The 56,580-nt window shown below is 60.5% G+C and carries 55 protein-coding genes and 1 other annotated feature (1 of these 56 only partly in view); of the genes, 27 read left to right on the plus strand and 28 right to left on the minus strand.

What is annotated here, in order from left to right:
- Positions 1-261: 261 nt before the first annotated feature.
- The 7 genes from ENGE1_RS28575 to xthA form a co-directional block, all read right to left on the minus strand.
- A complete protein-coding gene (locus ENGE1_RS28575) occupies positions 262-468 on the minus strand; it encodes a hypothetical protein (RefSeq protein ID WP_127626272.1) in 207 nt (68 codons plus the stop codon).
- Positions 469-700: 232 nt separating this feature from the next.
- The gene (locus ENGE1_RS19675; protein WP_048252520.1) at positions 701-2,008 is read right to left on the minus strand and encodes a rhodanese-like domain-containing protein; all 1,308 of its coding nucleotides are present in this window, start codon (positions 2,006-2,008) and stop codon (positions 701-703) included.
- 75 nt (positions 2,009-2,083) lie between these two features.
- Positions 2,084-2,716, minus strand: coding sequence for an ATP-binding cassette domain-containing protein (locus tag ENGE1_RS19680; protein ID WP_048252521.1), 633 nt, complete (start codon positions 2,714-2,716; stop codon positions 2,084-2,086).
- 1 nt (position 2,717) lies between these two features.
- Positions 2,718-4,250: an ABC transporter permease subunit gene (locus tag ENGE1_RS19685; protein ID WP_048252522.1), complete on the minus strand. Its 1,533-nt coding sequence runs from the start codon at positions 4,248-4,250 to the stop codon at positions 2,718-2,720.
- On the minus strand, positions 4,223-5,401 hold the full coding sequence (locus ENGE1_RS19690; RefSeq protein WP_048252523.1) for an ABC transporter substrate-binding protein: 1,179 nt from the start codon (positions 5,399-5,401) through the stop codon (positions 4,223-4,225). Before ENGE1_RS19690 ends, ENGE1_RS19685 begins: the two co-directional genes overlap by 28 nt.
- Before the next feature lie 10 nt (positions 5,402-5,411).
- Positions 5,412-6,086, minus strand: coding sequence for a TVP38/TMEM64 family protein (locus ENGE1_RS19695; RefSeq protein ID WP_048252524.1), 675 nt, complete (start codon positions 6,084-6,086; stop codon positions 5,412-5,414).
- Positions 6,087-6,095: 9 nt separating this feature from the next.
- The gene (gene xthA / locus ENGE1_RS19700) at positions 6,096-6,902 is read right to left on the minus strand and encodes an exodeoxyribonuclease III (protein ID WP_043084398.1); all 807 of its coding nucleotides are present in this window, start codon (positions 6,900-6,902) and stop codon (positions 6,096-6,098) included.
- Positions 6,903-7,293: 391 nt separating this feature from the next.
- Between xthA and astC the strand changes: the two genes are divergently transcribed.
- From astC to spy, 6 genes are all read left to right on the plus strand, one after another.
- Positions 7,294-8,514, plus strand: a complete 1,221-nt coding sequence (gene astC, locus ENGE1_RS19705; protein ID WP_048252525.1) for a succinylornithine/acetylornithine transaminase — start codon at positions 7,294-7,296, stop codon at positions 8,512-8,514.
- The gene (astA, locus tag ENGE1_RS19710; protein ID WP_043084397.1) at positions 8,511-9,545 is read left to right on the plus strand and encodes an arginine N-succinyltransferase; all 1,035 of its coding nucleotides are present in this window, start codon (positions 8,511-8,513) and stop codon (positions 9,543-9,545) included. Before astC ends, astA begins: the two co-directional genes overlap by 4 nt.
- A complete protein-coding gene (gene astD / locus ENGE1_RS19715) occupies positions 9,542-11,020 on the plus strand; it encodes a succinylglutamate-semialdehyde dehydrogenase (protein WP_048252526.1) in 1,479 nt (492 codons plus the stop codon). Before astA ends, astD begins: the two co-directional genes overlap by 4 nt.
- Positions 11,017-12,342, plus strand: coding sequence for an N-succinylarginine dihydrolase (gene astB / locus ENGE1_RS19720; protein WP_048252527.1), 1,326 nt, complete (start codon positions 11,017-11,019; stop codon positions 12,340-12,342). Before astD ends, astB begins: the two co-directional genes overlap by 4 nt.
- A 10-nt stretch (positions 12,343-12,352) precedes the next feature.
- Positions 12,353-13,312, plus strand: coding sequence for a succinylglutamate desuccinylase (gene astE / locus ENGE1_RS19725; RefSeq protein WP_048252529.1), 960 nt, complete (start codon positions 12,353-12,355; stop codon positions 13,310-13,312).
- 326 nt (positions 13,313-13,638) lie between these two features.
- Entirely contained in the window at positions 13,639-14,124 is a 486-nt protein-coding gene (spy, locus tag ENGE1_RS19730; RefSeq protein WP_162268899.1) for an ATP-independent periplasmic protein-refolding chaperone Spy, read from the plus strand.
- Between the two features lie 73 nt (positions 14,125-14,197).
- Here spy and cho read toward each other — a convergent pair whose 3' ends face one another.
- Complete coding sequence (cho, locus tag ENGE1_RS19735) at positions 14,198-15,064, minus strand: excinuclease Cho (RefSeq protein ID WP_048252533.1); 867 nt, start codon at positions 15,062-15,064, stop codon at positions 14,198-14,200.
- Positions 15,065-15,412: 348 nt separating this feature from the next.
- Positions 15,413-16,240, minus strand: a complete 828-nt coding sequence (gene nadE, locus ENGE1_RS19740; RefSeq protein WP_048252534.1) for an ammonia-dependent NAD(+) synthetase — start codon at positions 16,238-16,240, stop codon at positions 15,413-15,415.
- A 219-nt stretch (positions 16,241-16,459) separates the two neighbouring features.
- On the opposite strand from nadE, the gene osmE reads away from it, so the two are divergent.
- The 7 genes from osmE (at position 16,460) to chbG (ending at position 22,339) form a co-directional block, all read left to right on the plus strand.
- On the plus strand, positions 16,460-16,828 hold the full coding sequence (gene osmE / locus ENGE1_RS19745; protein ID WP_043084385.1) for an osmotically-inducible lipoprotein OsmE: 369 nt from the start codon (positions 16,460-16,462) through the stop codon (positions 16,826-16,828).
- A gap of 251 nt (positions 16,829-17,079) precedes the next feature.
- Positions 17,080-17,415, plus strand: a complete 336-nt coding sequence (gene chbB / locus ENGE1_RS19750) for a PTS N,N'-diacetylchitobiose transporter subunit IIB (RefSeq protein WP_225823563.1) — start codon at positions 17,080-17,082, stop codon at positions 17,413-17,415.
- Between the two features lie 90 nt (positions 17,416-17,505).
- Positions 17,506-18,864: a PTS N,N'-diacetylchitobiose transporter subunit IIC gene (chbC, locus tag ENGE1_RS19755; protein WP_043084383.1), complete on the plus strand. Its 1,359-nt coding sequence runs from the start codon at positions 17,506-17,508 to the stop codon at positions 18,862-18,864.
- Positions 18,865-18,915: 51 nt separating this feature from the next.
- Positions 18,916-19,263, plus strand: coding sequence for a PTS N,N'-diacetylchitobiose transporter subunit IIA (gene chbA, locus ENGE1_RS19760; RefSeq protein WP_043084382.1), 348 nt, complete (start codon positions 18,916-18,918; stop codon positions 19,261-19,263).
- Between the two features lie 15 nt (positions 19,264-19,278).
- Positions 19,279-20,121: a transcriptional regulator ChbR gene (gene chbR, locus ENGE1_RS19765; RefSeq protein WP_043084381.1), complete on the plus strand. Its 843-nt coding sequence runs from the start codon at positions 19,279-19,281 to the stop codon at positions 20,119-20,121.
- A gap of 100 nt (positions 20,122-20,221) precedes the next feature.
- Positions 20,222-21,568 (plus strand): 6-phospho-beta-glucosidase, encoded by a 1,347-nt coding sequence (locus ENGE1_RS19770; RefSeq protein WP_043084380.1) that lies wholly within the window; start codon positions 20,222-20,224, stop codon positions 21,566-21,568.
- Positions 21,569-21,580: 12 nt separating this feature from the next.
- Complete coding sequence (chbG, locus tag ENGE1_RS19775; protein ID WP_043084379.1) at positions 21,581-22,339, plus strand: chitin disaccharide deacetylase; 759 nt, start codon at positions 21,581-21,583, stop codon at positions 22,337-22,339.
- Between the two features lie 66 nt (positions 22,340-22,405).
- On the opposite strand, the gene katE is transcribed toward chbG, so the two are convergent.
- Positions 22,406-24,658 carry a catalase HPII gene (katE, locus tag ENGE1_RS19780; protein ID WP_048252535.1) on the minus strand — a complete coding sequence of 751 codons (2,253 nt, stop codon included), beginning with the start codon at positions 24,656-24,658 and terminating at the stop codon, positions 22,406-22,408.
- Between the two features lie 187 nt (positions 24,659-24,845).
- On the opposite strand from katE, the gene cedA reads away from it, so the two are divergent.
- Positions 24,846-25,091: a cell division activator CedA gene (gene cedA / locus ENGE1_RS19785; protein WP_048252536.1), complete on the plus strand. Its 246-nt coding sequence runs from the start codon at positions 24,846-24,848 to the stop codon at positions 25,089-25,091.
- A 64-nt stretch (positions 25,092-25,155) separates the two neighbouring features.
- On the opposite strand, the gene ENGE1_RS19790 is transcribed toward cedA, so the two are convergent.
- From ENGE1_RS19790 to hxpB, 3 genes are all read right to left on the minus strand, one after another.
- Complete coding sequence (locus ENGE1_RS19790; RefSeq protein WP_045288989.1) at positions 25,156-26,547, minus strand: L-cystine transporter; 1,392 nt, start codon at positions 26,545-26,547, stop codon at positions 25,156-25,158.
- A gap of 132 nt (positions 26,548-26,679) precedes the next feature.
- Entirely contained in the window at positions 26,680-27,267 is a 588-nt protein-coding gene (locus tag ENGE1_RS19795) for a metal-dependent hydrolase (protein ID WP_045288988.1), read from the minus strand.
- A gap of 127 nt (positions 27,268-27,394) precedes the next feature.
- Positions 27,395-28,063, minus strand: a complete 669-nt coding sequence (hxpB, locus tag ENGE1_RS19800; RefSeq protein WP_043084372.1) for a hexitol phosphatase HxpB — start codon at positions 28,061-28,063, stop codon at positions 27,395-27,397.
- Positions 28,064-28,199: 136 nt separating this feature from the next.
- Between hxpB and ENGE1_RS19805 the strand changes: the two genes are divergently transcribed.
- Positions 28,200-28,736 (plus strand): YniB family protein, encoded by a 537-nt coding sequence (locus tag ENGE1_RS19805; protein ID WP_043084371.1) that lies wholly within the window; start codon positions 28,200-28,202, stop codon positions 28,734-28,736.
- A 35-nt stretch (positions 28,737-28,771) separates the two neighbouring features.
- Here ENGE1_RS19805 and yciA read toward each other — a convergent pair whose 3' ends face one another.
- Genes yciA through ENGE1_RS19825 form a run of 4 tightly spaced genes read right to left on the minus strand, consistent with a single transcriptional unit; the run spans position 28,772 to position 30,929 of the window.
- Positions 28,772-29,170 carry an acyl-CoA thioester hydrolase YciA gene (yciA, locus tag ENGE1_RS19810; RefSeq protein WP_043084370.1) on the minus strand — a complete coding sequence of 133 codons (399 nt, stop codon included), beginning with the start codon at positions 29,168-29,170 and terminating at the stop codon, positions 28,772-28,774.
- The gene (locus ENGE1_RS19815) at positions 29,167-29,706 is read right to left on the minus strand and encodes a septation protein A (protein ID WP_043084368.1); all 540 of its coding nucleotides are present in this window, start codon (positions 29,704-29,706) and stop codon (positions 29,167-29,169) included. The genes yciA and ENGE1_RS19815 overlap by 4 nt, the downstream gene beginning before the upstream one ends.
- Before the next feature lie 49 nt (positions 29,707-29,755).
- Positions 29,756-30,499 (minus strand): YciC family protein, encoded by a 744-nt coding sequence (locus tag ENGE1_RS19820; RefSeq protein ID WP_043084366.1) that lies wholly within the window; start codon positions 30,497-30,499, stop codon positions 29,756-29,758.
- A 25-nt stretch (positions 30,500-30,524) separates the two neighbouring features.
- Positions 30,525-30,929, minus strand: a complete 405-nt coding sequence (locus tag ENGE1_RS19825) for a YkgJ family cysteine cluster protein (RefSeq protein ID WP_043084365.1) — start codon at positions 30,927-30,929, stop codon at positions 30,525-30,527.
- Between the two features lie 274 nt (positions 30,930-31,203).
- On the opposite strand from ENGE1_RS19825, the gene ompW reads away from it, so the two are divergent.
- On the plus strand, positions 31,204-31,854 hold the full coding sequence (gene ompW, locus ENGE1_RS19830; RefSeq protein ID WP_043084364.1) for an outer membrane protein OmpW: 651 nt from the start codon (positions 31,204-31,206) through the stop codon (positions 31,852-31,854).
- Between the two features lie 166 nt (positions 31,855-32,020).
- The gene (locus tag ENGE1_RS19835; protein WP_048252537.1) at positions 32,021-32,971 is read left to right on the plus strand and encodes a diguanylate cyclase; all 951 of its coding nucleotides are present in this window, start codon (positions 32,021-32,023) and stop codon (positions 32,969-32,971) included.
- A 167-nt stretch (positions 32,972-33,138) separates the two neighbouring features.
- Here the strand turns inward: ENGE1_RS19835 and trpA are convergent, their stop codons facing one another.
- From trpA to ENGE1_RS19860, 5 genes are read right to left on the minus strand one after another with little or no spacing between them, the layout of a single operon-like run.
- Complete coding sequence (gene trpA / locus ENGE1_RS19840) at positions 33,139-33,948, minus strand: tryptophan synthase subunit alpha (protein ID WP_043084361.1); 810 nt, start codon at positions 33,946-33,948, stop codon at positions 33,139-33,141.
- Positions 33,948-35,141: a tryptophan synthase subunit beta gene (gene trpB, locus ENGE1_RS19845; RefSeq protein WP_048252539.1), complete on the minus strand. Its 1,194-nt coding sequence runs from the start codon at positions 35,139-35,141 to the stop codon at positions 33,948-33,950. Before trpB ends, trpA begins: the two co-directional genes overlap by 1 nt.
- 9 nt (positions 35,142-35,150) lie before the next feature.
- Positions 35,151-36,509: a bifunctional indole-3-glycerol-phosphate synthase TrpC/phosphoribosylanthranilate isomerase TrpF gene (gene trpCF / locus ENGE1_RS19850; RefSeq protein ID WP_048252540.1), complete on the minus strand. Its 1,359-nt coding sequence runs from the start codon at positions 36,507-36,509 to the stop codon at positions 35,151-35,153.
- A gap of 3 nt (positions 36,510-36,512) precedes the next feature.
- Complete coding sequence (gene trpD, locus ENGE1_RS19855; protein ID WP_045288979.1) at positions 36,513-38,108, minus strand: bifunctional anthranilate synthase glutamate amidotransferase component TrpG/anthranilate phosphoribosyltransferase TrpD; 1,596 nt, start codon at positions 38,106-38,108, stop codon at positions 36,513-36,515.
- Positions 38,108-39,670, minus strand: coding sequence for an anthranilate synthase component 1 (locus ENGE1_RS19860; protein WP_045288978.1), 1,563 nt, complete (start codon positions 39,668-39,670; stop codon positions 38,108-38,110). Before ENGE1_RS19860 ends, trpD begins: the two co-directional genes overlap by 1 nt.
- Before the next feature lie 32 nt (positions 39,671-39,702).
- Positions 39,703-39,797, minus strand: a sequence feature (Trp leader region).
- A 161-nt stretch (positions 39,798-39,958) separates the two neighbouring features.
- On the opposite strand from ENGE1_RS19860, the gene rnm reads away from it, so the two are divergent.
- The 3 genes from rnm to rluB all read left to right on the plus strand — a co-directional run bounded on the left by rnm (position 39,959) and on the right by rluB (position 42,652).
- Positions 39,959-40,843, plus strand: coding sequence for an RNase RNM (rnm, locus tag ENGE1_RS19865; RefSeq protein ID WP_048252542.1), 885 nt, complete (start codon positions 39,959-39,961; stop codon positions 40,841-40,843).
- A complete protein-coding gene (locus ENGE1_RS19870; protein ID WP_043084351.1) occupies positions 40,840-41,460 on the plus strand; it encodes an L-threonylcarbamoyladenylate synthase in 621 nt (206 codons plus the stop codon). Before rnm ends, ENGE1_RS19870 begins: the two co-directional genes overlap by 4 nt.
- Positions 41,461-41,752: 292 nt before the next feature.
- Positions 41,753-42,652: a 23S rRNA pseudouridine(2605) synthase RluB gene (gene rluB, locus ENGE1_RS19875; RefSeq protein ID WP_043084348.1), complete on the plus strand. Its 900-nt coding sequence runs from the start codon at positions 41,753-41,755 to the stop codon at positions 42,650-42,652.
- A 157-nt stretch (positions 42,653-42,809) separates the two neighbouring features.
- Here rluB and cobO read toward each other — a convergent pair whose 3' ends face one another.
- The gene (gene cobO / locus ENGE1_RS19880; protein WP_043084347.1) at positions 42,810-43,400 is read right to left on the minus strand and encodes a cob(I)yrinic acid a,c-diamide adenosyltransferase; all 591 of its coding nucleotides are present in this window, start codon (positions 43,398-43,400) and stop codon (positions 42,810-42,812) included.
- Entirely contained in the window at positions 43,397-44,155 is a 759-nt protein-coding gene (locus ENGE1_RS19885) for a YciK family oxidoreductase (protein ID WP_048252544.1), read from the minus strand. Before ENGE1_RS19885 ends, cobO begins: the two co-directional genes overlap by 4 nt.
- Before the next feature lie 246 nt (positions 44,156-44,401).
- On the opposite strand from ENGE1_RS19885, the gene sohB reads away from it, so the two are divergent.
- Complete coding sequence (gene sohB / locus ENGE1_RS19890) at positions 44,402-45,451, plus strand: protease SohB (protein WP_043084344.1); 1,050 nt, start codon at positions 44,402-44,404, stop codon at positions 45,449-45,451.
- Between the two features lie 54 nt (positions 45,452-45,505).
- Here the strand turns inward: sohB and ENGE1_RS19895 are convergent, their stop codons facing one another.
- A complete protein-coding gene (locus tag ENGE1_RS19895; RefSeq protein ID WP_043084343.1) occupies positions 45,506-45,757 on the minus strand; it encodes a YciN family protein in 252 nt (83 codons plus the stop codon).
- Positions 45,758-46,180: 423 nt separating this feature from the next.
- On the opposite strand from ENGE1_RS19895, the gene topA reads away from it, so the two are divergent.
- Together topA and cysB are read left to right on the plus strand one after the other, a co-directional pair.
- Positions 46,181-48,778: a type I DNA topoisomerase gene (topA, locus tag ENGE1_RS19900; RefSeq protein WP_043084341.1), complete on the plus strand. Its 2,598-nt coding sequence runs from the start codon at positions 46,181-46,183 to the stop codon at positions 48,776-48,778.
- Between the two features lie 166 nt (positions 48,779-48,944).
- The gene (gene cysB / locus ENGE1_RS19905; RefSeq protein WP_043084338.1) at positions 48,945-49,919 is read left to right on the plus strand and encodes an HTH-type transcriptional regulator CysB; all 975 of its coding nucleotides are present in this window, start codon (positions 48,945-48,947) and stop codon (positions 49,917-49,919) included.
- Between the two features lie 6 nt (positions 49,920-49,925).
- Here cysB and ENGE1_RS19910 read toward each other — a convergent pair whose 3' ends face one another.
- Both ENGE1_RS19910 and ENGE1_RS28580 read right to left on the minus strand, forming a co-directional pair.
- Positions 49,926-51,002, minus strand: coding sequence for a glycosyltransferase family 8 protein (locus ENGE1_RS19910; protein ID WP_053075544.1), 1,077 nt, complete (start codon positions 51,000-51,002; stop codon positions 49,926-49,928).
- Between the two features lie 31 nt (positions 51,003-51,033).
- A complete protein-coding gene (locus tag ENGE1_RS28580) occupies positions 51,034-51,195 on the minus strand; it encodes a hypothetical protein (protein ID WP_155407595.1) in 162 nt (53 codons plus the stop codon).
- A gap of 174 nt (positions 51,196-51,369) precedes the next feature.
- Between ENGE1_RS28580 and acnA the strand changes: the two genes are divergently transcribed.
- Positions 51,370-54,045, plus strand: coding sequence for an aconitate hydratase AcnA (gene acnA, locus ENGE1_RS19915; protein WP_064360675.1), 2,676 nt, complete (start codon positions 51,370-51,372; stop codon positions 54,043-54,045).
- 38 nt (positions 54,046-54,083) lie between these two features.
- On the opposite strand, the gene ribA is transcribed toward acnA, so the two are convergent.
- Complete coding sequence (gene ribA, locus ENGE1_RS19920; protein WP_043084334.1) at positions 54,084-54,674, minus strand: GTP cyclohydrolase II; 591 nt, start codon at positions 54,672-54,674, stop codon at positions 54,084-54,086.
- A gap of 177 nt (positions 54,675-54,851) precedes the next feature.
- Between ribA and pgpB the strand changes: the two genes are divergently transcribed.
- The 3 genes from pgpB to lapB form a co-directional block, all read left to right on the plus strand.
- The gene (gene pgpB, locus ENGE1_RS19925) at positions 54,852-55,610 is read left to right on the plus strand and encodes a phosphatidylglycerophosphatase B (protein WP_043084332.1); all 759 of its coding nucleotides are present in this window, start codon (positions 54,852-54,854) and stop codon (positions 55,608-55,610) included.
- Positions 55,611-55,767: 157 nt separating this feature from the next.
- Entirely contained in the window at positions 55,768-56,076 is a 309-nt protein-coding gene (locus ENGE1_RS19930; protein ID WP_045288967.1) for a LapA family protein, read from the plus strand.
- 6 nt (positions 56,077-56,082) lie between these two features.
- Positions 56,083-56,580, plus strand: partial view of a lipopolysaccharide assembly protein LapB gene (gene lapB / locus ENGE1_RS19935; protein WP_043084327.1) — the 5' end (the start) only. Its footprint extends 672 nt past the window's final position; 498 of the gene's 1,170 nt are visible here — the first part of the coding sequence; it begins with the start codon at positions 56,083-56,085; its stop codon lies off the right edge, out of view.

Below are 56,580 nucleotides of genomic sequence, written 5' to 3' on the forward strand. Positions count from 1 at the left end.
GTGTCTATGTTCATGGATTACCCCCGTTTGTTGCCTGTTTAACATCGCAACGTGCGGGGGTTTTCTCTTTCTGACGCAAGGAGCCGCGAGAGAAGAGATCCCCCGCGTCGCTGCACCTACTGGTTATAAAACCAGCGCGGTTATCATGCGAGGGATACTGAGCCTCAGTCAACCGGTAAACTCTTTGTCCCCAGTTCGGATCCGGACTAAAAAAGAAAGCCCCGCCGGAGCGGGGCTAATCTAAGGTACACCTAAGCCTCGTCAGCGGCGGCCGTAGCCATTTTCCTCCCTGTCGCCGCGCGTTTCGTAAACGCACTGTTGCGGAAAGTTCGTCTCGATATAGCGCACCGCGAGCGGGGCGACAATATGAGTCAGAACCACGAGCACAACGGCTTTCAGAAAGTCCATGTCTAAAGCCCACTTGATTTGGCTAACGCTGGCGGCTATCCTTGAAGTGCTGAAGTTCAAGTGAACACCCCCGTTTGTTGCCTGTTTAACATCGCAACGTGCGGGGGTTTTCTCTTTCTGACGCAAGGAGCCGCGAGAGAAGAGATCCCCCGCGTCGCTGCACCTGCTGGTTATAAAACCAGCGCGGTTATCATGCGGGGGAGAGTGACGGCAGTCAATTGCTTAACCTGCCGCCTGAGGTTCGGATCCGGATCCATCACCGCCAGCGCCTGTGAGGAGCCCGACATAATGGTTAAAGGGATGATGCCGGGCCGCGTTCGCCGCGGCTGACCGGATTTTTCGCGTCCTGACTCCACTCATACCAGCCTCCGTCATAGACAGAGATATGCTGCCAGCCCATTGCCCGGGCGTACATGAAAGTCTCCGCCGCCCGCCAGCCGGTACCGCAGTAGAAAGAGACCTGCTGATCTGAAGTAATATTCCACGCTTTCCACATCGCGGTGATATCGTCTGCGCTGCGCATCGTCCCGTCGGGGTTATGGAAATCCTCCATGTGCGTCGAGTCGCTGCCCGCGTGGCCCCAGCGGGCGCCGGCAATATCGCCCTTCGGCTTGATATAGCTGTAGCCGCTGGTGGTGCCGATAAACTCCGGCCAGGAGCGAACGCTGACCAGCGAGGCGTCGCGGCGGTGCAGCAGGGCGCGGGCCTGTTCGAGGCCGAGCATCAGCTGCGGCTGACCGGGGATCGGCGCGCCGAAGTCAGGCGCCGGCGTCATTTTTTCCGGCATCCCGCGCCCGACCGGCAGATCGGCAGCGGACCAGGTTTTCCAGCCGCCGTCCAGCAGGCGCACGTCTTTTACTCCGGCGTAGAGCAGGATCTGCGCGACGCGGGCGGCAGCGTATACGTCGCGGCCATAGAGGATCACCGTCGTGTCGTGGCGAATGCCGCTTTTGGCCAGCAGGGCTTTCAGCCTATCGTCCGGGACCTTGTTCCACAGCGGCTCGCTTTCGACATCGTTAGTGTCGATATAGCCCGCGCCGGGGATGTGGCTCAGCAGGTAGTATTTCGGCGCGCCCCAGCCGGCTTCGAAGACTTTCCATTCGCCTGCAGGGGCCGCCGCCACCTTTTTCCCCTGCTGCAGGTCGCGCAGCCACTGCGGATAAACCAGCTGTTCGAAGTGGGGCAGCTTCTGCAGGCGCTGCGGCTCGGCGAGCGCATCGGCAAGGGCGCTGATGTGCTTCAGACCCGCTTTTTGCAGGCGTGCGCTGACGGCGCGGGTTTCCCTATCAGCGCCGTACAGCGCCACTGGCGTATCGGCCGCCAGATTATGCAGCTTCAGCCACTCGGCGAGCTGTTCGTCGCTCATGGCCGATAGCCAGCCGGCGGAGAGATTGAGCGCCGCAGGTTCGTGACCCTGTGGGCCGTTAAGCGCCTGCGGCCAGCCGTTGTAGAAAGCGCTCTGGCGGGTATCAATGGCGATACCGCTGCGCTGCTGCAGTTGCTGTAGCGTCACGGAGGCGGCCATATCAGCGGCCCCGGCGCAGGAGGAGGCCAGCCCGACAAGCAGGGCCAGCGCGGTCAGGTGAGAAACACGTTTCATCGAAATGCCGGACAGTAGTGAAAAGAGGCAACATTCTGACCCTCCGGAAGCGACAAATCCATGCGCTGGCGCAGCTTAGCCCCAGCTTTCAAGCGGCAGGCAGCGGCCGCCGGGCGGCACGTCCGCCGGATCGTGGGTGACCAGCAGCACCGGGAGCGCCTGCTGGCCGGCGGCGGCGAAAACGTCCCGCCGAAAGCGCGCCCGCAGATCGGCATCGAGGCGGCTGAACGGTTCATCGAGCAGCAGCGCCTGAGGCTGCGCCAGCAGGGCGCGCAGCAGTGCAACCCGCGCCCGCTGGCCGCCTGAGAGCGTTGCCGGATCGCGGTGAAAGAACCCGGCCAGCCCGGCGTTCTCCAGCGCCTCCTCCGCCCGCGCCCGCCGTTCGCCGCGCGTACCGCCGGCGGGCAGGGCAACCAGCAGGTTCTGCCCGACGCTGAAGTGGTCGAACAGCAGCGCGTCCTGAAACAAAATGCCTATCCGCCGCGCTTCCACCGGCAGCGTATCGCAGCGCCGCCCGTCCAGCCACAGCCTGCCCTCGGCGCGAAAGGCGGGCGGCAGGGCGCCCACGATCCACGAAAACAGCGTCGATTTACCGCTGCCGGAGGCGCCGGTGAGGGTGACGATTTCGCCCGGCGCGACGCTGAGGCTGAGGTTGCTCACCAGCGGCGCACCCTTCAGGCTGAGGGTTAAATTTTCAATCTGCAGCATATTAGCGGAGTCCTTGTCGGTAGCGGCCAATCAGGCGCATCAGCAGCGCGGCCAGCGCGAAGACGGCCAGCGGCAGCAGCGACTGCCACAGGGCCTGGGCGGCCAGCAGCGGCGCGCTGCCTCCGCTGCTGAGGGCTACGGCGTCGGTGGTGAGGGTGGTAATGCGTCCGCCGCCGAGCCACAGCGTCGGCAGATACTGGGCGACGCTCACGGAAAAGCCCACCGCGAAAGCGGCCAGCAGGGGCCGGGCAAGCTGCGGACAGCTGACCTGCCAGAAGCAGCGGGCGCGGCTCCAGCCCAGCGTCCGGGCAATCAGCCGCTGCCGGGGATCGCGCCGCCGCCAGGCGGGGCGCAGCATAAACAGCGTCCAGGGAAAGACCCACAGCAGATGTCCCCACAGCACCGTCAGCCACTCGCCGTCGATCCAGCCCATCAGCGCCAGCTGATATTGACCCGCCGCCAGCGGCAGGGCAGGTAGCAGCAGCGGCAGCCAGATCCCGCCGCCGCGCCGGGGGCCGCAGGCCAGCCACAGCAGGCACAGCGGAAGGGTAATCAGCGCCGACAGCGCGCCCAGGCCGAGCGTATTAAACAGGCTCTGCGCGTCGGGCCGCTCGCCCCTGGCGCAGAGCAGCAGCGTCGCCAGGGCCAGCAGGCTGGCGGGCGCCAGCAGCGAGGAGGGCAGCCGCCAGACAGGTCGGCATCTGTCGGGGCGGCGATGGCCGGTAAAATCCGGCGTCAGGGCGCGCAGCAGCCGCCAGATAAGCCGGGCCGCCAGCGCAATGGCCGCCATGACCGCCAGCAGCAGCAGGCAGGCCAGCGCGCCCTGAGCCTGCTGCGCGTCGTCGCCCGCGGATAGCCACTGCGCGGCGAGCACCGCCAGCGTCGGCGGATTACCCGGGCCGATAACGATGGCGACATCCACAGCAGACAGCGTCCATGCAAGGGTTGCCAGCAGAACGATGCTCATCTGCGGCAGCAGTCGGGGCGCGATAAGCCACAGCAGGCACTGCCAGCGGCCGTATCCCTGACTGCGCAGCACCAGGCACTGCTGGCGCAGGCTCCGCTCATCCAGCAGGGCGTACGCCGCCCACAGCAGGAAGGCGCTCTCCTTGACGGCCAGCACTGCGCCGAGGCCAATACCGTAGCGGTCCTGGGGCGCGGTCAGGGCGGGAAAGAGGCGGAACAGCCAGCCGCCCTCGGCAAACAGCAGCAGCGCGGCGGCGGCGAAGGCGACGTGGGGAAGGGCCAGCAGCAGCGGCAGCCGGCTCACCAGCCGCTGCCAGCGGCGGGAGGGCCAGAGGGCGGCGATGGTGAACATCGCGATTGCCAGCGCGCTCGTCAGGGCGACGGCGGTGGAGACAAGCGTCGCCAGCAGAGCGCCGGGCAGTTGAGCGTCAGCCAGCAGTGTCAGCCAGCTGTTGAGGTGCAGGGCCGGGCTGATGATTATCAGCCCGGCCGGAAGCAGCGGGAGATAAATGATGCCCACCGCCGCCCACGCCAGCGCCGTCAGCGCGATCCGTAGCGGCGCAGCCATTCCTGCTCCAGGGCGTCCACCCAGGCGGCGTGGGGTTCGGCAAGCGTCGGGACGCTCTCGTCAGCCGCCGCCTGCGGCCAGCCGGACGGTACGCGGCGGCGATCCAGTACGGTCGGATCTCCCCACGCGGCCGGATCGGCCTTGCGCCGCTGGGCCTCTGGCGAGAGCAGAAAGTTAGCGACGACCCTGGCCCCGGCGGCCGCGCGGGCGTTGGCCGGGATGGTGACAAAGTGGACGTTGCCAATCATGCCCTCGCGAAAGCCGAAGCCGTAGCTATCCGCCGGCAGATCGCCGCTGGCCGCCTTCTGCGCGGCGTGTAGCGGATTAAAGCTCAGCGACAGGCGCAGCGTCCCGGCCGTCAGCATACTGTCCATTTTCGCCGGCGAGGCGGGAAAATCGCGGCCCTGACGCCACAGCAGCGGGTGCAGTTTGTCGAGATAGTCCCACAGCGGCGCGGTGATGCGGGAAAAGCTGCCTGCCTGCGGCGCCTGCCCGAGCGCGCCCGGCTCGCGGGTCAAATTGAGCAGCAGCTGTTCGAGAAAGGCGGTGGCGGTAAAGTCCGGCGGGCGCGGGTAGGTGACGCTGCCGGGATGCGCGGCGGCATAGGCCAGCAGCGCCTGCGGATCCTGCGGCGGCTGAGGCGTCTGCCGGCGGCGGGCGATAAAGGTCAGGCGGGCGGTGCCCCACGGCGATTCGGCGCCGTCGGTAGGCACTGAGAAGTCCTCCCGCACCGGGAGACGCGTGTCCACATAGCGCCAGTTGGGCAACTGCTCCGCCCAGCCGGTCAGCAGCAGATTGTCCTGCTTCAGAGCGCGGAAGTTTTCGCCGTTGACCCACAGCAAATCGACGGATCCGCCGCGGCTGCGTCCGGCGCGGGCTTCGGTGCGGATGCGCTTCACCGCATCGGCGGCATCGGCAATGTGCACGACCTTCAGGTTGACGCCGTAGGCTTGCTTCACCTCGCCGCTCACCCAGTCAAGATAGCGGTTAACCGCCGGATCGCCGCCCCAGGCGTTAAACCAGACCGTCTGGCCCCGGGCCTCCGCTTCGGTCTGCTGCCAGTCGGCAAGCGCCTGTGGCGGTGCGCCGAAAGATAATGGCGCGCAGAGCAGCAGACCCGCCAGTAAATAGCCGTAGCGCGCTGAACGCATGGCAGCTCCTTTAGCGATGTTGAAGACGTTCGGTAAGCCAGCGCGAGGCCAGCGGCAGCAGCCCGATAAGCACAAAGGCCAGCAGTATGCCCGGCGACAGAATACCCGACAGCGAGGTCAGCTGGCCGAGCTGGCGCCCGGCGTTGAGGTAAACCAGGGTAGCGGGCAGCATGCCCAGCTGACTTACCCACCAGTAGCGTAGCAGGCCGATGCGGGTGACGCCCGCCAGCAGGTTTACCACAAAAAAGGGAAACAGCGGCATCAGGCGCAGGGCGAAGAGATAAAAGGCGCCGTCCTTCGCCATGCCGGCGTTGACCGTCGCCATCTGGCGCGGAAAGCGCTGGCTGACCCAGCCGGTGAACAGGTAGCGGCTGGCGAGCATCGCCAGCAGCGCGCCGAGCGTTGAAGCAAAAGAGACCAGCACCACCGCCTGCCAGAAGGGAAAAATGGCTCCGCCGAGCAGGGTCAGCGCCGTGGCGCCGGGCACCGACAGGGCGGCCGCCGTCGCGTAGAGAATAAAGTAGATCAGGGCCGCCGAAAGGGGCCGCTGCGCGTGCCAGAGCGCGGCATCGTGCTGCCAGGACTGAAGAGCGGAGAGGGTGAGCATCTCCCGGGGCATCAGCAGGCACCCGGTAATAATCAGCGCTGCCAGCAGGGCCAGCAGCGCGTATTTACGTCTGTTCAAAATACTGCGTTAGCCTTTAAAGGTGGCCCATACCGGCGCATGGTCGGAGGGTTTCTCCATGCCGCGGATCTCATAGTCGATGCCGGTTTCCACGCAGTGCGGAGCCAGCGCCTCGCTTGCCAGCAGCAGGTCGATACGCAGGCCGCGGTTGTCGTCAAAGCCTTTGGAGCGGTAGTCGAACCACGAAAATTCCGCCTGGCTTTCCGGGTGCGCGTGGCGATAGGTGTCCACCAGGCCCCAGTCGAGCAGGCGGCCCATCCACTCTCGCTCTTCCGGCAGGAACGAGCACTTGCCGGTGCGCAGCCAGCGCTTGCGGTTCTCTTCGCCGATGCCGATATCGAGATCCGTCGGGCTGATGTTCATATCGCCCATGATCAGCACCGGGTTCTCTTTACTCAGCTCGCTCGTCAGATAGTCCTGCAGGTTCTGATAGAAGGCGGCCTTGGCCGGAAATTTGGTCGGATGGTCGCGGCTCTCGCCCTGCGGGAAGTAGCCGTTGATCACCGTCACGTTGCCGAACGCCGACGGCACTTCCGCCATAATGATGCGGCGCTGGGCCTCATCGTCGTCGCCCGGAAAGCCCCGGCGCACCGCAACCGGCGCCTCTTTGGTGAGCAGCGCCACGCCGTAGTGGCCCTTCTGGCCGTGATAGAAGACGTGATAGCCAAGCTTTGCCACGTCTTCCAGCGGGAACATGTCGTCGTGAACCTTTGTCTCCTGCAGGCCGATGACGTCCGGCTGATGCTTGTCGACGATGGCTTGCAGTTGATGAGGGCGGGCGCGCAGGCCGTTGATATTAAAAGAGACAAATTTCATAGTCGCTGCCACTGTGCAAGGTGAATGAAGCGGGCATGTTAGCAGAATTTTCGCTGCCTGACTGCATGCGCGTTTGCGGGGCGGGTGCACCAGACTGGGGCGCAGGCGTACGCTTTTTCTCGCAGCCGATCACAGAATGCGAATTCAGTTTTACTAATGAATAATCCTTCTATTATTAGCAGCGCTAATGGCGCAATGCTCCCCTTTTATGCACTTTTTATGCACTTTTAATGAATAATAGCTACTGCTAACTTATTGATATTTCCTCTCGCTGCATCATTTATGCACTTTCCCCACTGGCTGGCACGATGTCTGCACTATACATTTACAGCGCAAACACCCAAATAATTAACATTACGATAACGTTATTTTTACTCCGGAAGAGGTTGCCATGACACAGTCAGTAACGCGTGACGATTTTGATGCCTGGATGATGCCGGTATACGCCCCGGCGCCCTTCATACCGGTACGCGGCGAAGGCTCGCGGCTGTGGGACCAGCAGGGTAAAGAGTACATCGATTTTGCCGGCGGCATTGCGGTAAATGCCCTGGGGCACGCCCACCCGGCCATGGTGCAGGCGCTGACGGAGCAGGCGGGAAAATTCTGGCACACCGGCAACGGCTACAGCAACGAACCGGCCCTGCGTCTGGCGAAACAGCTGATTGACGCCACCTTTGCCGACAAAGTCTTTTTCTGCAACTCCGGCGCCGAGGCCAACGAGGCGGCGCTGAAGCTGGCGCGTAAATACGCCCACGACACCTTCGGCCCGCACAAAAGCGGCATCGTGGCATTTAAAAATGCCTTCCACGGGCGGACGCTGTTTACCGTCAGCGCCGGGGGGCAGCCGGCGTACTCAAAAGATTTTGCCCCGCTGCCGGCGGAGATTCAGCACGCGGACTATAACGACATCGCCTCGGCGCGGGCGCTGATTAATGACAATACCTGCGCGGTGATCGTTGAGCCGATGCAGGGCGAGGGCGGCGTGGTGCCCGCCAGCAGCGAGTTTCTGCAGGCGCTGCGCGAGCTGTGCGATCGCCACCGCGCGGTGCTGATTTTTGACGAAGTGCAGACCGGCGTCGGCCGCACCGGCGAGCTGTATGCCTACATGTACTACGGCGTGACGCCGGACGTGCTCTCCACCGCTAAGGCGCTGGGCGGCGGTTTCCCCATTGGCGCGCTGCTGGCCCGCGCGGAATATGCCGCGGTGATGACCGTCGGCACCCACGGCACGACCTACGGCGGCAACCCTCTGGCCTGCGCCGTGGCCGGCAAGGTGCTGTCGATTATCAATACGCCGGAGGTACTGAGCGGCGTGCGCCAGCGCCACCAGTGGTTCAGCGAGCGTCTTGGCGCCATCAATGCTCGGCTGGGCCTGTTCGACGAGATCCGCGGCCTCGGTCTGCTGATCGGCTGCGCGCTGAAGTCCGAATATGCCGGCAAAGCCAAGCTGATAAGTCAGCTGGCCGCAGAAGAGGGGGCGATGATCCTGATCGCCGGGGGTAACGTCGTGCGCTTTGCGCCGGCGCTTATCGTCAGCGAAGAGGAGGTCACCGCCGGGCTGGACCGCTTCGAGCGGGCCTGCGAGCGCTTTCTCGCCGGGGACGCCGTATGATGGTTATTCGCCCGGTCGGAAGGGAGGATTTATCCGGCCTGATGGCGCTTGCGGGAAAAACCGGCGGCGGACTGACTTCGCTGCCCGCCGATGAGGCGACGCTGGCGGCGCGCATTGAGCGCGCGCTCAGCACGTGGGAAGGCGCGCTCGAAAAGGGCGAGCAGGGCTATGTCTTCGTGCTGGAAGACGTCACTAGCGGCAAAGTGGCGGGCATCTGCGCCATTGAGGTGGCGGTGGGCCTGCACGATCCCTGGTACAACTACCGCGTCGGCACCCAGGTGCACGCCTCGAAAGAGCTGGGCGTCTATAACGCGCTGCCGACCCTGTTCCTCAGTAACGATCACACCGGCAGCAGCGAACTCTGTACGCTGTTCCTCGATCCCGACTGGCGAAAGGAGGGCAACGGCTACCTGCTGTCAAAATCGCGCTTTATGTTCATGGCGGCCTTTCGCGATAAATTCAATGAGAAAGTGGTGGCCGAAATGCGCGGCGTCATTGACGAAAACGGCTATTCGCCCTTCTGGGAGAGCTTGGGGCAGCGCTTTTTTTCGATGCCGTTTGCCAAAGCCGATCGTTTGTGCGGCACCGGTCAGAAGGCATTTATCGCGGAGCTGATGCCCAAGCACCCTATTTATACCGACTTTTTGTCGGAGTCTGCCCGCAGTGTGATAGGCCAGGTTCACCCGCAAACCGCGCCGGCGCGGGCGGTGCTGGAAAAAGAGGGTTTTCGTTTTTGCCACTACGTCGATATTTTCGACGGCGGCCCGACGCTGGAGTGCGATATCGACCGGGTGCGGGCGATCCGCAGAAGCCGGCTGGTGGAGGTAGCCGAAGGGCAGCCGTCCGGGCGCGGCCTGACGGCCTGCCTGGTGGCCAACGAGCAGTATCACCACTTTCGCGCCGCGCTGGTGCAGGCGGATCCGCATACCGACAGGCTGCTGCTGAGCGCGCAGCAGCTGGACGTTCTCAAGGTTCGGCCCGGCGACAGCGTGCGCCTGGTCCGCCTCTGTCCCGAGGAGAAAACAGCATGAGCTTATGGATTAACGGCAGCTGGGTCGCCGGGCGCGGCGACGCGCGGGAAACCCGCAACCCGGTCACCGCGGAAGCGGTCTGGCGCGGCGCGGATGCCGATCGCCGCCAGGTAAGCGACGCGGTCGCCGCCGCCCGCGCGGCCTTCCCCGGCTGGGCGCGGACGCCTTTTCACGCCCGCCGGGAGATCGCAGAGACCTTCGCCGGCCTGCTGGAGACTCATAAAGCAGCCCTCGCGGAGACCATCGCCCGGGAAACCGGCAAACCGCGCTGGGAGGCGGCGACCGAAATTGCCGCCATGATCGGCAAGATCGCCATTTCGCTGCAGGCGTACCGGGCGCGCACCGGCGAGCAGGAGACGCCGATGGCCGACGGGGCGGCAACCCTGCGCCACCGCCCCCACGGCGTAATGGCGGTCTTCGGCCCCTACAATTTCCCCGGCCACCTGCCCAATGGCCACATCGTTCCGGCGCTGCTGGCGGGCAATACCGCGGTCTTTAAGCCCAGCGAGCTGACGCCGCTGTGCGGCGAGGCGGTGGTGAAGCTGTGGGAGCAGGCGGGCCTGCCCGCCGGCGTGCTGAACCTGATTCAGGGCGGGCACGAGGTCGGCGAAGCCCTGGCGGCGCAGGACGATATTGACGGGGTGCTGTTTACCGGCAGCTCCGCCACCGGCTTTGCGCTGCACCGCCAGCTGGCCGGCCGGCCGGACAAGATCCTCGCCCTTGAAATGGGCGGCAATAACCCGCTGATTGTCGATGAGCCAAAAGACGTTGATGCGGCGGTGCACGCCGCCATTCAGTCGGCCTTTATTACCGCCGGGCAGCGCTGCACCTGCGCCCGACGCCTGCTGGTGAAGCGCGGTCCGCAGGGCGACGCCTTTCTGGCGCGGCTGGTGACGGTGGCGTCGCGCATCGTGCCGAACCGCTGGGACGCCGATCCGCAGCCGTTTATCGGCGGCCTGATCTCGCCCGCCGCCGCGCAGAAGGTGATTGACGCCTGGCGCCAGCACGTGTCCAACGGAGCGCAGACCCTGCTCGAACCGCGCCTGCTGCAGCCGGGCACTTCGCTGCTGACGCCGGGCATCATTGAGATGAGCCGGGCGGGGGACGTTCCCGACGAAGAGGTGTTTGGCCCGCTGCTCTGCGTCTGGCGTTACGACACCTTTGATGAGGCGATAAGCCTTGCTAACAATACGCGCTACGGCCTCTCCTGCGGGCTGCTCTCGGACGACAGGCAGCAGTTCGAGCGCCTGCTGCTGGAGGCAAGAGCAGGCATCGTTAACTGGAACAAGCCGCTGACCGGCGCGTCGAGCGCCGCGCCGTTCGGCGGCGTCGGCGCCTCCGGTAACCACCGCCCGGGCGCCTGGTACGCCGCCGACTACTGCGCCTGGCCGATGGCCTCCCTGGAGGCCGCGGCGCTGAGCCTGCCGGGCACGCTGAGTCCGGGGCTGGATTTTAGCACGGAGGAGCCATCATGAGTGCCCGGGAAGTCAACTTCGACGGCCTGCCGGGGCCGACGCACCACTATGCCGGGCTGTCGTTCGGTAATGAAGCCTCAGCGAAGCACCGGCTGAAGATCTCTAACCCGCACCTCGCCGCCCGCCAGGGGCTGCTGAAAATGAAGGCCCTGGCCGATCTCGGCTTTGTCCAGGGAGTGATCCCGCCCCAGGAGCGGCCTAACGTGCCGCTGCTGCGCCGCCTCGGCTTCGCCGGTAGCGATGAGCAGGTGCTGGCGAAGGCGGCGGCGCACTCGCCGCAGCTGCTGTCGGCGGCGAGTTCGGCTTCATCGATGTGGGTGGCCAACGCCGCCACCGTCTGCCCGTCGGCGGACGCGCTGGACGGCAAAGTCCACTTCACGGTGGCGAACCTCAACAATAAGTTTCACCGCGCCAGCGAGGCCGACACCACCGGGGCGCTGCTGCGGGCGATTTTCCGCGATCCGCAGGCGTTTGCGGTCCACGATGCGCTGCCGCAGGTGGCCCTGTTTGGCGATGAAGGCGCCGCCAACCACAATCGCCTCGGGGGCGATTACGGCCAGCCGGGTCTGCAGCTGTTTATCTACGGGCGCGAGGAGGGCAGCGCCCACCGGCCCGGACGCTATCCGGCGCGCCAGACCCTGGAAGCCAGCCAGGCGGTGGCGCGGCTGAACCAGGTTAATCCTCAGCAGCTGCTGTTTGCCCAGCAGAACCCGGAGGTCATCGACCGGGGCGTGTTCCACAACGACGTGATCGCGGTCAGCAACCGCCAGGTGCTGTTCTGCCATCAGCAGGCGTTTGTTAACCAGCCGCAGCTGCTGGCCCGGCTGGCGGAGCGGGTGCCGGGCTTTCAGGCGGTGCAGGTGCCCGCCTCAAGGGTATCGGTTGCCGATGCGGTCGCCACCTATCTGTTCAACAGCCAGCTGCTGAGCCGGGACGACGGCAGCATGCTGCTGGTGCTGCCCAAAGAGGCCGAGGAGCACGCGGGCGTCCGGGGCTATCTGCAGGAGATGCTGGCGGCCGACAATCCCATTGCCGCGCTGAAGATCTTCGATCTGCGGGAGTCGATGGCCAACGGCGGCGGCCCCGCCTGTCTGCGCCTGCGGGTAGTGCTGACGGAGGCGGAGCGTGCGGCGGTCAACCCGGCGGTCATGATGAACGACGCCCTGTTTGACGGCCTGAACGGCTGGATTGACCGCTACTATCGCGACCGGCTGAGCCAGGCGGACCTTGCCGACCCGCAGCTGCTGCGGGAAGGGCGCGAGGCGCTGGACCAGTTAACGCAAATCCTGAGTCTTGGTTCGGTCTATCCGTTCCAGCAGTAGTGAGGGCGACATGAACGATTTTCTGGCATTAACCCTGGCCGGGCAGCGCCCCGGCCGGACGCAGGGCGAAACGGCGGAGATCTACTGGCAGTGGCACGATGCCGGCATTCTCGAGCTGACGCCCTTCGCCGCGAGCGAGCGGGCGCTGGTGCTCTCCTGCGGCGTTCACGGCAATGAAACGGCGCCGGTAGAGATAGTCGATGCCCTGCTCGGCGCGCTGCTGGCGGGCGAACTGCCCCTGCGCTGGCGGCTGCTGGTCATTTTCGGCAACCCGCCGGCGCTGGCGGCCAATAAGCGCTACCTGCACAGCGATATGAACCGGATGTTCAGCGGCCGCTGGCACGACGTTACGCCGAGCGGCGAAACCGCGCGGGCCGCCCGGCTGGAGCAGGCGCTGCGCCAGTTCTACCAGCCGACGGACGCCCTGCGCTGGCACCTCGACCTGCACACCGCCATTCGCGGCTCGCACCACCCGCGCTTCGGCGTCCTGCCGCAGCGCGATGCGCCCTGGGACGAGGATTTTATCCACTGGCTGGCGGCGGCGGGGCTGGAGGCGCTGGTGTTTCATCAGAGTCCGGGCGGCACCTTTACCCACTTCAGCAGCGCGCAGTTCACCGCCCAGGCCTGTACCCTGGAGCTGGGCAAGGCGCTGCCGTTTGGTCATAACGATTTGCGGCAGTTTGCAACCACCCGCGAGGCGCTGGCCGGGCTGCTGGCGGGCGGGATAGCCAGCGCGCCGCTGCCCGTCCGCTATCGCGTCGCGCAGCAGCTGACCCGCCATGGCGACGATTTCCGCCTGCATATGTCGGCGCAGACCCTCAATTTTACGCCGTTTGCGGCGGGGACGCTGCTGGCGGAGGAAGGGGAGAGGCGCTACACGGTGCAACACGATACGGAATATGTGCTGTTCCCCAATCCGGACGTCGCGCCGGGGCTGCGGGCGGGGCTGATGCTGGTGCGTGAATCCTGATAAACATTAATTGGCCATCCCTCGCGTTGGCCATTTTCTTGATTTATCCTGCTTTTTATCTCTATTTACGGATAAGTCCTGGTAAATGCTTTATTTATAATCAGTAATGCGCTAGAGTTCTCCATAATTTCTTTAATAACAGTGCGTTATTAATTATTTCTCGCAGAACTCCACAATTTTTCCTTATTTTCCTCATCATTGCCGATAAATTCGCTTTTACACTTTCATCGTTTTACGCTTGCTCTGATTAATTGACGTTAAACCCCGTAAAGTTAACTCCGTCAACACGGCAATGCGCCGCAAGAATAACCGATAGTAAGGAACTTATTATGAAAAAGCTGACCGCACTGATCATTGCCTCTACCCTCTCCCTGGGCGCCGCTAACCTGGCGCACGCTGCCGACACGGCGGCGACCGCGCCGGCTGAAAAAGCGCCGATGATGCACAAAGGCAAGCCTGGCATGCATCACGATATGATGTTTAAAGGCCTTAACCTGACCGACGCCCAGAAGCAGCAGGTGCGCGACATCATGAAGGAGCAGCGCGGGAAAATGCAGCGCCCGTCCGCCGATGACGCCCGCGCCATGCACAGCCTGATCGCCAGCGATACCTTCGATAAGGCGAAGGCCGAAGCGATGGTTGATAAGATGGAAGCGAAGCACAAAGAGATGGTGCTCTCCCGCATGGAGACCCAGAACAAGATTTACAACATCCTGACCCCGGAGCAGAAAAAGCAGTTTAACGCCAATTTTGAGAAGCGTCTGACAGAGCGCCCGGCGCATCAGGGTAAAATGACCCCGCCGGCTGAATAATCCGGCGCCCTGCACACAAGACCGCCGGTCTTGCCCGTATGCCAGAAGGCTGCGGGCAGGCCCGGCGGTTTTTTTATTCGCTCAGGGTAATGATCTCGGCGCTCCCGGCCAGCAGCGGACGGCAGAGGATTTTATAGCCGTCGTGGTCGAAGCTGGCGGGCAGGCGCGACAGCGTAGCGGCCTCGGCCAGGCTGGCGACCGATCCCAGCCACAGCCAGTTGTGAATGATGTGATACTCGGTGAGGTCGGCGCTTTGCTCCTTCAGGGCGATAGCCCCGCGCCAGGGCCAGCAGGTGAGCTGCAGGCGCGAAAGGGCCTCTTTGAGACGCCGATCGTGCGCCTCCAGCGGCTCTTTGCCGCAGCAGGCACCCGCGCAGCGTCCCAGCGCCGAGCGAAAGCAGCCGCGGCCGCGGCTGACCGCCTCCAGGCCCAGCAGACCGTAGCAAAGGCGCTGCTCGTCGGCGATGGTTTTCAGCGCCTGCAGCGCCGCCCGGCGATTGGCAAACAGGCCGTACAGGCCCAGCTGGCTGGAGAAATCGATCTCTTTCGCGTACACCACCTGCGGCCGTGCGTCGGTCAGCAGCAGAGAGCAGAGCTGGCGATTGCGGCGCAGGCGCTTGTTGAACAGCGGCTGCTGCGCTTTGATCATCTGCGCCTCAAGCAGCAGGGCGCCAATTTCACCGGCGGTGCAGATCCAGCTGATGCGCCGGGACTGGCGCAGCATCGCCGCTTCCTCCGGCGTGCGCAGATGAGAAAGTACCCGGCTGCGCAGGTTGACGCTCTTGCCAATATAGAGCGGGAGGGTGTCGCTGTCGCCGTGGAAGGTATAGACGCCGGGCCGGGCGGGCAGCGCCTCCAGCGACGGGCGCAGGTGTTCCGGATATTCATAGATTGCCGCCGCCTCAAAGGCCAGGCGCGGGGCGGAGGGACGTTTTGCCACAAAGACTCCTGTACTGATGATTTATACAGTGTAACCCGGAGCGGCAAAAAAGAAAATGATGTACCGGCGATTTTACCCCCCGCTCAGGCGCTGGGCCTGTTTGCGCAAATGGCCGAGGGTCGGCTGCCGGGTGGCCCGCCCTATATCCTGCTCAGGGAGGCGTTTGCGCACGATGCCGATCTGGATTTGTGTGCGCGGGCGCACGGCGAGTAGCGTGTGAGAGAAGCAAAATTGCCGGGGTGTCAGCGCTTGCCGCAGCGGCAACGATTTTTCTTCAGGCGGGCCGGGAGCTGGCGCAGCGCGTTGATGCGCTGCGCCTGGGGTCAGGCGCCCGGCGATGAGGTAACCTTACTGCTTCCAGAAGTTGTCGAACACCGTGATCGGCGGGCGGCGCTTGTGCTCGGTCTTCAGATACCAGCCCTCAATGATTTTGCTAATCTCTGCAGGCACGGTTTTGCCTTCCAGATAGTCGTCGATATTTTCATATGTGACGCCAAGCGCGGCCTCGTCCGGCAGGGAAGGACGATCGTCCTCAAGGTCAGCGGTCGGCGCCTTCTTATAAAGATGCTCCGGACAGCCGAGCGTCGCCAGCAGCTGCTTGCCCTGGCGCTTGTTGAGGCGAAAAATCGGGTTGATGTCGGTGCCGCCGTCGCCGTATTTGGTAAAGAAGCCGGTGACCGCTTCGGCGGCATGATCGGTGCCGACCACTACGCCTTTGCTCATGCCGGCGATGCTGTACTGCGCCTTCATGCGCTCGCGGGCCTTTTCGTTGCCGCGCACGAAGTCGCTCAGCTCAATGCCCGCTTCGCGCAGGGCCTGTTCGCTGGCGAGTACCGCGCCCTTAATATTGACGGTCAGCACGCGGTCCGGCTGGATAAAATCAATCGCGTCCTGGCAGTCCTGTTCATCGGCCTGCACGCCATAGGGCAGGCGCACGGCGATAAACTGCAGGCTCTGGTCACCGCTTTCTGCGCGCAGTTCGCTGATGGCGGTCTGGCACAGCTTGCCGGTGAGGGTGGAATCCTGGCCGCCGCTGATGCCCAGCACCAGAGATTTAATAAAAGGAAAGGTTTGCAGGTAGGACTTGAGGAAATCCACGCTGCGGCGGATTTCCTCTTCGCTGTTAACCTGCGGCTTGACGCCGAGCGCCGCGATAATCTCTTGTTGCAAAGCCATGTCTCTCTCCCGGAAATGATCAGTTGCAATAAAGCTACCTCTTTGTCGTTAAAACGACAAGGATCACAGTTTTGAGTGCTGCAAAACAGCACGGTTCAGAGTCTCGTGCGGCCTTTAGGGAATGTTCCGAAAGTTATCCCTCTTAAATCATCAGGTTGAAAAATAGCGATCTTTATTCCAGGCTTAACCCTGCACTGATAAAAAAAACGAGGATGGAATATGAACAAGAATATCGCAGGAATGTTAGGCGCAGCAGCAGTACTGGCGATGCTGGCAGGGTGTACTGCCTACGATCGTACCAAAGATCAGTTTACTCAGCCGGTGGTCAAGGACGTGAAAAAAGGCATGACCCGCCAGCAGGTTGAGGCCCTGGCAGGTAAGCCGTCTTCAGAAGTATCAATGATCCACGCGCGCGGAACTTGCCAGACCTATATCCTGGGTCAACGCGATGGTAAAATTGATACCTATTTTGTTGCCCTGGACGATACCGGACATGTCATTAACTCCGGTTATCAAACCTGCGCCCAGTATGATACCGATCCGCAGGCGCCGCAGCAGACAAAGCAGCAGAGCGGACTTCTGCGCTAACCAAAAATCACAACCCGGTCTCCTGACCGGGTTTTTTATGTCGCTTTGCTTATTTAATTGCGCGAATTATTTGGCCGAAATGTGAAGGTAGTCATAAGCAAAGGTCAACGAGAGACAATTTTCCCCTATAGCGAATTATCCTGGCGTAAAGTCATGCCGTATACTCACCTCATAAGCACGACGTAACATTTCGTTACCGCTGCCCCGGCCCGGCGCCACAGGAGTGAGCCCGTCAGCCGGCAAAAAAGCCAATTGAGGAAGCTAATATGGAAAAGAAACATATCTATCTGTTTTGTTCAGCGGGCATGTCCACCTCTCTGCTGGTCTCAAAAATGCGCGCCCAGGCTGAGAAATATGAAGTGCCGGTTATTATTGAAGCATTTCCCGAAACCCTCGCGGCTGAAAAAGGCCAGCAGGCCGATGCCGTATTATTAGGACCGCAAATTGCCTATATGCTTCCGGAAATCCAGCGCCTGCTGCCGAATAAGCCGGTACAGGTTATTGATTCCGTACTGTATGGCAAAGTCGATGGTTTAGGCGTTCTCAAAGCCGCCGTCGCGGCGATTAAGCAGGCAGCAGCACAGTAATTTTTGTATTTATTTTAATTTTCCCGTCAAAGAGTTATTTCATACACAAGCGCCGTAACTTTCGGTTACGGCTTTTTAAGGGTATTTTCTATGAGTAAAGTTATTAGCTCTCTTGAAAAGGTACTCCTTCCTTTTGCAGTTAAAATAGGAAAGCAGCCGCACGTTAATGCGATTAAAAACGGCTTTATTAAACTGATGCCGCTGACCCTCGCGGGGGCCATGTTTGTATTAATTAATAACGTTTTTCTCAGTTTTGGCGAAGGCTCCTTCTTCTATTCACTTGGCATTCGTTTAGACGCTTCCACCATTGAGACCCTGAATGGTTTTAAAGCCATCGGCGGCAACGTGTACAACGGTACGTTGGGCATTATGTCGCTGATGGCGCCTTTTTTCATCGGCATGGCGCTGGCGGAAGAACGAAAAGTCGACCCTATGGCGGCGGGACTGCTGTCGATTGCGGCCTTTATGACCGTTACCCCTTACAGCGTCGGTGAAGCCTATGCGGTAGGCGCCAACTGGCTGGGCGGGGCGAATATCATCTCCGGCATTATTATTGGCCTGGTGGTGGCGGAGATGTTTGCCTTCGTGGTGCGCCGCAACTGGGTTATACGGCTGCCGGCTAGCGTTCCCGGATCGGTTTCCCGCTCTTTCTCGGCGGTGATCCCCGGTTTTATCATTCTCTCTATTTTCGGGATTATCTCCTGGGCGCTGGGCCACTGGCAGACCAACTTCCACCAGATAATCATGGATTCCATCTCCACGCCGCTGGCGTCGATGGGCGCCGTGGTCGGCTGGGCGTACGTTATTTTTACCTCGCTGCTGTGGTTCTTCGGCGTGCACGGCTCGCTGGCGCTCACCGCGCTGGACAACGGCATCATGACCCCGTGGGCGCTGGAAAATATCCAGCTCTATCAGCAGTACGGCTCCGTTGACGCGGCGCTGGCGGCGGGTAAAACCTTCCACATGTGGGCCAAGCCGATGCTTGACTCCTATATTTTCCTCGGTGGCACCGGCGCTACCCTGGGTCTGATTATCGCCATCTTTATCGCCTCGCGTCGCCAGGATCATCGTCAGATTGCCAAGCTGGCTCTGCCGTCGGGCATTTTCCAGATTAACGAGCCTATCCTGTTTGGTCTGCCGATCATCATGAACCCGGTGATGTTTATCCCGTTCGTGCTCATCCAGCCGCTGCTGGCTGCCATCACCATGACCGCCTACACGCTGGGGATCATCCCGCCGGTCACTAACCTGGCGCCCTGGACGATGCCGACGGGTCTGGGGGCATTCTTTAACACCAACGGCAGTATCGCCGCGCTGCTGCTGGCGCTGTTCAACCTCGGGGTGGCGGTCGTGGTTTACCTGCCGTTCGTGGTGATCGCCAACAAGGCGCAGACCGTTATCGAGGAAGAAGAGAGCGAAGAAGATATTGCCAACGCACTGAAATTTTAATTTTCCGCGGTGCGGCACGCGCCGCGCCGCCCGAACCGAGAAGGAATAAGCATGTTCGATCTGGATAATGTTGTAGCGGAAGAGGTCAAGGAAAACGATCTTGAAGAGGTGGTGATGGGGCTTATCATCAACTCCGGACAGGCCCGCAGCCTGGCCTACTCGGCCCTCAAGCAGGCAAAACAGGGTGACTTTGCCGCCGCGAAGGCGACGATGGAGCAGTCGCGGGCGGCGCTGAGCGACGCGCACCGCGTGCAGACCCAGCTGATTGAGAGTGATGAAGGCGAGGGCAAAATGAAGGTCAGCCTGGTGCTGGTTCATGCGCAGGATCATCTCATGACCTCAATGCTGGCCCGCGAACTGGTAGCCGAATTGATTGAACTTCACGAGAAGGTACAATAACGGGCAGATATCGCGATGAGGCAACCGAAGATGACCACCGTGGAGATGAACACCGCCCTTGAGCAGAAGCTGTTTAACGGCAAAAACTTTCACGTCTTCATCTACAACAAAACCGAAAGCATCAGCGGGCTGCACCAGCACGACTACTACGAGTTCACGCTGGTGCTCACCGGACGCTGCTATCAGGAAATTAACGGCAAGCGGGTGCTGCTGGAGCGTGGGGATTTCGTCTTTATCCCGATTGGCTCCTGCCATCAGAGCTTCTACGAGTTTGGCGCGACCCGCCTGCTCAATGTCGGCATCAGCCGCCGCTTTTTTGATAAGCACTATCAGCAGCTGTTGCCCGGTTTTCTGGTTGCCTCACAGGTCTACTCCGTTAAGAGTCCCTTTCTCAGCTATATAGAGTCGGTTATTGCATCACTGAATTTTCGCGACAGCGAGTTTGATGAATTTATTGAGGTGGTCTCTTTTGCCATTATTAACCGCATGTGCCACTTCCGCGAAGAGCAAACGCAGGACGTGGTACCCCAGTGGTTAAAAACAACGGTGGAAGTGATGCACGATAAAAATAAATTCGGTGAAAATGCGCTGGAAAATATGGTGGCGCTGTCGGGTAAGTCACAGGAGTATTTAACCCGGGCCACCCAGCGCTTCTACAGCAAAACACCTATGCAGATAATTAACGATATCCGCATTAACTTTGCCATGAAGCAGCTGGAAATAACCAACTATTCGGTAACCGATATTGCCTATGAGTCCGGGTACAGCAGCCCCAGCCTTTTTATTAAGACGTTTAAAAAGCTGACCTCCTTTACCCCCAGCAACTATCGCAAGCGGCTTACCGTTATTAATAACTGACGGCGTGCGGGTGCCCGCAGCCAATTAATCAATATTATTTTTCCGCGCGCAGCGGGAGGGATCCCCGCATCCCGCATGCGGAAATCAAAGGGAGAACGTGATGAGCCAGAAATTAAAGATTGTCACTATCGGCGGCGGCAGCAGCTATACGCCGGAACTGCTTGAAGGCTTTATCAAGCGCTATCATGAACTGCCGGTCACCGAGCTGTGGCTGGTGGACGTGGAGGAGGGGAGCCACAAGCTCGACATCATTCACGCCCTCTGCGAACGGATGATAGAAAAAGCGGGCGTGCCGATGAAGGTCTATAAAACCCTCGATCGCCGCGAGGCCCTTAAGGGCGCGAACTTTGTCACCACCCAGCTGCGCGTCGGGCAGCTGCAGGCGCGGGAAAAAGATGAACGCATCCCGCTCAGCCACGGCTATCTCGGCCAGGAGACCAACGGCGCGGGCGGCCTGTTTAAAGGGCTGCGCACCATTCCGGTTATTTTCGACATCATTAAAGACGTGGAGGAGATTTGCCCCGACGCGTGGGTGATTAACTTCACCAATCCGGCGGGCATGGTCACCGAGGCGGTCTATCGCCACACCGGCTTTAAGCGCTTTATCGGCGTGTGCAATATTCCGATTGGCATGAAGATGTTTATCACCGACGTGCTGGCGCTGACGCCAGAAGACGACCTCTCTATTGACCTCTTCGGTCTCAATCACATGGTGTTTATCCGCGATGTGCTGGTCAACGGCGAGTCGCGTTTTGCTGAACTGCTCGACGGCGTGGCCAGCGGCAAGCTGACCGCCAATACGGTGAAAAATATCTTCGATATGCCGTTCAGCGAGGGGCTTATCCGATCCCTTAACCTGCTGCCGTGCTCCTACCTGCTTTACTACTTTAAGCAGAAGGAGATGCTGGCCATTGAGATGGGCGAATACTACAAGGGCGGCGCCCGGGCGCAGGTGGTGCAGAAGGTTGAGAAGCAGCTGTTTGAACTCTATAAAGACCCCGATCTGAAGGTGAAGCCGAAAGAGCTGGAGATGCGCGGGGGCGCCTACTACTCCGACGCCGCCTGCGAGGTGATCAACGCCATCTATAACGACAAGCAGGCCGAGCATTATGTTAACGTACCGCATCACGGCCATATCGATAATATTCCCGCCGACTGGGCGGTGGAGATGACCTGCATCGTAGGCCGCGACGGCGCGAAGCCCCACCCGCGCGTCACCCACTTTGACGAGAATGTGATGGGGCTTATCCAGACCATTAAAGGTTTTGAAGTGGCGGCAAGCCGGGCGGCGCTCAGCGGCGAACTCAACGACGTGGAGCTGGCGCTGAACCTTAGCCCGCTGATCCACTCCGACAGCGACGCCGCCGTACTGGCAAAAGAGATGCTGCTGGCCCATGAAAAGTGGCTGCCGAACTTCGCCGCGGCGATCAAAGCGCTCAGACAGTAACGGGAGAGGCTGATGGAACGTATTCTGATCGTCAATGCCGATGATTTTGGCCTCAGCCGGGGCCAGAACTACGGTATCGTCGAAGCCTGCCGCAACGGGCTGGTGACCTCAACCACCGCGCTGGTTAACGGCGAGGCCATTGTCCACGCCGCCGGGTTGAGCCGCACGCTGCCCGAGCTGGCGGTGGGCATGCATTTCGCGCTCACGCTCGGTAAACCGCTGACCGCCATGCCGGGCCTGACCCGCGACGGCAGGCTCGGGAAGTGGCTCTGGGAGATGGCGGAAGCGGGCGCGCTGCCGCTGGACGAAATCCGCCGCGAGCTGATCGCCCAGTACCAGCGCTTTATCGACCTGTTCGGCGCGGCGCCAACCCATATCGATAGCCACCACCACGTGCATATGATCCCGCCGGTTTTTGCCATCGTCGCCGCTTTTGCCAAAGAGATGGGCGTACCTGTACGCATTGATCGGGCGCTGCAGCAGCGCGATGGCCTTGATGCGGCCGGCCTGCGCAGCAGCGACGGCTTCAGCAGCGCCTTCTACGGCAATGGTGTCAGCGAAGCGCTGTTTCTTGAGGTGCTGGAGACCTCAATTGCCGCCGGAGAGCGCTCGCTTGAGGTGATGTGCCATCCCGCGTTTGTGGACAATACCATTATGGGCAGCGCCTACTGCTATCCGCGTCTGGCGGAACTGGAGATACTGACCTCGGCATCGCTGCAGCAGGAGGTGGCGATGAAAGGGTATCGCCTGGGAAGCTACCGGGACGTGTAGGGAATTGCGCCCGGCACATTTGCCGGGCGCGTTTTGAGGGTTAGACCGGGCGCAGACCCGGTTTTTTTATGCCGGAATGGCACCTATTTTTGCTTCTCGCGACCACACGCGGTGGGCGGCCAGCAGATCCATCAGCGCGTCCATGGCATCTTCCGTCACGCGCTTATCTTCGACCAGCCCCTCTTCGCCGCCGCTGCTGACGCCGAAAGCGTCCTTAAAGTCGCGGGCATCGCCGGCCAGCAGGATCGGCTTAAGGTGCTTGTAGGCCTCCAGCAGATAGTAGCGCGCGTCGCCGCAATCCTTCAGGCTGGCGGCGCCTTCTCCGGGGACAATCACCGCATCAACCGTCAGCGAGGGGGCCGCGGTGAAGGTGGCGCTCACCGGCAGCTGGGTGCCGTCGTCCGCTTCCACGGTGCCCATCCGCCGATAAAGCAGCTTGGCATGCACGCCTTTATCCTTAAGCGCCTGCAGCAGCGTCAGGATCTCGTCGGCGGCGGGCTTATCGCCCAGCAGCACGCCAACCACTCGCCCTTTGATCGATCCGCCCGGCAGCGCGTAGAGGCTGAGGGTTGGATCTTTGCTCAGGCCGTTTACCGGCGGCGGCGGAGCCACGTTACGCTGCGCATCGCTGAGGGTAATACCGAGATTGTCCGCCACGCCCTGCGCCAGCTGAAGATCGATATGCGTCAGCCTGTCGACGACCCGCTCGCGGATATAGGCGCGTGCGACTTTACTCAGCTCAAAGCTGAAGGCGTCGATGATGTGCTGCTGCTCAACCGGCGTCTGGCTCAGCCAGAACAGGCGCGGGTGGGAGTAGTATTCGCCGAACGACGGGCTGCGCTGGCGGATGGTCTCGGCATCCACGCGCTCGCGGCGGGACTCGAAGCCGCCGCCTTTCGCCGCCGGCGGCGTTTCCCGCGGCCAGTTATCGTTGATCGAGTTGGGCTCATAGTTGGCCGGATTAGTATCAATATCCATCCGGTGCATACCGTCGCGCTGCAGGTTATGGTACGGGCAGGTGGGACGGTTAATCGGGATCTCGTGGAAGTTCGGCCCGCCCAGGCGGCTTATCTGGGTATCGGTGTAGGAAAATAGCCGTCCCTGCAGCAGCGGGTCATCGCTAAAGTCGATACCGGGTACGATGTGGCCCGGATGGAACGCCGCCTGTTCGTTTTCGGCGAAGAAGTTATCCGGGTTGCGGTTAAGCACCATTTTGCCCACCCGCTCGACCGGCACCAGCGCCTCCGGGATAAGCTTGGTCGGGTCGAGCAGGTCGAAATCGAATTTAAACTCGTCCTCTTCCGGGATCAGCTGCAGGCCCAGCTCGTATTCCGGATAGTCTCCGGCCTCGATGGCCTCCCACAGCTCGCGGCGGTGGAAATCCGGATCGCGCCCGGTAAGCTTCTGCGACTCGTCCCACACCATAGAGGCGGTGCCCGCTACCGGCTTCCAGTGAAAGCGCACGAAGGTGACTTTACCCTCGGCATTGATCAGCCTGAAGGTGTGGATACCGAAGCCTTCCATCGTGCGGTAGCTGCGCGGCAGGCCGCGGTCCGACATCGCCCAGATAACGTTGTGCAGCGTTTCCGGCTGTAGAGAAATATAGTCCCAGAAGGTATCGTGGGCGCTGCCGCCCTGCGGTATCGCCCAGTGCGGCTCCGGCTTCACCGCGTGAACGAAGTCGGGGAACTTGATGGCGTCCTGAATAAAGAAGATGGGGGTATTGTTGCCGACCAGGTCAAAAATGCCCTCGTCGGTATAGAACTTGGTCGCCCAGCCGCGGATATCACGTACCGTATCGGCGGAGCCGGCGCCGCCCTGGACGGTGGAGAAGCGGACGAAGACCGGCGTCTTTTTCGACGGATCGCAAAGAAACGCGGCTTTGGTAATCGCGCTCAGGTCCTTATACGGCTGGAAGTAGCCGTGCGCCGCAGAGCCGCGGGCGTGAACAATACGCTCGGGGATACGCTCATGGTCAAAGTGGGTGATCTTTTCGCGAAGGATGAAATCCTCCAGCAGGGTAGGGCCGCGATTGCCCGCCTTCAGCGAGTTCTGATCGTCAGCGATGCGTACGCCCTGATTGGTGGTCAGCGGCTGCTCGTCGCCCGCTTTACGAAAGGCCTCCAGCGCGTCCAGCTTATCGCTGTGTGTATCCGGCGCTTTGCGGCTACCCGGGGCCGTTGGCGCCTCGCCGGGCGCCGTAGGATGCGGCGGCGCGAGGTGCGCGTTATCTGCCGGGGCAAGAGAACCCAGTCCCGGCTTGCCCTGTGCCTCATCGCTGACCGGCACGCCGTGGTGATGCTGTTTTTTATCCGACATTGCGTTCTTCTCCCGTTACCAACTTGCGGTATTTTTTTAGTTAAAAACCCATTAACTATAGACAGAGAACGAATATCCCTGGAAATAACCGGATTAATCCCTACTCAACGGCAGGGGCGACGCGCGGGTCTGCGATCGGCTATCATAGAGGGTCACGACTTCGTTTACTGTTTTGGTACTTCCGCCTATGAAACCGCTGCGTCAGCAAAACAACCGCCCGATAATCAGCTATGTGCCCCGCGTTGAACCGGCGCCGCCGGAGCATGCCTCAAAAGTTGAGGGCTACCGGGACGTCTGGCTGCTGCGGGGCAAATATGTGGCTTTTGTGCTGATGGGCGACAGGTTCGCACGCTCTCAGGCCTTTAGCGTGCCGGAGGCGGCCCAGCGCTGGGCGGCGCAGATGCGCCAGGAAGGGGAGGTCGGGGAGGAGTAAGTGCGGCGGCGACCGGGAAAGCGTATCGTGCCGGTCGCCGCGCGGTAAGGCTTGGCTAGCGCGCTTAGCGGTGCGCCAGCTCGACCTCTTCTTCACTGTCAAAGACCGTTTTGTCGGTCTGGCGCAGCCACTGGCTGGTCAGGGTGCCGGCGGTCATCGAGCCGTTAACGTTCAGGGCCGTACGTCCCATATCAATCAGCGGTTCCACCGAGATAAGCAGGGCCACCAGGGTGACCGGCAGCCCCATCGCGGGCAGCACGATCAGCGCCGCAAAGGTGGCGCCGCCGCCCACGCCGGCCACGCCCGCAGAGCTGATGGTGACGATCCCGACCAGGGTGGCGATCCACACCGGGTCCAGCGGGTTGATGCCGACCGTCGGGGCGACCATCACCGCCAGCATTGCCGGATAGAGTCCGGCGCAGCCGTTCTGGCCGATGGTCGCGCCGAACGACGCGGAGAAGCTGGCGATCGACTCCGGCACGCCCAGGCGGCGGGTCTGGGTTTCAACGTTCAGCGGGATTGACGCGGCGCTGGAGCGGCTGGTGAAGGCGAAAGTCAGCACCGGCCACACTTTGCGGAAGAACTTAAGCGGGTTAACGCCGTTTGCGCCGAGCAGCAGGCCGTGGACCACAAACATGATCGCCAGCCCGAGGTAGGAGGCGATCACGAAGCTGCCGAGCTTAATGATGTCCTGCATATTGGAGCCGGCCACCACTTTGGTCATCAGCGCCAGCACGCCGTACGGCGTCAGCTGCATCACCAGGCGCACCAGCTTCATCACCCAGCTCTGCAGCGTGTCGATGGCGGTCAGCACCCGCTGGCCCTTCGGCGCGTCGTCTTTCAGCAGCTTCAGGGCGGCGACGCCGAGGAAAGCGGCGAAAATCACCACGCTGATGATGGAGGTCGGGCTGCCGCCGGTGAGGTCGGCAAACGGGTTTTTCGGAATAAAGGAGAGCAGCAGCTGCGGCACCGACAGGTCGGCTACTTTTCCGGCGTAGTTACTCTGGATAGCGTTCAGGCGCGCGGTCTCCGCCGAACCCTGTACCAGCCCTTCGGCGGTCAGGCCGAACAGGTTAGTCACCAGCACCCCCACCAGTGCGGCAATCAGGGTGGTAAACAGCAGCGTACCGATGGTCAGGACGCTGATCTTACCGAGCTGAGAAGCGTTGTGCAGACGCGCGACGGCGCTAAGAATAGAGGCAAATACCAGCGGCATCACGATCATCTGCAGCAGCTGCACGTAGCCGTTGCCGACAATGTTGAACCACTGAATGGCGTCCTTCAGCACCGGGCTGTCGGCGCCGTAAATCAGCTGCAGCCCGAGGCCAAACACTACGCCCATGACGAGGCCAAGAAGGACCTTTTTAGCCAGGCTCCACTGCTTGTGGCGGGTTTGCGCCAACAGCAATAGCAAAGCCACGAACACGGCGATGTTCGCGATAAGTGGAAAATTCATCCTGTTCTCCTGATGGTGTAATACGATCCTGTACCGGATCGATTTTAATCGCGCAAGAGTAACAGATGTGTGATTTGCTGCTTATATCCAAATGGAATGGGTTATAGCGAAATGCATTTTTCCGCTTAGCAATCATCCACTTTGATGATGAATAAGCCTGTCGAAGCGTATCTGCAGTGTGCTGATAAGGCTGGACGACCAGCGCACCGCGCTATTGTCCGGCAGCGACTGCGGCATCCATACGGCGTAAACGAACAGCGCCATGCACAGCACCCGCTCCAGCTGATTACCTTTTTGCGGCACCAGGATCGGCAGGCGAAAGCGCCAGCGGCAGGGCCACAGCAGCGGTACGCCCGCCGGCGTCAGCATATCGGCCAGAATATGGCTCAGATAGCCGAGCACCAGCCCCTGCAGCACATCGGCGGGCACGATCCAGCTATCCGGCACCTTAAGGTAGAACAGCGTCAGCGCACCAAACACCGCCAGCAGGCTGTGGGTGAAGCCACGGTGGCCGAAGGCCCTCGCTATCGGTTTTGAGATCCAGCTTAACCGCTGGCCGAGGAGCGATCGGGGGTGGTCGATATCCGGCAGCAGGCAGGTGACCACCGCAGCCGGAACGATGTGCCACCAGTCGCCCTGCGCCAGCACCGGAGTCAGTTCGGCGTTTTTGGCGAACACCGCGCAGGCTATGGAAAAGAGCAGGTGGCCTTCCGCCGTCATAGTGATACCCATAAACTGTTAATCTATACAGTATAGGGTTTTTATACAGGGGACGGAAGAGGTGACGGTGTAACTCTTTGTCACAAAGGTCAACTTTTTCTGGCGGCGGGTGCCGCCAGCGGGGGGATTAGCCGAGAAGGTGTGCCGCGGTGAGCTGTTCCATTGTCGGGAGCTTAACATCGGCAAGGGCGTAGCGCGGATCGTTAAAGATAGCGTGTTCGGGCACCACAATAGATCGCATGCGCGCCGCTTTGCTGGCGATCATGCCGTTGACCGAATCCTCCAGCGCCACGCAGGCCAGCGGAGAAACGCCAAGCTGCTCCGCGCAGTTGAGATACACCTGCGGATGCGGCTTGCTGTAGGGCAGCGCTTCCGCGGAGGAGAGCGCGTCAAACTGGTCGCGCAGGCCGAACATCGCCAGCACCTTCTCCAGCATGTGTAGCGGCGATGCAGAGGCCAGGCCGACCTTCAGGCCCTGGTCTTTACACAGGGCGATGGCTTCGCGCACGCCCGGCAGCAGGGGGCGCTCTTCTTCAACCAGGGCGATAGCGCGGTTGATAATCTGTGCCGTGACCTCGGCACGTCCCGGGCCCTGCCAGGGCTGCTGGGCATACCACAGGTCGACGACCATATCGATGCGCAGTCCGAGCGTGTCCGGCAGTTCGCCGCGGCGGGACACGTCAACGCCCAGTCCGGCGATAACCTCGAGTTCGGCGCGATCCCATAGCGGCTCAGAATCAATTAGCAGGCCGTCCATATCAAAAATAGCGGCTAAAATGTGGCGCCGGGTGGTCATCATAGAACTCCTTCGAAGTAAAAATGCCAAAAATCAGGCATTCATCCTACCGCATTCGCCTTTAAAGCGCAGGCGAAAAGCCGCAACACAGGGTAGACTTACAGCCAAACTAAGCACGTCAGAACAAGGGGAACTCATGACGTATCAACAGGCCGGCCGCATCGCCGTGCTGAAACGGATCATTGGCTGGGTCATTTTTATTCCAGCCGTTCTTTCTACGCTTATTTCGCTGTTCAAGTTCATGTATGACCACAGCGAGAAAAAACCGGGTATTGACGCCGTGCTTCTCGACTTCGCCCACGTGATGATCGAGATGATCCGCTTCAACACGCCGTTTCTTAATTTCTTCTGGTACAACTCGCCGACGCCAGATTTTCACCACAGCATGAATATCGGCTTCTGGATAATTTTTGCGCTGGTGTTTGTGGCTCTGGCCCTGCAGGCCTCCGGCGCGCGGATGAGCCGCCAGGCGAAATTTCTGCGCGAAGGCGTGCAGGATCAGCTGATCCTTGAGCGCGCCAAAGGCGCGGAAGGGCTCAGCAAGGAGCAAATCGACGCTAAAATCATTGTGCCGCGCAACACCATCTTCCTGCAGATATTTCCGCTCTACGTCCTGCCGGTGATAACCATCGTGGCGGGCTACTTCTTCTTCCGGCTGCTTGGCTTCCTGTAAGCGTAAAAAAACCGGTCATCGCTGACCGGTTTATTTCACGCCTGCGGCAGCGCTCTTGGCCTGCCGCTGTCGTCGACGGCGACGTAGATAAACAGCGCCTCCGTTGCCTTGTAGCGCTGGCCAATCGGCTCTGAGGCGACCTTTTTCACCCATACTTCAATATTAATGGTGATCGAGGTGTTGCCACGCTTGGTGCACTTCGCATAACAGCACACCACGTCACCCACCGCCACGGGGCGCAGGAAAGTCATTCCGTCGACCCGCACGGTCACTACGCGCCCGCGGGCGATCTCTTTGGCCATGATGGCGCCGCCGAGATCCATCTGCGACATCAGCCAGCCGCCGAAGATATCGCCGTTAGCGTTGGTGTCCGCCGGCATGGCCAGGGTGCGCAGAACCAAATCGCCCTGCGGTGCATCTTGAGTATTGCTCATTTGTTATCGTCCTGAGGCATATGACGGTAGATGTAGATGCCGCTGACGACGGTAAAAGCCAGGGTCAGGGCGGTCAGGCCAAAGACTTTGAAATTCACCCACACGCTCTGCGGTAGCCAGAAGGCAATATAGATATTCGCCAGGCCGCAGAGGATAAAAAAGAGGGCCCACGCCACGTTCAGCCGCGACCAGACGAAGGCGGGCAGCGCCAACTCTTTGCCGAGCATCTGCTGAATGAGCGGCTTTTTCATCACCCACTGGCTGATCAGCAGGGCGCCGGCAAACAGGGCGTAGATCACGGTGACCTTCCACTTAATAAATTCATCATTGTGGAAGAACAGCGTTAACCCGCCGAAGACGGCCACCAGGATAAAGGTGATCAGCGCCATTTTTTCCACTTTACGGTAGCGGATCCAGCTGTAAATCAGCACGGCGGCGGTGGCAATAATCAGCGCGGCGGTCCCGGCGTAGATGTCGTAAAGCTTATAAAAAGCAAAGAACACCACCAGCGGTAAAAAATCCAGAAACTGCTTCATACATCGATTCCGTATTTCAGTAGCGGCCCGCCAGCGCGGGCCAAAAGGGTCAGTGACGAATAAGCATATACAGGCGGAACAAATAGATAAGCAACAGGGCCGAAATAAGGTTGCTAATGCAGTTGACGACCACTGCGCCGACCGTCGGACTGAGCACCGCGACGTTGGGCGCAAACATCAGCAGCAGCGTTTTCGCCAGCAGCCAGGCAATTATCGCGGGTGCGACGACGCGCATATTCGCCCACGCCAGCCGCATGCTGCTGCGCATGGCGGTGAAAATGCCCACGCGCTCCTGAACCAGAATGACCGGCGCGAAGGCGAGCACGATAGCCAGCAGCACGCCGGGGACGATGACCAGCATCATGCCAACCTGCACCAGGAGCGTGGTCAGGAAGATAAGTATAAACATCATTGGCAGCACCGGCGCGCTGGCGCCAATCGCCAGCAGGGCGCTGACCCGCTTGCCGGCGGAGACCATCTGAATCAGCATCAGAATACCGCCCGCCAGAATCGCATTACCGATAAGCCCGGAAAACGTCGAGGCTGCCGATGCGTGCAGCAGTATCTGCTGCTGCTCCGGCGTCAGGTTCTGAATCATCTCAAACAGACTGATGCTGCCGGTAAAGCTGTCCCCTTCATTGAGAATGTCCATCTGGGCGTCGCTCGGCGAAAAGGCGTGGCCAAGCACCACCGTGATAAAAGCGCACAGCAGCGCAATGAGTAAAACAGTAACAAACTGATTACGAAAAAAATTACCCGTGTCACGGTAAACGGACTTCGCCGTGATAGACATGCACTCTCCTTGAGACTGACTGGTATTAAGAAGCCGTCGATTGTAACTCACCGCGCGCTAAAGTGGCAGCAGCAACCTCTGTATGGATAAGCATATCTTTGTAAAGGGGCGGTAAGCCATACCGCGCTCTGGCGCGATTGCAGGCATCGTTAATCTGACCGTCTTCACCGGACATGGCGAACTCCCGGCAGGGAGAGGGCCGATTCTCGTACATGGAACAGCGAACAGATTCCCCCACCTCGCCCTCAAGCGCCACGCAGCGGCTCTGCTTTTGATTCGTCCCGCGCATGCAGCGCAGAAAGGGAGTGACCGGCTCGGTCAGGTCGGCGGGTACCGTGCCGCCGCCGTCATCGGCTTCGGCCCAATAAAAGGAGACTCGAAAATACGCACAGCAGGCACCGCAGGTCATACACGGGTTTACATCGCTCATAGCTCACCTGAAAAAACGCATCAACACAGATTGTCGGCAGATAAATTATCCAGCGCGAAGAGGGAGAGCAAGAGGGGGCCGCGCGTTTTTTTTGTAACATTCGTCAGACGCAAAATTGATATGGATAGCGTTTGTTCTTCTAAATTCCCCTGCAAAAAATTAATCCAGATCAATGAATGTTAAATCTCAGAAAATGAGTGTGATCTAAGTTTGACTGTTTGTGCCCAATTGTAGGTATATTTTGCGAGCATAAAAACATAATGAAGGAGCATGTATGAAAAAGTTAGCAGTGGCTGCGCTGGTGTTAAGTACTCTCTCTACCGGCGCATGGGCGCACGAGCAGGGCGAGTTTTTTATTCGGGCAGGTTCGGCAACGGTAAGACCAACGGAGGGGGCGCACGGCACGCTTGGCCACCTCAATGGCTTTAACGTTGATAACAATACCCAGCTCGGGCTGACGTTCACCTATATGGCAACGGACAATATTGGCGTCGAGCTGCTGGCCGCTACGCCATTCCGCCATAAAATCGGTACCGGCGCCACCGGCGATATCGCCAAGGTGCATCATCTGCCGCCGACGCTGATGGCGCAGTGGTACTTCGGCGACGCCAGCAGCAAACTGCGTCCGTACGTGGGCGCGGGTATTAACTACACCACCTTCTGGGGCGATAAATTTAACGATAACGGTAAAGAGACGGGTCTGTCTAACCTGAGCCTGAAGGATTCCTGGGGCCTGGCGGGACAGGTCGGCTTAGATTATCTGATCAACCGCGACTGGCTGATCAACGCCTCCGTGTGGTATATGGATATCGACACCAAAGCGCGCTACAACTCAGACGGTACTGCGGTACCTGCTGGCCATTACAGCGACAAAGTGCGCCTCGACCCGTGGGTATTTATGTTCTCTGCCGGTTACCGCTTTTAAGCCGGTTACCGCTTTTAAGTTCTCTCCCAATACTGGCTGCCGGGCAGCCAGTATTATTTCCCGTCTCGCGCAGTTCTCAGCGCTACTTCGTATTTAACCTTAACTTACAAATCTATAACCCTGTGTTGCTACGCTTATGCCATCGCCACGATAACCGGGAGGCAGTATGAGCAGAAATCTACAGGACATCGATCTTCTCGTTCGCAGACTTAACACCTCATTACATGCCCATTTTAAATGGCTGGTGGAGGTCCTGCGCTATGCCGTGGTCCGCGATCGCCAGATCCCGTCGATATGCAGTGAATCGGCGCACGATATTTGCGTTTTCGGCTACTGGATTAATGCCCAGCTTGCGGTACGCAGTGCGGATGATGGCTATCTGATTGCCATTCATCAGCGCCATCGCGAGGTACATCAGGTTTGCCGCCGGCTGATTGACTCTGTTGTCAATGATGAGGTGAAACTGTCCCTCTTTGACGCCTTTGAAAGTACGCTGCAGAAGCTGATTGATGCCATCAGCGCTTACCAGCGGCATCTGCTTCAGCTACGGGTGAGCTATGATGCGCTAACCTCGCTTCCCTCCCGGCGCATACTTGATGAGTCTTTTACCGCCCAGGCGCACAATCAGCGCGGGCACAAACTCTACGCGCTGCTTACTGATATCGATCACTTCAAGCGAATCAACGACACCTTCGGCCACCTGACGGGTGATGACGTGCTGATGGCCTATGCCCGCATGATGCAGTCCTGTACGCGATCGGAGGAGCTGTCTTATCGCTACGGCGGAGAAGAGTTCGTTACCCTGCTGCGGGCCGCCGATGATGATGAGGCGTGCAGGGCGGGGTTGCGCATTATTGAGGCGATTGCCGGGCAGCAGATTGATACTGGCACCCACGTTATCCGCATTACCGCGACCGCGGGGCTTACCCGGGTACAGCAAGATGAACCCCTGCACAAAGTTCTTGAAAGAGCGGATATCGCGCTTTATCGCGGCAAAGAGAGTGGACGTAATCGCTGCATGTTCATCAATCAGCGTCGGGAGATCGGCCGGGTGAGCCGGCGGGTAGCAAAAAAAAGCCCGCACGAGTGCGGGCAAATAATACTGGAAGCAATGTGAGCAATGTCGTACCGAATACCTGAGCGTTTTGCTCAACTATTCGGTAATGAGAAAGATAATACTTCTCATTAAATGATGCAACCCCTTCTTTTTTGTGGTCGTCGCATTCATCTATGCGCAGAGGGAAAGGGGCCGCCCCGCCGGGGGGCGCGGACGGCCTGGAGAGATTATGCCCGGCGGGTTGCGGCCTTCATGCTTTGCGCAAAGTTTTTCAGCTGCGCCAGCATGGCCGGATAATCATCAACATTGTTTTCAATGATTTTGACAATCGCCGAGCCGGAAATCGCCCCGGCGGCGCCGGCGTCCAGCGCAGCGGTCACCTGATCGGGGGCCGAAATGCCGAATCCCTGCAGCGGCGGCGCGGCGCGGTATTCAGTCAGCTTCTCCACCAGATGGTGCAGCGGCAGGGCGGCGCGGTTCTCCGCCCCGGTGACGCCCGCCCGCGACAGCAGATAGGTGTAGCCGCGGCCATAAGAGGCAATCTGGCGCAGCAGGGCGTCGTCGGCGTTCGGCGGGCAGATAAAGATCGGCGCCACGCTGTGGCGCATCGCCGCTTGGCGAAATTCCGCCGATTCTTCTACCGGCACATCGGCCACCAGCACCGAATCAACGCCTACCCGGGCGCACTCGGCGTAGAAGGCGTCAATACCGCGATTGAACACCAGGTTGGCGTACATCAGCAGGCCAATCGGAATGGTCGGGTGCTTCTGGCGAATGGCGGCCAGCATCTCGAAGCACTGGGTCGGCGTGACGCCTGCGGCAAATGCCCGCAGAGTCGCGTTCTGGATGGTGGGACCGTCCGCCAGCGGATCGGAGAACGGGATCCCCAGCTCCAGCGCGTCGGCGCCGGCCTCAATCAGCGTATCGATGATCTTCAGCGACTGGCCCGGATTCGGATCGCCGAGGGTCACGAAGGGGACGAAGGCGCCTTCCCGGCGGTTTTTCAGCTCAGCAAACAGGTTGTCGTAGCGTTCCATCAGATTTCCCCTCGCGCTTTCAGAATGTCGTGGACGGTGAAGATGTCTTTATCGCCGCGGCCGGAGAGGTTCACCACCAGCAGCTGCTCTTTTTCAGGGTTTTCGCGCATCATTTTCAGCGCGTGGGCCAGGGCGTGGGAGGACTCCAGCGCCGGAATAATGCCTTCGTGGCGGCAAAGCTGTTTAAAGGCGTCCAGCGCTTCGTCATCGGTGATCGACACATAGTCCGCGCGCCCGGTGCTGTTGAGGTAGGCGTGCTGCGGCCCGACGGACGGGAAGTCGAGACCCGCGGAGACGGAATAAGACTCCTCAATCTGCCCTTCGTCGGTCTGCATCATCGGCGACTTCATGCCGAAGTAGATGCCGACGCGGCCGTGCTTGAGCGGCGCGCCGTGTTCGCCGGTTTCGATACCGTGACCGCCCGGCTCAACCCCAATCAGCCGCACTGAGGTTTCGTCGATAAAGTCGGCAAACATGCCGATGGCGTTAGATCCGCCGCCGACGCAGGCCAGCACCGCGTCCGGCAGGCGGCCTTCGTGCTCCCGGATCTGCGCTTTGGTCTCTTCGCCGATCATGCGCTGAAACTCGCGCACGATGGTCGGGAAGGGGTGCGGACCGGCGGCGGTGCCCAGCATGTAGTGGGCCTTTTCATAGCTGCCGGACCAGTCGCGCAGCGCTTCGTTACAGGCATCCTTCAGGGTGGCGGAGCCGCTGTGGACTTCGATAACTTCGGCGCCCATCAGCCGCATGCGGAAGACGTTCGGCGACTGGCGCGCGGCGTCTTTGGCGCCCATGTAGACCCGGCACTTGAGGCCGAGCAGCGAGCAGGCCAGCGCCGAGGCGACGCCGTGCTGTCCGGCGCCGGTTTCGGCGATAATTTCAGTTTTACCCATCCGCTTCGCCAGCAGCGCCTGGCCCAGGACCTGATTGGTTTTGTGGGCGCCGCCGTGGAGCAGGTCTTCACGCTTGAGATAGAGCGTCGTTTTGGTGCCGGCGGTCAGGTTGCGGCACTTGGTCAGGGCCGTCGGGCGTCCGGCGTAGTTTTTCAGCAGGTCGGTAAATTCGGCCTGAAACTCGGGATCCTTCTGGGCGCTAACGAACGCCTCTTCCAGCTGGCGCAGGGCCGGCATCAGGATCTGCGGCACGTACATGCCGCCAAATTCGCCAAAATAGGGGTTCAGTAGTGTATTCATCTCTTATCCTTAATATGCGCGCAGCGTCTGGAATACGGAGGCCAGCTTCCCGGCATCTTTGATGCCCGGCTGCGACTCTACGCCTGAATTAAAATCGAGTCCGGCGCAGCCGCTTTTGGCGGCGGCGACGCAGTTATCGGGGCCGAGGCCGCCGGCCAGCATGACGTTCCCCAGGTCTTGTCCGGCAAGCAGGGACCAGTCAAAGGGCTGGCCGCTGCCGCCCTGGCCGTTATCCAGCAGATACCTGTCAACGTGGTTAAGATCGCGGGCGGGCAGGCTCGCTTTGACGCTCAGCGCCTTCCAGATCTGCACGTTTTCCGGCAGCGCCGCGCGCAGGGCGTCGATATAGGTCTGATCCTCATCGCCGTGCAGCTGTACGGCGGCAAGGCCCAGCGCCTCGGCTTTGGCGGCCACTTCGGCAATCGGCGCATCGCGGAACACGCCGACGTAGCGCAGCGGCGCGGCGGCGATAACCGCCCGCGCCTGCGCGTCACTGACGCAGCGCGGCGAGGCGGGAACGAAGATCACGCCGCCGTAAATCGCCCCGGCCTCAAGGGCCGCCCGCGCGTCTTCGGCCCGGGTGAGGCCGCAGACTTTGTTGTCGCCCAACAGCACCCGGCGCACGGCGGCGTCGAGATCGTCAAAGGCCATCAGGGCGGAACCAATCAAAAAGCCGTTGGCGAAGTGGCTCAGCTCGCGCACCTGGCCGTAGGTGCTGATACCGGACTCGCTAATCACCGTCACGCCTGCGCCGAGCTTCGGCGCCAGCTGGCGGGTGCGGTTGAGGTCGATCGACAGATCGCGCAGATCGCGGTTATTGATACCCACTACCTTCGCCTCAAGGGCGATGGCGCGCGCCAGCTCCTCTTCGTTGCTCACTTCGGTCAGCACGCCCATGCTCAGGCTGTGGGCGACCGCGGCCAGCTGGCGATACTCATCGTCGCTGAGCACCGAGAGCATCAGCAAGCAGGCATCGGCCTGATAGTGGCGCGCCAGGTAAATCTGGTACGGATCGACGATAAAATCTTTGCAGAGGATCGGCTGCGGCGCGATCCGGCTGACCACCGGCAGAAAGTCGAAGCTGCCCTGAAAGTATTTCTCATCGGTCAGCACCGAAATGGCCGATGCATACTGCTTATAGATCCCGGCGATGCGGGCCGGATCGAAATCATCGCGGATCACGCCTTTTGACGGCGACGCCTTCTTGCACTCCAGAATAAAGGCGGTGCGGGCGCCGCGCAGGGCGTCATAGAAGTGGCGCTGGCTCGGCACAACCTCATTCTGAAAGCTGGCCAGCGGCTGCTGCGCCTTGCGGGCTTCGACCCAGATGCGCTTATCGGCAACGATTTTCGCTAAAACGGTTTCCATTACTTATCCTCTTGCTGCCAGGGCGGTAACCCGGTCGTAGGCCGCGCCGCTGCGCAGAACGTCCAGCACCTTGCGGGCGTTGGCTTTTAAATCTTCATGACCGTGCAGGCGCATCAGCATGGCGACGTTGGCGGCGACGGCGGCCTCGTGGGCGCTCTCACCTTTACCCTGAAGTAAGCGCGTGAGAATGTCACGGTTTTCTTCAGGGGTACCGCCCGCCAGCTGCTCCTGACGGTACGGCGTCAGGCCGAAATCGTCGCCGGTAAGCTGGTAGTTGTGGATCTCGCCGTTTTTCAGCTCGGCAACCACCGTCGGCGCGTGAAGCGATACTTCATCCATGCCGCCGCTGTGCACCACCGCCGCCCGCTGATAGCCGAGCACCCGCAGGGTTTCAGCAATCGGCAGCACCAGCTCCGGGCTGTAGACGCCGATCAGCGCCAGCGGCGGGTGCGCCGGGTTAATCAGCGGCCCCAGCACATTGAACAGGGTGCGGGTTTTCAACTGCTGGCGCACCGGCATGGCGTGGCGGAAGCCGGTGTGGTACTTCGGCGCGAACAGGAAGCAGACGCCGAGCTCGTCCAGCGCCTCGCGGGAGCGCTCGGCGTTCATGTCGAGATTGATGCCGAAGGCCGCCAGCAGATCCGACGAGCCGGACTTGCTGGAGACGCTGCGGTTGCCGTGCTTGGCCACCTTCAGCCCGCAGGCCGCCGCCACGAAGGCGCTGGCGGTGGAGATATTGATGCTGTTGCTGCCGTCGCCGCCGGTGCCGACGATATCGGCAAACATATACTCCGGGCGCGGGAAGGGCGCGGCGTTCTCCAGCAGGGCGCTGGCGGCGCCGGCTATCTCTTCCGGCTGTTCGCCGCGCACCTTCATGCTGACCAGCGCAGCGGCCAGCTGTTCGGGCTTCACTTCCCCGCGCACTACGGCGGAAAAGAGCTGGTGGCTCTCCTGGCGGGTCAGGGTCTGGGCCTGATACAGCCGCTCCAGGATCGGCTGCAGGGTATTAGCCGGCTCCAGCTTCTGCAGCGCCCACTCCAGGGTTTGCTCCAGCAGGCGCGCGCCGCTGCTGGTCAGAATGGATTCCGGATGAAACTGGAAGCCAACCACCCGATCGGCGTCGTGGCGCACCGCCATCACCATGCCGTCGAAGCTGGCGTTCACCGTCAGCCCTGCCGGAATGTTGCTGCCCACCAGCGAGTGGTAGCGCGCTACCGGCAGCGGGTTCGGCAGACCGGCGAACATCGCCTGATTGTCGTGCTCAATGCTCGAGGCTTTGCCGTGGAGGATCTCGCCCGCCTGGCCGACGTAGCCGCCGTAGGCCTCAACGATGGCCTGATGGCCAAGGCAGATGCCAATAATCGGCAGCCTGCCGCGCAGGCGGGTCAGCAGTTCGGGCATACAGCCCGCTTCCGACGGCGCGCCGGGGCCGGGGGAGAGCATCAGCACCGGGTTGTCCATGGTCTCCAGACGCTCGATCAGGGTCTGGGCGGGGACATGATTGCGGTAGATAACCACGTTGTGGCCGCTGGCGCGCAGCTGATCGACCAGGTTATAGGTAAAAGAGTCGATATTATCGAGCAGCAGAATGTCGGCCATCAGAAAATCTCCTGTGCGTGGTGGGCTTTGGCAATGGCGCGCAGCACCGCGCGGGCTTTACTGCGGGTTTCGTCGGCTTCCGACTGCGGTACGGAGTCCAGCACCACGCCGGCGCCGGCCTGCACGGTGGCAATGCCGTCTTCCACAAACGCCGAGCGGATAACGATACAGGTGTCGAGGTCGCCGTGGGCGGTAAAGTAGCCCACCGCGCCGCCGTAGCTGCCGCGGCGCTGGCCTTCGGCGGCGGCAATCAACTGCATGGCGCGGACCTTCGGCGCGCCGCTGAGGGTGCCCATATTCATACAGGCGCGGTAGGCGTGCAGCACATCCAGATCTTTGCGCAGCTCGCCGACCACGCGGGAGACGAGGTGCATCACAAACGAGTAGCGGTCCACTTTCGTCAGGTCGGCCACGTAGCGGCTGCCCGGCGTGCAGATGCGCGCCAGATCGTTGCGGGCGAGATCGACCAGCATCAGATGCTCGGACAGCTCTTTATGGTCGGTGCGCATCTCAAGTTCGATGCGGCTGTCGAGATCGCGGTCGAGGCTGCCGTCGGCGCGGCGGCCGCGCGGACGGGTGCCGGCAATCGGGTAGATCTCAATCTGCCGGCTGCTGGCGTCGTACTTCAGCGAACTTTCCGGCGACGCGCCGAACAGCGTAAAGTCATTATCCTGCATAAAGAACATGTACGGGCTGGGGTTGCTCTTCTTCAGCACGTCGTAGGCCGCCAGCGGCGAGGGGCAGGGCAGCGTAAAGCGGCGCGACGGCACCACCTGGAAGATCTCCCCGGCGCGGATGGCGCGCTGCAGCTTGCGCACCACCGAACCGTATTCGTCGTCGCTCTGGTCCACTTCGGTTTTCATCTGCTCAACGGCGGTGACCGGCAGCGGCATCGGCGGCTCGTTCATCTGCTGGCGCAGCTGCTCAAGGCGCTGGCTCAGGCGCTGCTTCTCGGCGGCGCAGGGCGCAAACAGGCTGGCCTGCAGGCGGCTGGTTTTGCTCTGGTGGTCAATCACCAGCAGGGTTTCCGCCAGGTAGAAGCAGTAGTCCGGGCAGGCGGTTTCGTTGTCGAGCGGCGGCAGGTTTTCAAAACCGGCCACCAGGTCGTAGGCAAACAGGCCGCCGAAGAACATCGCTTCGCGCTCGTTTTCCGGCACGCTGACCAGCGACTGCAGCAGGCGGAAGGCGTCGAACACCGACAGGGAGCAGAGGCGGGCGTCTTCGTCCAGCAGATTGCTCACCGCCGGAAAGCGCAGCACGCGGCCGTTGGGCTGCGGGCGGCTATCGATGCCCGCCGGCAAAATGGCGTCCAGCCTGTCGAGCAGGGCGGCGCCGTTCGCGGAGAGTGCCTGAATGGTGACGGTGTCACCTAACGCGGTAATGCGCAGGGCGCTGTCTACCAGCAGCAGGCTCTTAAGGTCATCTTTGCTGTCGATGTCCGCAGACTCCAGCAGCAGGGTCGCCGGACGGGCGCCGCACAGCTGATGAAACAGCGCCGTCGGATTCTCCCGATAGATGGCGTCGCAGGTCAGAAGTTCGAGCGCGGTTTTCTCGGTTTGCATTGTCGTTCTCGCCTTATCCATGAATTTTGTTCAAAAAAAAGCCCGCTTGCGGCGGGCCAGGTATCTGTATGTCTTTATCAAGACGATAGCGCACAGCCCGTTAACAGGATGAACGCCACCAGCCGTGCATGTTGATGAAGAGCATTGTCATGGCAGATACCTCGTTGTGTGAACTTGCGTACTAGTTAACTGGTTCGCGGCAATAAAGTCAACCCTGATTTTCGAAATTGTTTTACAAAGGCTATCATGACCGCCGCCATACATTAATGAGTCATTACCGGAGCTATTTTGAGCGACCCCTCTTTCGCGATAATTTACGACCTGCACAGCCACACGACCGCCTCTGACGGACAGCTGACGCCCGAGGCGCTGGTGCACCGCGCGGCTGAAAAGCGCGTGGGGACGCTTGCCATTACCGACCACGACAGCGTGGCCGCTATTCCCGCCGCCCGCGCCGAAATCGCCCGCGCCGGGCTGGCGCTGACCCTGATAAACGGCGTGGAAATCTCCACTCTGTGGGAGAACCACGAAATCCATATCGTCGGCCTCAATATGGATACCACCCATCCGGCGATGAACGACCTGCTGGCCGCTCAGCACGCGCGCCGCCAGCAGCGGGCGCAGCTTATCGCCGAACGGCTGGAGAAGGCGCATATTCCCGGCGCCTGGGAAGGCGTACAGCGCCTGGCCGACGGCGGCGCCGTGACCCGCGGCCACTTTGCCCGCTTTCTGATTGAGGCGGGCAAGGCGACGACCATGCAGGAGGTGTTTAAAAAATACCTCGCGCGCGGGAAAACCGGATACGTTCCGCCGCAGTGGTGTACAATAGATCAAGCTATTGATGTCATTCACCATTCCGGCGGTAAGGCCGTGCTGGCCCATCCGGGGCGCTACAACCTTTCCGCCAAGTGGCTAAAGCGGCTGCTGGCCTTTTTTAGCGACTGCGGCGGCGACGCGATGGAGGTTGCCCAGTGCCAGCAGGCGCCCAACGAGCGCGCGCAGCTGGCGGCATACGCCCGGCAGTTTGGCCTGCTGGCGTCACAGGGCTCTGATTTTCATCTGCCCTGCCCGTGGATAGAGCTCGGGCGCAAGCTGTGGCTCCCCGCAGGCGTACAGCCGGTGTGGGAGAGCTGGGCGCCGCGGCCACAGACGATTAACGAGAGGGAAGTATGAGTCAGTTTTTTTACATTCACCCGGACAATCCCCAGCAGCGCCTGATCAACCAGGCGGTGGAGATTGTGCGCAAGGGCGGCGTTATCGTCTACCCGACCGACTCCGGCTATGCGCTGGGCTGCAAAATTGAAGACAAGGGCGCAATGGAGCGCATCTGCCGCATCCGTGACCTGCCGGACGGCCACAACTTCACGCTGATGTGCCGGGATCTCTCCGAGCTGTCCACCTACGCTTACGTCGATAACGTGGCGTTTCGCCTGATTAAAAACAATACGCCGGGCAACTACACCTTTATCCTCAAGGGGACGAAAGAGGTGCCGCGCCGCCTGCTGCAGGACAAGCGTAAAACCATCGGCATGCGCGTACCGTCAAACCCGATTGCGCAGATGCTGCTGGAGGCGCTGGGCGAGCCGATGCTCTCCACCTCGCTGATGCTGCCGGGCAACGACTTTACCGAATCCGATCCCGAAGAGATCAAAGACCGGCTGGAGAAGCGGGTCGATCTGATTATTCACGGCGGCTACCTCGGCCAGCAGCCGACCACGGTTATCGATCTCACCGAAGATGCGCCGGTAGTGGTGCGTGAAGGGGTCGGCGACGTTAAGCCATTCCTGTAGCCGCAGGCTCGCCTTAAGGAGCAGCGCGCCGCTCCTTAAGGGCCTTTGCCGCGCTGCTTTATTTCTGTCCTCTCCTGCTGGCTCCGCTCTCCCTGCGGATAATTCGCCCATTTCTCCGTTAATGAGATGAATCATTTACGCCGGAATTCATGTAAACTGTGCGGCCACGCAGCGCTGCGGCGGCCACAGCCGCGGCGATAACACGATTAAGATTAATGAGATTAAATTATTAACTCATTGATTAATAAATATATACCAGACGCCTGGGAAGGCGACACCAAAAGGAAGCTCTATGAGCGAGAAGTTACAGAAAGTGCTGGCCCGCGCCGGCCACGGCTCCCGCCGCGAAATTGAGTCGATCATTGAAGCCGGACGCGTCAGCGTCGACGGTAAAATAGCCACCCTCGGCGATCGCGTTGAAATTGTCCCCGGCCTGAAAATCCGCATCGACGGCCACATTGTCTCCGTTAAAGAGTCCGCTGAGCAGATTTGCCGCGTGCTGGCCTACTATAAGCCGGAAGGCGAGCTGTGCACCCGCAGCGATCCGGAAGGCCGTCCGACCGTCTTCGACCGCCTGCCTAAACTGCGCGGCGCGCGCTGGATTGCGGTAGGGCGCCTGGACGTCAATACCTGCGGCCTGCTACTGTTTACCACCGACGGTGAACTGGCGAACCGCCTGATGCACCCGAGCCGCGAAGTTGAGCGCGAGTACGCGGTGCGCGTATTTGGCGAAATTGACGACAGCAAAGTGCGCCAGCTGGCGCGCGGCGTGCAGCTCGAAGACGGCCCGGCGGCGTTTAAAACCATCAAGTTTACCGGCGGGGAAGGGATCAACCAGTGGTACAACGTTACCCTGACCGAAGGCCGCAACCGCGAAGTGCGCCGCCTGTGGGAAGCGGTTGGCGTACAGGTCAGCCGCCTGATCCGCGTGCGCTACGGCGACATTAATCTGCCGAAGGGCCTGCCGCGCGGCGGCTACGCTGAGCTGGACCTGGCCCAGACAAACTACCTGCGCCAGCTGGTGGAGCTGAAGCCGGAAACCGAAAGTAAAGTGGCGGTCGAAAAGGACCGCCGCCGCATGAAGGCTAACCAGATCCGTCGGGCGGTCAAGCGTCACGGCCAGACCAGCAGCAAGCCTGCCCGCAGCGGCGGCCGCCGCGCCAGCACCCGCAATAGCGGCACCGGTTCCTGATCCGGCAGCCGGGCAGGCCTTTGAGCCAGCCCGGCAGAGCTTTAAACCAGCCCCGTCACCATCCGTTTTGTTAGGTTTCCGCCTCATTACCCCGTTTGTGCTGTAAACGCTCGGTCATGGACAATCAGGGCGGTGAAGGGCCGGCCGCCGTTTTACTTCAGTAATCAATCCCGACCTGCGCCTTAATGCCCGCATCAAACGCGTGCTTCACCGGGCGCAGTTCGCTCACCGTGTCGGCCAGTTCGATAATTTCCCGGTGGCAGCCGCGGCCGGTGATGATAACCGTCTGGTGATGCGGGCGCTCGCGCAGGGCGCTCAGCACGTCCTCCAGCGGCAGATAGTCGTAGGCCACCATGTAGGTCAGCTCGTCGAGGATCACCAGATCCAGCGCCGGATCGGCGAGCATCCGTCGGGCGTGCCGCCAGACGTCGAGGCAGGCGGCGATATCGCTATCGCGATCCTGCGTTTCCCAGGTAAAGCCGGTGGCCATTACCTGAAACTCCACGCCGTGCGGTTCCAGCAGGTTGCGCTCGCCGTTGGGCCATTCGCCCTTAATAAACTGGATGACGCCGACTTTTTTGCCGTGGCCGACCGCACGGGTGGCGGTGCCGAAGGCGGCGGTGGTTTTACCTTTACCGTTGCCGGTCAGTACCAGCAGAATACCGCGCTCCTCCTGTGCGTCGGCGATGCGGGCGTCCACTTTCTCCTTCCTGCGCTGCTGGCGCTCGCGGTGGCGTTCGTTGCTCATTGTGATATCCCCGGTTTGCGGCCCGGCTGGGCGTCGTAGGTGCCGCCGGTTTTGCGGCGGCTGTCGTCGCCCATCAGCCATAGATAGAGCGGCATGATCTCGGCGGGCGTCTTCAGCTTCAGCGGATCTTCCGTCGGGAAGGCGCTGGCGCGCATGCCGGTGCGGGTGCCGCCGGGATTAATGCAGTTGACGCGCAGGCGGCCCTGATACTCCTCCGCCAGCACCTGCATCATGCCTTCGGTGGCAAATTTGGAGACCGAGTAGGCGCCCCAGTTGGCCCGGCCCTGGCGGCCAACGCTGGAGGTGGTGAACACCAGCGAGCCGGATTCCGCCTTGAGTAATAAAGTAAGCAGCGCCTGAGTCAGCATAAAAGTACCGTTGACGTTGACCTGCATCACCTGCTGCCAGACATCGGGATCCTGGCGGTCCATCGGCGCCACGTCGCCGAGCAGGCCCGCGTTATGCAGCACGCCGTCGAGGTGCGGTGCGTGAATAGCGATTTTCTGCGCCAGCTGCTGGCACTCCTGCGGCGTGCAGGTCAGCAGATCGAGGGTGAACCACTGCGGGGCGACGCCGCTCTCGCGCTCTATCTGCTGCGCCACGTCGCGCAGCTTGTCCGCGCTGCGCCCGAGTAAAATAACGCGGGCCCCGTAGCGCGCATAGGTCAGGGCGGCCTCGCGGCCGATACCGTCGCTGGCGCCGGTAACAAGAATAGTGCGATTTTGCAGCAGATCGCGTTGCGGTTGATAGTGCACGGAGTCTCTCCTGTGGCCTGCGGCGGACCACGTTGCTGTTTTGTTTCAGTTTTCGGCTTTATGCCTGAAAAAGCGCGCTGTTTCAATCGGCCAGCCGGACGCTTTGCGCAACATTAACATTTTGCAATCATTTCACGACGATAAATTTCAGGAATCCGCCTCGCAGCTGCGGCAGTGCGGGCAAGACGCGCCGCCGGGGCTGTTGTACACTGGTCGGCCTGAACGTGTTTTTTTCAAGGTGGAAGCGTGGAACTACTGTCTGAATATGCGTTGTTTTTGGCGAAAATTGTCACGGTTGTCGTCGCAATAGCGGCTATTGCCGTCATTATTATCAATCTTTCTCAGCGTAACAAAAAGCAGCGCGGTGAGCTGAGGGTGACCAACCTCAGCGAACAGTACAGGGAGATGCAGGAGGAGATAGGCAGCGCCCTGCTGGACGGCCCGCAGCAGAAGCTGTGGCTGAAGGCGCAGAAGAAAAAGCACAAGCTGGAGGCGAAAGCCGCCAAAGCGAAGGCAAAGCGCGGGGGCGCCGACGACGCCGCGAAGCCTCGCGTCTGGGTGCTGGACTTCAAGGGCAGCATGGATGCCCGCGAAGTGGGCGGTCTGCGCGAAGAGATTAGCGCCGTGCTGGCGGTGGCGAAGCCGCAGGACCGCGCGGTGCTGCGGCTCGAGAGCCCCGGCGGCGTGGTGCACGGCTATGGTCTGGCGGCTTCCCAGCTGCAGCGCCTGCGCGACAAGCAGATCCCGCTGACCGTGGCGGTGGATAAAGTGGCGGCCAGCGGCGGCTACATGATGGCCTGCGTCGGTAACCGCATCGTGGCCGCGCCGTTTGCCATTATCGGCTCCATTGGCGTTGTCGCTCAGGTGCCGAACTTTAACCGTCTGCTGCGCAATAAGGATATCGACATTGAGCTGCACACGGCGGGGCAGTACAAGCGGACCCTGACGCTGCTGGGTGAGAACACCGAAGAGGGGCGGCAGAAGTTCCGCGAAGATCTCAACGAAACTCACCGCCTGTTCAAGGCGTTCGTGCACCGCATGCGCCCCGCGCTGGATATCGAGCTGGTGGCCACCGGCGAGCACTGGTACGGGCAGCAGGCGCTGGATAATGGCCTGGTCGATGAGGTAGGCACCAGCGACGATCTGCTGCTGGGCCTGATGAACGACTATGAGCTGCTGAGCGTGCGCTACGTGCGGCATAAAAAACTGATGGACCGCTTTACCGGCAGCGCCGCCAACAGCGCCGACCGGCTGCTGATGCGCTGGTGGCAGCGCGGGCAGAAGCCGATGGCGTAACAGCCGCTGACGCCGCTGAAATAAAACGCGAGGCCCGGGCCTCGCGTTTTTTGTTTAGTCGGCCAGGTGATACTTTTCGGAAAGTTCGTGGGCCAGGTACTTAAACATATTGAACACCGCGGTGCTCTTCGGCGTCGGCAGGCCCTGCTCATCGAGATAATATTCGCCGCTGAACACCAGCACGCCGTTGCGCTGCTCAACGCCGGTGGCCTCGATGCCCTTCAGCGTATCTTCGTGATCGCGGATCATCTGGTTAGCTAATGCCAGCAGGGACTGACGATCGATAGGTTGGGATGTTGACTGCATAATTGACTCCTTAACACTCTGGCGCGTAGTCTACGCCGCGCGGGCTTTGCGGGCAAATTTTCCCTGCCAAAAGCAGGGCTTTTGCCGACGGCAAGCCGCTGGCGGGAATTGCGTTTGCATGCTAATAAAGTTGCGTAACGAATTTTATCAGGTACAGTGTGACGCTTTCAGCGATCTGGCAACAGATTTGCTTGACATTCGAGCAAAAATTCTTCGTGCTGTATCGCCGGGTACAAAAAGCCCTGCAATCTCAGCGAGCTGACGCATACTTCTGGAGCATGCGGTCGTGAAGGGGTTGAGATCCATTGACGCTGCCGCAACATCCTGGCTGTCTCCAGTGGAAGGTGATTCAGGTACGAACTATGTGCAGGCCGCCAGTGCTGCGCGTATTTCTGGAAGAAGAAAAATCAGGTAAAGGTGAATATGGGTAAAGCTCTCGTTATCGTTGAGTCCCCGGCAAAAGCCAAAACGATCAATAAGTATCTGGGAAATGACTACGTGGTGAAATCCAGCGTCGGTCATATCCGCGATTTGCCGACAAGTGGCTCAGCAAGCAAAAAGAGCGCCGACTCTGCCTCCACCAAAACGGCGAAGAAGCCGAAAAAGGACGAACGCGGCGCGCTGGTCAATCGCATGGGTGTCGACCCGTGGCACGACTGGAAAGCGCACTACGAAGTGCTTCCGGGTAAAGAAAAGGTAGTTTCAGAGCTCAAACAGTTGGCCGAAAAGGCTGACCACATCTATCTCGCAACCGACCTTGACCGCGAAGGGGAGGCCATTGCATGGCACCTGCGGGAAGTGATTGGCGGTGACGACTCGCGCTACAGCCGCGTGGTGTTTAACGAAATAACCAAGAATGCGATTCGTCAGGCGTTTGAGAAGCCGGGCGAACTGAATATCGACCGGGTAAACGCTCAGCAGGCCAGACGCTTTGTCGACCGCGTGGTCGGCTACATGGTCTCGCCGCTGCTGTGGAAGAAGATTGCCCGCGGCCTCTCTGCGGGGCGCGTACAGTCTGTAGCGGTGCGCCTGGTGGTCGAGCGCGAGCGCGAAATCAAAGCCTTTGTCCCGGAAGAGTTCTGGGAGATTGACGCTAATACCACCACGCCGTCGGGCGAGGCGCTGCCGCTGTCGGTGACCCACCAGAACGACAAGCCGTTCCGGCCGGTCACCCGCGACGAAACCCTGGCTGCCGTCAGCCTGCTGGAGAAAGCGCGCTACACCGTCGCCGAGCGGGAAGATAAGCCCACCAGCAGCAAGCCCGGTGCGCCGTTTATCACCTCGACGCTGCAGCAGGCGGCCAGCACTCGCCTGGGCTTCGGCGTCAAGAAGACGATGATGATGGCCCAGCGTCTGTACGAGGCCGGGCACATCACCTACATGCGTACCGACTCCACCAACCTGAGTCAGGACGCGGTCAGCATGGTGCGCGGCTATATTGGCGACAATTTCGGCAAGAAATACCTGCCGGAGAGCGCTAACCAGTACGCCAGCAAAGAGAACTCGCAGGAAGCGCACGAAGCGATTCGTCCTTCCGACGTGGCGGTGCTCGCCGAAACGCTCAAAGACATGGAAGCGGACGCCCAGAAGCTGTATCAGCTGATCTGGCGCCAGTTCGTGGCCTGTCAGATGACGCCGGCCCAGTACGACTCCACCACGCTGACCATCAGCGCCGGCGACTTCCGCCTTAAGGCGCGCGGACGCATCCTGCGCTTTGACGGCTGGACCAAAGTGATGCCGGCGCTGCGCAAGGGCGATGAAGATCGCACCCTGCCGTCGGTCAACAAAGGTGACAGCCTGTCGCTGGTGGAGCTGCTGCCCGCGCAGCACTTCACCAAGCCGCCGGCGCGCTTTAGCGAAGCCTCGCTGGTGAAAGAGCTGGAAAAACGCGGCATCGGCCGGCCGTCCACCTATGCGTCGATCATCTCGACCATTCAGGATCGCGGCTATGTCCGGGTTGAGAGCCGCCGCTTCTACGCGGAAAAAATGGGCGAGATCGTTACCGACCGCCTGGAAGGCAACTTCCGCGAGCTGATGAACTACGACTTCACCGCGCAGATGGAGAACAGCCTCGACCAGGTGGCCAACCACCAGGCCGAATGGAAGAGCGTGCTGGACGACTTCTTCGGCGACTTTACCCGCCAGCTGGAAACGGCGGAAAAGGATCCGGAAGAGGGCGGTATGCTGCCGAACGCGATGGTGCTGACCAGCATCGACTGCCCGACCTGCGGGCGCAAGATGGGGATTCGCACCGCCAGCACCGGGGTGTTCCTCGGCTGCTCCGGCTACGCGCTGCCGCCGAAAGAGCGCTGCAAAACGACCATCAACCTCATTCCGGAGAACGAAGTTCTTAACGTGCTTGAGGGCGATGATGCCGAAACCAACGCCCTGCGCGCTAAGCGCCGCTGCAAGAAGTGCGGTACGGCGATGGACAGCTATCTCATCGATCCGAAGCGCAAGCTGCACGTCTGCGGCAATAACCCGACCTGCGACGGCTACGAAATCGAAGAGGGCGAGTTCCGCATCAAGGGGTACGATGGGCCGATCGTTGAGTGCGAGAAGTGCGGCTCCGAAATGCACCTCAAAATGGGCCGCTTCGGCAAGTACATGGCCTGCACCAACGACGAGTGTAAAAACACCCGCAAGATTCTGCGCAACGGCGAAGTGGCGCCGCCGAAGGAAGATCCGGTGCCGCTGCCGGAGCTGCCGTGCGAGAAGTCAGACGCCTACTTCGTGCTGCGCGACGGCGCGGCGGGCGTGTTCCTGGCGGCCAACACCTTCCCGAAATCGCGCGAAACCCGCGCGCCGCTGGTGGAGGAGCTGTACCGCTTCCGCGACCGTCTGCCGGAGAAGCTGCGCTATCTGGCCGATGCGCCGCAGGCCGATCCGGAAGGCAATAAAACGCTGGTGCGCTTTAGCCGTAAAACCAAGCAGCAGTATGTGTCATCGGAAAAAGAGGGTAAGGCCACCGGCTGGACCGCTTTCTTCATTGACGGCAAGTGGCAGGAAGCGAAGAAATAGCGCTTTCTCATGCTGTTAACCTGAAGGGCCGCGCTGCGGCCCTTTTTCATTATTTCCTGTTCACACCTATACACATCTTGCATAAATGTTATAGTGTTATAGCAACATCCATTCTTATTATAAATTCGTATTAAGCTTCGGCTTGTGAAACCAGCGGAAAACGGTCATGAAACTACAGCAGCTTCGTTATATCGTTGAGGTTGTGAACCATAACCTCAATGTATCGTCAACGGCCGAGGGTTTGTATACTTCTCAGCCGGGCATCAGCAAACAGGTGCGGATGCTGGAAGATGAACTGGGTATCCAGATATTTGCCCGCAGCGGCAAGCATTTGACCCAGGTGACGCCAGCCGGCCAGGAAATCATCCGCATTGCCAGGGAAGTCCTTTCGAAAGTCGATGCCATTAAATCCGTAGCCGGAGAGCATACCTGGCCCGATAAAGGCTCGCTCTACGTCGCTACCACCCATACCCAGGCGCGCTACGCGCTGCCGGGCGTGATCAAAGGCTTTATCGAGCGCTACCCGCGCGTCTCTTTGCATATGCATCAGGGCTCGCCGACGCAGATTGCGGAAGCGGTATCGAAGGGCAACGCCGACTTTGCCATCGCCACCGAAGCGCTGCATCTGTATGACGATCTGGTGATGCTGCCGTGCTACCACTGGAATCGCTCCATCGTGGTCACTCCGGAGCATCCGCTGGCGGGAAAAGAGTCCGTCACCATTGAGGAGCTGGCCCAGTATCCGCTGGTGACCTACACCTTCGGTTTTACCGGCCGCTCCGAGCTGGATACCGCCTTCAACCGCGCCGGGCTGACACCGCGCATTGTCTTTACCGCCACCGACGCCGACGTCATCAAAACCTACGTGCGGCTGGGGCTGGGGGTCGGGGTGATCGCCAGCATGGCCGTCGATCCTGTTTCCGATCCGGATCTGGTCAAGCTCGACGCCCACGGCGTGTTCAGCCACAGTACCACCAAAATCGGCTTTCGCCGCAGCACCTTCCTGCGCAGCTACATGTATGACTTCATTCAGCGCTTCGCCCCGCACCTGACCCGCGATGTGGTCGATACCGCCGTGGCGCTGCGCTCGAATGAAGACATTGAGGCGATGTTTAAAGACATTAAACTTCCCGAGAAATAGCGGGGCCTAGCGCAGCGCCTTGCTGTTTTGCAGCGGCTGCGCTGCGTCGGTGCGCTTTTTACCGCCGGCGCGCTGCAGCAGCGTTTTCAGGCTAATGCCGACCAGACCCGTCGCGTACTTCAGACAGGAGCCGATATTCCCCTGGTGGCGGGCGTGCTTCAGCGCGTGGCGCCAGAGTATTTTTTTATGGGGCTTAACCAGCGGCACCGACTTCCACGGTGAGCACGCTTTGTAGCGCATGAAATAGTCGGCGCTGGCGTAGGGCTCTGCCCATTCATGCCACGGTTTGGTTGCGCCGATATAATGAAGAAACGTAATATCCGCGGGCAGCGCGCTGTCTGGCCCTTTATATTCGTCGTTGAGGGAATATTGCGTATTATATTTCCCGTCGAGAAACGTTACCCGCCCTGCGACGGCAATATTAATCAGATCCTGGTCGTAATAGAGCAGCGCGTCTTTAATTTGCGGGTCGCACAGTCCGCGGGCAATTCTGGCGGAGATATCTCGATCCTGCCAGGCCCGGGTGTTAACCAGCAGTACCCCGGAATTGAAATATTTTCCCCGAACCTCCGGCGCATTAAGCTTCGCAACGCGATCGCCCTCGTCAATAAAATCGATATCCAGACAGGCGGCCACGGCGTTATCGCCAATATCGGCAGAAATCAACGGCGCGATGTCGGCGCAGCAGGTGATATCCGAGTCAAGATAGAGCACGCGGGGGACGCGGCTGGCCAGGTAGTCGATGGCGACGATCCTGAAATAGATGGCGCTGGGCCATCTTGCCTTCACCGGCAGCGCGGCCAGCTTGTCGGTATCGACCAGGTACACCGTCATGCTGAAGGCCTGCTCCCGCCCGTATGCGCGAAACTTGTCGATGAAGTCTTCGGAAATCCGATCGGTAAAGAGGTGAAAATGCGGCAGCACCTGCGGGCTATTGTGCAATACCGAGACCGCAGAAACGGCCGTCCCGAGGGCAAAGTTGATGTCGGCCCCGTAAGCAATGTGGACAATCTCTTTACCGTCATCGGGCCTGGCTTCGACAACAGCGATCGTTTCTTTAACTAAATGACAAAATGACAGCATAACTTTTACTAATTCCGTCAGTAAATTTACATTAAATAACGCCGGCACGCGGGCGGCGGATAAAAAGCGCGGGCAGCGCGCGAAATTCGTTTTTAAAGTGAAAATTCGCAGCCGAGTAATGAGTACGGGAAATCATTGATTTTGCAATTATCTTTAAGTCTTTTGCCAACGATGCCGCCTGCCGGGCAATCATACGCTTTACAGGTTCAATAGTTAATAAACTCGCGCCAGGTGCTATCTGAAAAAAGCGGATTGTTATTTTTATCAATTTGAGTTGTTATCAAAACGTTACGTTCGGGATGTGTTATGTTTATTAACAGACCCTGAGGAGTATCAGGGCATGTTTCCCCACCATTAAGGAGGAGCTATGTCGTCAACCCTACGCGAAGCCAGCAAGGACACTCTGCAGGCGAAAGCAAAAACCTACCACTATTACAGCCTGCCGCTGGCCGCCAAACAGTTCGGTGATATTTCCCGCCTGCCCAAATCGCTGAAAGTGCTGCTGGAAAACCTGCTGCGCTGGCAGGACGGTGACTCGGTCACTGAAGAGGACATTCGCGCGCTGGCGGGCTGGCTACAGCACGCCCATGCCGATCGCGAGATCGCCTATCGCCCGGCCCGCGTGCTGATGCAGGACTTTACCGGCGTCCCGGCCGTGGTCGACCTGGCCGCCATGCGCGAAGCGGTGAAGCGCCTCGGGGGCGATACTGCGAAGGTTAACCCGCTCTCGCCGGTTGACCTGGTGATTGACCATTCGGTGACCGTGGACCACTTCGGCGATGACGATGCCTTTGCCGAAAACGTGCGCCTTGAAATGGAGCGCAACCACGAGCGCTACGTCTTTCTGCGCTGGGGCCAGCAGGCCTTCAGCCGCTTTAGCGTGGTTCCGCCGGGCACCGGCATCTGTCACCAGGTGAACCTCGAGTATCTCGGTAAGGCCGTGTGGAGCGAACTGCAGGATAAGGAATGGGTCGCCTACCCGGATACGCTGGTGGGGACCGATTCGCACACCACCATGATCAACGGCCTCGGCGTACTGGGCTGGGGCGTCGGCGGCATTGAAGCCGAAGCGGCTATGCTCGGCCAGCCGGTATCGATGCTTATCCCTGACGTCGTCGGCTTTAAACTCAGCGGCAAACTGCGCGAAGGCATCACTGCCACCGACCTGGTGCTGACCGTCACCCAGATGCTGCGCAAGCACGGCGTGGTGGGCAAATTTGTTGAGTTCTACGGCGACGGCCTCGACGCGCTGCCGCTGGCGGACCGCGCCACCATTGCCAATATGGCGCCGGAGTACGGGGCCACCTGCGGCTTCTTCCCGCTGGATGAGGTAACCCTCGACTACATGCGCCTCAGCGGGCGCAGCGAAGATCAGATTGAGCTGGTCGAGAAGTATGCCAAAGCGCAGGGGCTGTGGCGCAATACGGGCGATGAGCCGGTCTTCACCAGCACCCTGGCGCTGGATATGGGCGACGTTGAGGCAAGCCTCGCCGGGCCGAAGCGCCCGCAGGACCGCGTGGCGCTGGGCGATGTGCCGAAAGCTTTCGCTCAGAGCACGGAGCTGGAGCTTAACACCGCGCAGAAAGATCGCCAGGCGGTGGACTATACCCTGAACGGTCATCAGTATCAGCTGCCGGACGGCGCGGTGGTGATTGCCGCCATCACGTCGTGCACAAACACCTCTAACCCCAGCGTGCTGATGGCCGCCGGGCTGCTGGCGAAAAAAGCGGTGGAAGCTGGCCTCGGCCGCCAGCCGTGGGTGAAGGCCTCGCTGGCGCCGGGTTCTAAAGTCGTCTCTGACTATCTGGCCCACGCGAAGCTGACGCCGTATCTCGACGAGCTGGGCTTCAACCTGGTGGGCTACGGCTGTACCACCTGTATCGGCAACTCCGGTCCGCTCCCTGAACCGATTGAGACAGCGATCAAGAAGGGCGATCTGACCGTCGGCGCGGTGCTTTCCGGTAACCGCAATTTTGAAGGCCGCATCCATCCGCTGGTGAAAACCAACTGGCTGGCGTCGCCGCCGCTGGTGGTGGCCTATGCGCTGGCGGGTAACATGAACGTCAACCTGATGCGCGATCCGCTCGGCAACGATCGCGACGGCAATCCTGTCTACCTGAAAGATATCTGGCCGAGCGCCCAGGAGATCGCCGCCGCGGTGAAAGAGGTTTCTACCGACATGTTCCGCAAGGAGTACGCCGAGGTGTTCGAGGGGACGCCGGAGTGGAAGGCGATTCAGGTGCAGGACTCCGACACCTACGGCTGGCAGCAGGACTCGACCTACATCCGCCTGTCGCCGTTCTTTGACGAGATGGGCCCCGAGCCGGATGCGGTTGAGGATATCCACGGCGCGCGCATTCTCGCCATGCTCGGCGATTCGGTCACCACCGACCACATCTCTCCGGCGGGCAGCATTAAGCCGGACAGCCCGGCGGGCCGCTATCTGATGGATCACGGCGTTGAGCGCGGGGACTTCAACTCCTACGGCTCCCGCCGCGGCAACCATGAAGTGATGATGCGCGGTACTTTCGCCAATATCCGCATTCGCAACGAAATGGTGCCGGGCGTGGAGGGCGGTATGACCCGCCATCTGCCGGGGACGGAAGCGATCTCCATCTACGATGCGGCGATGCGCTATCAGCAGGAGGGCACGCCGCTGGCGGTCATCGCCGGCAAGGAGTACGGCTCAGGCTCAAGCCGCGACTGGGCGGCCAAAGGGCCGCGCCTGCTGGGCGTGCGGGTGGTGATCGCCGAATCATTTGAGCGTATCCACCGCTCAAATCTGATCGGCATGGGCATTCTGCCGCTGGAATTCCCGCAGGGCGTCAGCCGTAAAACGCTGAATCTCACCGGAGAAGAGAAGATTGACGTCAGCAATCTGCAGGCTCTGCAGCCGGGCGGCACTATTGCGGTTGTGCTGACCCGCGCCGACGGTACGCAGGAGACGCTGGAATGCCGCTGCCGGATTGATACGGCAACGGAGCTGACTTACTACCAGAATGACGGGATCCTGCACTACGTGATCCGCAATATGCTGAAGTAACGCATCGGCCCGGCGGTCAGGCCGCCGGGCTGGAGGGGTTATTTTTTGAGCAGGTGGCCCATTTTGGCCGCTTTGGTATCCAGATAGTGCTCATTATTCGGGTTCCGTCCGACAATCAGCGGAACCCGCTCCACGATATTGATCCCCGCCTCGGACAGAATCTCCACTTTGCGCGGATTGTTGGTCAGCAGGCGCACTTCATCGATTCCCAGCAGCTTAAACATATCTGCGCAGAGAGTGAAATCGCGCTCGTCGGCGGCAAAACCGAGCTGGTGGTTGGCCTCGACCGTGTCGTAACCCTGATCCTGCAGCGCATAGGCGCGGATCTTATTCAGCAGGCCGATATTACGGCCCTCCTGGCGGTGATAGATCAGCGCGCCGCGGCCCTCTTCGGCGATGTGGCTCAGCGCGGCCTCCAGCTGAAAGCCGCAGTCGCAGCGCAGGCTGAACAGCGCATCGCCGGTGAGACATTCGGAGTGAACGCGCGCCAGTACGGGCGTACTGCCGGAAATATCGCCAAAAACAAGGGCCACGTGGTCCTTGCCGGTTGCCAGTTCTTCAAAGCCCACCATCAGGAAATCGCCCCAGGGGGTTGGCAGTTTGGCTTCTGCCACACGGTTAAGCTGCATGAAATTCTCCAGAGTAAAGCGGCATGCATTGGCCTTCTGTTTGCGATATTTTGCCACAAGGCCCGGTCTTCGCCTAATTGCAGGCGAACGACTGCGCTATAAGCGCACAATTCGGTATTTTTTACCGCCGTGATTATTTTCAGTTATGATTGTGATGCTTATGTAAAAGGAGAGAAAATGCTGTCGATTGCCAGACGTACTGCCGCCGGTGCGGCGCTGCTGCTTGTTATGCCCGTTGCGGTTTGGGTTTCAGGCTGGACCTGGCAGCCGGAGCCGGGCGGCTGGGGCCTGAAAATGTTCTACTGGATCACCGAAACGGTTACCGAGCCGTGGGGCGTCATTACTCACGTGCTGCTGTTCGGCTGGTTTCTCTGGTGCCTGCGCTTCCGGCTTAAGGCCGCCATTGTCCTCTTTGCCATTCTGGCCGGGGTGATTCTGCTCGGGCAGAGCGTTAAGTCCTACGTCAAAAAGAGCGTGCAGGAGCCGCGGCCGTTTGTGGTCTGGCTTGAGAAAAATAAGCAGGTGCCGGTGGATGAGTTCTATGCTTTAAAGCGCAAGCAGCGCGGTGCGCTGGTGGAACGGCAGCTGGCCGATATGGATTCACTGCCGCTTTACCTGCGTAAGCACTGGCAGTTCGAAACCGGATATGCGTTTCCTTCCGGGCATACCATGTTTGTCGCCAGCTGGGCGCTGCTGGCGGTAGGGTTGCTGTGGCCGCGTCGGCGCACGTTCACTATTGTGCTGCTGCTTGCGTGGGCGACCGCGGTGATGGGTAGCCGCCTGGTGCTGGGCATGCACTGGCCGCGGGATCTGATTGCCTCGACGATCGTCTCCTGGCTTTTAGTGACGCTGGCGACCTGGCTTACGCGAAAGCTCTGCGGTCCGTTAACGCCGCCGCCGGAAGAGGCCAGCGATATACGAGAACGTGCTGAATAATCATGCCAACGGTTGATTTAGGGCGCTGACGCCCATAAATCCGCACAATGCAGCACTTATGCCAGTTTCACCCCAGTAGCGAAAATGGTATTTTATAAAGCTTGAATTGGTCGGCCGAATATTCTCTTTTCGCACTAACCACATGACGGGAAGTAATGTGAAATATTTTCTGATTTTCTTACTGGTGTTAGCGATTTTTATTATCTCTGTCACCCTCGGGGCCCAGAACGATCAGCAGGTCACGTTCAACTATCTCCTCGCTCAGGGAGAGTTTCGTATCTCCACGCTGCTGGCCTTACTCTTCGCCGCCGGCTTTGCTATCGGCTGGCTGGTGTGCGGTATGTTCTGGCTGCGCGTGCGCGTCTCGCTGATGCGCGCCGATCGCAAAATCAAGCGCCTGGAGCAGCAAATTTCTCCTGTCGTTCCCGCTTCACCCGCGCCGGCAGTCCCTGCGGTGAAGGAATAAGACTTTATGCTGGAACTGCTGTTTCTGCTGTTGCCCGTTGCTGCCGCTTACGGCTGGTACATGGGCCGCAGAAGTGCACAACAGTCTAAACAGGAAGACGCCAGCCGCCTTTCGCGCGATTACGTCGCGGGGATGAACTTCCTGCTGAGTAACCAGCAGGATAAGGCGGTTGACCTGTTCCTCGACATGCTGAAGGAAGACACCGGCACCGTTGAGGCCCATCTTACTCTCGGCAATCTGTTCCGCTCGCGCGGCGAAGTTGACCGCGCTATCCGCATTCACCAGACCCTGATGGAGAGCGCGTCGCTCACCTATGACCAGCGCCTGCTGGCGATCCAGCAGTTGGGCAAGGATTACATGGCCGCCGGCCTGTACGATCGCGCTGAAGATATGTTCAGCCAGCTGGTGGATGAAACCGAATTTCGCATTGGCGCTATGCAGCAGCTGCTGCAAATTTATCAGGCCACCAGCGACTGGCAGAAGGCCATCGAGGTCGCCGAGCGG

It is taken from the genome of Pluralibacter gergoviae ATCC 33028 = NBRC 105706, assembly GCF_001598855.1.
Classification (GTDB): Bacteria; Pseudomonadota; Gammaproteobacteria; order Enterobacterales; family Enterobacteriaceae; genus Pluralibacter; species Pluralibacter gergoviae.

Coding starts and splice junctions, on each gene's coding strand:
- ENGE1_RS19835 (WP_048252537.1), top strand. CDS start 32,021: ATGAGCAGAAATCTACAGGACATCGATCTTCTCGTTCGCAGACTTAAC.
- osmE (WP_043084385.1), top strand. CDS start 16,460: ATGAACAAGAATATCGCAGGAATGTTAGGCGCAGCAGCAGTACTGGCG.
- trpCF (WP_048252540.1), bottom strand. CDS start 36,509: ATGGAAACCGTTTTAGCGAAAATCGTTGCCGATAAGCGCATCTGGGTC.
- topA (WP_043084341.1), top strand. CDS start 46,181: ATGGGTAAAGCTCTCGTTATCGTTGAGTCCCCGGCAAAAGCCAAAACG.
- xthA (WP_043084398.1), bottom strand. CDS start 6,902: ATGAAATTTGTCTCTTTTAATATCAACGGCCTGCGCGCCCGCCCTCAT.
- ENGE1_RS19820 (WP_043084366.1), bottom strand. CDS start 30,499: ATGTCTATCACGGCGAAGTCCGTTTACCGTGACACGGGTAATTTTTTT.
- ENGE1_RS19805 (WP_043084371.1), top strand. CDS start 28,200: ATGACGTATCAACAGGCCGGCCGCATCGCCGTGCTGAAACGGATCATT.
- ENGE1_RS19790 (WP_045288989.1), bottom strand. CDS start 26,547: ATGAATTTTCCACTTATCGCGAACATCGCCGTGTTCGTGGCTTTGCTA.
- rluB (WP_043084348.1), top strand. CDS start 41,753: ATGAGCGAGAAGTTACAGAAAGTGCTGGCCCGCGCCGGCCACGGCTCC.
- ENGE1_RS19895 (WP_043084343.1), bottom strand. CDS start 45,757: ATGCAGTCAACATCCCAACCTATCGATCGTCAGTCCCTGCTGGCATTA.
- astE (WP_048252529.1), top strand. CDS start 12,353: ATGAACGATTTTCTGGCATTAACCCTGGCCGGGCAGCGCCCCGGCCGG.
- ENGE1_RS19690 (WP_048252523.1), bottom strand. CDS start 5,401: ATGCGTTCAGCGCGCTACGGCTATTTACTGGCGGGTCTGCTGCTCTGC.
- trpB (WP_048252539.1), bottom strand. CDS start 35,141: ATGAATACACTACTGAACCCCTATTTTGGCGAATTTGGCGGCATGTAC.
- ENGE1_RS28580 (WP_155407595.1), bottom strand. CDS start 51,195: ATGATTGCCCGGCAGGCGGCATCGTTGGCAAAAGACTTAAAGATAATT.
- trpA (WP_043084361.1), bottom strand. CDS start 33,948: ATGGAACGCTACGACAACCTGTTTGCTGAGCTGAAAAACCGCCGGGAA.
- astC (WP_048252525.1), top strand. CDS start 7,294: ATGACACAGTCAGTAACGCGTGACGATTTTGATGCCTGGATGATGCCG.
- ENGE1_RS19815 (WP_043084368.1), bottom strand. CDS start 29,706: ATGAAGCAGTTTCTGGATTTTTTACCGCTGGTGGTGTTCTTTGCTTTT.
- ENGE1_RS19675 (WP_048252520.1), bottom strand. CDS start 2,008: ATGAAACGTGTTTCTCACCTGACCGCGCTGGCCCTGCTTGTCGGGCTG.
- ENGE1_RS19685 (WP_048252522.1), bottom strand. CDS start 4,250: ATGGCTGCGCCGCTACGGATCGCGCTGACGGCGCTGGCGTGGGCGGCG.
- ENGE1_RS19910 (WP_053075544.1), bottom strand. CDS start 51,002: ATGCTGTCATTTTGTCATTTAGTTAAAGAAACGATCGCTGTTGTCGAA.
- ENGE1_RS19795 (WP_045288988.1), bottom strand. CDS start 27,267: ATGACGGCGGAAGGCCACCTGCTCTTTTCCATAGCCTGCGCGGTGTTC.
- ENGE1_RS19870 (WP_043084351.1), top strand. CDS start 40,840: ATGAGTCAGTTTTTTTACATTCACCCGGACAATCCCCAGCAGCGCCTG.
- ENGE1_RS19770 (WP_043084380.1), top strand. CDS start 20,222: ATGAGCCAGAAATTAAAGATTGTCACTATCGGCGGCGGCAGCAGCTAT.
- chbA (WP_043084382.1), top strand. CDS start 18,916: ATGTTCGATCTGGATAATGTTGTAGCGGAAGAGGTCAAGGAAAACGAT.
- pgpB (WP_043084332.1), top strand. CDS start 54,852: ATGCTGTCGATTGCCAGACGTACTGCCGCCGGTGCGGCGCTGCTGCTT.
- katE (WP_048252535.1), bottom strand. CDS start 24,658: ATGTCGGATAAAAAACAGCATCACCACGGCGTGCCGGTCAGCGATGAG.
- ompW (WP_043084364.1), top strand. CDS start 31,204: ATGAAAAAGTTAGCAGTGGCTGCGCTGGTGTTAAGTACTCTCTCTACC.
- ENGE1_RS19680 (WP_048252521.1), bottom strand. CDS start 2,716: ATGCTGCAGATTGAAAATTTAACCCTCAGCCTGAAGGGTGCGCCGCTG.
- yciA (WP_043084370.1), bottom strand. CDS start 29,170: ATGAGCAATACTCAAGATGCACCGCAGGGCGATTTGGTTCTGCGCACC.
- astB (WP_048252527.1), top strand. CDS start 11,017: ATGAGTGCCCGGGAAGTCAACTTCGACGGCCTGCCGGGGCCGACGCAC.
- astD (WP_048252526.1), top strand. CDS start 9,542: ATGAGCTTATGGATTAACGGCAGCTGGGTCGCCGGGCGCGGCGACGCG.
- ENGE1_RS19860 (WP_045288978.1), bottom strand. CDS start 39,670: ATGCAAACCGAGAAAACCGCGCTCGAACTTCTGACCTGCGACGCCATC.
- nadE (WP_048252534.1), bottom strand. CDS start 16,240: ATGGCTTTGCAACAAGAGATTATCGCGGCGCTCGGCGTCAAGCCGCAG.
- cysB (WP_043084338.1), top strand. CDS start 48,945: ATGAAACTACAGCAGCTTCGTTATATCGTTGAGGTTGTGAACCATAAC.
- chbG (WP_043084379.1), top strand. CDS start 21,581: ATGGAACGTATTCTGATCGTCAATGCCGATGATTTTGGCCTCAGCCGG.
- astA (WP_043084397.1), top strand. CDS start 8,511: ATGATGGTTATTCGCCCGGTCGGAAGGGAGGATTTATCCGGCCTGATG.
- acnA (WP_064360675.1), top strand. CDS start 51,370: ATGTCGTCAACCCTACGCGAAGCCAGCAAGGACACTCTGCAGGCGAAA.
- chbR (WP_043084381.1), top strand. CDS start 19,279: ATGAGGCAACCGAAGATGACCACCGTGGAGATGAACACCGCCCTTGAG.
- trpD (WP_045288979.1), bottom strand. CDS start 38,108: ATGGCCGACATTCTGCTGCTCGATAATATCGACTCTTTTACCTATAAC.
- ENGE1_RS19825 (WP_043084365.1), bottom strand. CDS start 30,929: ATGAGCGATGTAAACCCGTGTATGACCTGCGGTGCCTGCTGTGCGTAT.
- cedA (WP_048252536.1), top strand. CDS start 24,846: ATGAAACCGCTGCGTCAGCAAAACAACCGCCCGATAATCAGCTATGTG.
- cobO (WP_043084347.1), bottom strand. CDS start 43,400: ATGAGCAACGAACGCCACCGCGAGCGCCAGCAGCGCAGGAAGGAGAAA.
- chbC (WP_043084383.1), top strand. CDS start 17,506: ATGAGTAAAGTTATTAGCTCTCTTGAAAAGGTACTCCTTCCTTTTGCA.
- ribA (WP_043084334.1), bottom strand. CDS start 54,674: ATGCAGCTTAACCGTGTGGCAGAAGCCAAACTGCCAACCCCCTGGGGC.
- hxpB (WP_043084372.1), bottom strand. CDS start 28,063: ATGACCACCCGGCGCCACATTTTAGCCGCTATTTTTGATATGGACGGC.